The organism is Vibrio sp. SCSIO 43132 (genome assembly GCF_019904195.1).
Lineage (GTDB): Bacteria > Pseudomonadota > Gammaproteobacteria > Enterobacterales > Vibrionaceae > Vibrio > Vibrio nigripulchritudo.
Genome location: NZ_CP063199.1, coordinates 2,364,531 through 2,421,391, shown reverse-complemented (window position 1 = coordinate 2,421,391; position 56,861 = coordinate 2,364,531). Strand labels below are relative to the sequence as shown.

Genomic DNA, 56,861 nt, shown 5'->3' with positions numbered 1-56,861 from the left:
TTCACGGTTTTTCACAAAGGTAAACTTCTTCTCAAAGCCCTGGTCCAGTGCAAAAAATCCGATGGGGGTTCCGCTGTCCGAGATCGAATAGATGACGTCCTGCTTGTCTCTGTGTTCATACAGATGATCAAAGGTTTCAACAAACTGGCTTTGTTCGGCAGTGACGTTTAATTCAATAAGCGAAGAAAAATCTTTAATTTTCGGGCGTTTAATCGCAATCATAATAATTATATATACAAAAAAGGGCATGGATATCCATGCCCTTAGTTTATTTCCTGTTCAAGCTATCAGCAAATAACTTTTACAGCCAATCCGCCTTGCGATGTTTCGCGATATTTGGCGTTCATGTCTTTACCTGTTTCCAGCATGGTTTCAATGACTTTATCCAGAGAAACACGCGGGTCAGAAGAGCGACGCAACGCCATTCGAGAAGCGTTGATCGCTTTAACCGCAGCAATACCATTACGCTCGATACAAGGCACTTGCACCTGTCCGGCTACTGGGTCACAGGTTAACCCCAGGTTGTGTTCCATCGCGATTTCAGCCGCCATGCAAACTTGCTCTGGGCTAGCACCCATTAGTTCAGCAAGACCAGCCGCTGCCATGGAGCAGGCAACGCCAACTTCACCCTGACAGCCGACTTCTGCGCCAGAAATGGATGCATTTTGCTTAAACAATCCACCAACCGCACCAGAAGCTGCGAAATAGCGTGTGTACTCTTTCACGCCAACTGGCTGAACAAACTTATCGTAGTAAGCCAGAACCGCTGGAATGATGCCACATGCGCCGTTTGTCGGAGCAGTGACCACACGTCCACCCGCTGCGTTTTCTTCGTTAACCGCAAATGCGTACATGTTTACCCAGTCGACAACGGTCATCGGGTCGTTGGAAAGACGCTCGGTGGTTTTTAGCTGCTGGAATAGGGCAGCGGCACGACGAGGGACTCGCAATGGACCTGGCAGCACACCTTCGGTGTTTAAACCACGCTCCATGCACGCTTTCATCGTGTTCCAGATATGCTCGAATTCTTCTTCAATTCTGTTGGTGTCTTTTACAACACGCTCGTTTGCCATTACCAGTGCACTAATGGACAAACAGTTGTCTTTGCAGTGATCCACCAGCTCTTTCGCGCTGTTGAATTCATAAGGTACGACAACTTTATCTTCAGGTTCTACACCGAAGTTTTCTTCATCCACAATAAAACCACCGCCTATGGAGTAGTAGGTTTTAGAGTGAACCAACTCACCACCACTTAACGCGTGAATCTGCATACCGTTTTCATGCAAAGACAGGTTGTCGGTGTGGAAAGTCAAATCAACATCGTAATCAAACGCTGCGTCTTTTTGACCATGAGCAAGGGATAAAACTTTTGAAGATTTCACCGTTTCAATGAATGAGGGAATAGAATCAATATCTACACTCTCAGGTGAGTTACCAGCTAAGCCAAGAATAATGGCTATGTCCGTATGGTGGCCTTTCCCGGTTAAAGAAAGAGATCCATAAACATCCACTTTAATATGGTCAACCTCCGTCAAACGACCCATTTCAACAAGATCGTTTACGAAGCTTTGACCGGCCTTCATTGGCCCTACCGTGTGTGAGCTTGAAGGCCCAATACCGATTTTATAGATGTCGAATACGCTGATCATATTTTTACCTTAGGTTGAGCCCCCGCTTGAGCAGGGGGACTCTTTATTATCTTTATAAATATGGCTTTCGCTTAAGCGAATTTTAAAGAGCGCCGTAGATTACAGAACTTATAGACGCCAGACCACACATTGCTGTGAAAATTTGCACAAACGCTGAAGTTTTGTACTTAGCCATTGCAGGTACTTTTTGCATTGCAAATACAGGCATAAGGAACAGAATAGCAGCGATCATTGGTGCGCCCATCGTCTCAATCATACCCAGAATTGAAGGGTTCACAATCGCAACAATCCAGGTTGTGATCACGATGAAGATGAGTGAGAACTTCTCGATGCGTTTTACTGGTGCTTCGCTACGAGATTTTACCAGTCCAACCAAGCCTTCGTGTGCACCTAGGAAGTGACCAAAGTAGCTAGAAGTGATCGCTGCAAATGCAACCACAGGGCCAAGGATAGAAATCAGCGGAGACTCGTGAACGTTAGCCAGGTAAGAAAGCACACTGATGTTTTGATCTTGTGCGGTAGCCAACTGTTCTGGAGACAGAGACAAGACTACAGAGAAGACAAAGAACATCACGAAGCCCATCAGCATCATTGCGCCGCCGCCTGTGATCATATCGGTCTTTTTCACCGCATCTTCACCGTAAACGCGACGTTGCTCTTTCGTAAACTGGCTAATGATTGGGCTGTGGTTGAAAGAGAACACAATGATTGGAATCGCAAGCCAGATAACACTTGGCATTGCAGACCAGTCTGGGCTAACAGACATCATGGATGTGTTCCAGTCAGGGATTAAGTAGAAAGACAGAGCAAGAAGAATGAATACCAAAGGGTAAACCATCATTGATGTGGCTTTCAGCATCAGATCTTTGCCGAATACTACGCCTGTGGTCATCAAGGTAATCAGAGCACCAGATAGCAACCAACGGGGCATTGATGCAAATCCCAGCTGGTTAACCATGAATGAGTCTACCGTGTTAGTGATTCCAACACCGTAGATCAAAACGATTGGGTAAATAGCGAAGAAGTAAGCAAAAGTGATGATGTTTGCGCCAGTTTTACCGAAGTGTTCCTCCACTGTGTCAGTGATGTCTGCGTTAGGATTTTTTGCTGAAAGGACAAAGCGAGCCAGTCCTTTATGAGCAAACCAGGTCATTGGAGCGGCCAAAAGGGCCAAGATGACTAATGGCCAGAAGCCACCAGCGCCAGCTTTAATTGGCAAAAACAATACACCCGCACCGACTGCGGTACCAAAAAGAGAAAGAGCCCAGGTAAAGTCTCTGTAAGTCCATTTGGATTGAGTTCCTTCGGCGCGAGCCGTAGTAACGTTTGTTTGCATAGTTATATTCTCGTGTAATTTATGGGAACAGGAATTACAGGAGCTATTGTCTCTGTTTTTGAGTGAAATATCAGGATCAGGATCAATAAATGTTCCAGGTTTGAAAACAAAGATTAACAAAAGAGAGATAAGTCACGTAAAACACGTGCTACACATTAGAAATACTAGTTTTTGCTATAAGTAAAACTAATCCGAAGCCGCATCTAATTTAGAAAGAACTTACGCAAACGTTTGCCCTATTGGGGCTGTCTGCTGTGAATAGTAAGGAAATGGGTGGATTTATGAGGTTTACGAATAAGAAAAATTAAACAATGGAGATGGATTATTTAACCACTTTTACTTTGTGAACTGAGTGTGAAGAGTGTGAATAATCTGCGCTGTCACTCCCCATATGAGATGCTGATTATAGGGGATGTTATACACAATTCTTCGGGTGCCTTGAAAGTGTGCTTCTACCGAATGAATGTTTCCTTTATTGAATAAATATTCAACTGGCGCTTCAAAAACATCATCAACTTCATTGGGATCGGTGACGGGGGAATATTGATTATCTGCAAACGCAATCACTGGGGTTACCTCAAATCCGCTCACGGTTTTGATTGGTGTTAACTGGCCAAGATGTTCAATCTGGTTTGCAGTAAGCCCGATTTCTTCATTCGCTTCACGCATAGCGGTTTCAAAAGGCGAGGCATCTCCTTTTTCTGTCTTGCCTCCGGGAAAGCTGATTTGCCCAGGGTGATGGCGTAAGTGGCTGGCGCGGCGAGTCAGGATCATGTTTAGCCCGGCATCACGTTCTACAAGCCCAATAAGGACAGCAGCAGTTCGGTATTCCTCGTGCCCGAAATCCAAATGTCGTGTAAAGCTCCCTTTGTGGTATTCAGCGGGCTGCGTGAAAAGAAAGCGACTGAGAAAATCTTCTTTGTACATAAGCTCTTACTTTGGCTGACTATCTTATTAATTGTTAATGAAAATTGAAAAAATGACTAGTGTGGATCATGCTTTTATTACCAAAGTCTTATTTTGGCAATTGTGAGAGGGTTGGAGATGAAGGGTTTAATTTTTACCGAGTTTCTTGAGCTGGTTGAAGAAAAGTTCGGGTTGCCCACTGTGGACAAAATCTTGTTTCAGTCTGAAGATGACGGCATTTACACGTCAGTCGGCAGCTACGATCACCGGGATTTGGTGAAGCTGATTGTTGCATTGAGCAAAGAGACAGGCGTGTCACCGGAAGACCTGCAAGAGGTATTCGGGCGAACGGTATTCAACAAATTACTTTCATCACTGGCTCCCGACGAGTCGCTTTCTCACAGTCAATGTACCTTTCAATTCTTGCGCCATGTCGAAGAATACATCCATCTGGAAGTAAAAAAGCTTTACCCTGATGCGCATCCGCCTAAATTTACCTTTCAAACTGAAAATGAATCTGAGTTAGTGATGGATTATAAAAGCGCTCGCTGCATGGGCAGTGTATGTAAAGGACTGATCCTCGGGTGTGCCGATCATTTCAGTGAAAAACTGAAAATTACAATGAACCCAATGACAGACGATGCCAGCCACGTAAGGTTTGTTCTGACAAAGGTTTAGCGAGGTATTCATGGATTCCCGGCTAGAGTTACTAGAAAAGAAGCTGTACAGGGAAATTGCAGCCAGAAAACACGCCGAGAAGTTGCTGGAAGAAAAATCCGTTGAAATGTACAACCTGAACAAGCAACTGGATGAAAGCTTGCAGCAGGTAAAGGCGCAGTCTGACGCTCAGATGCGCAAAAAGGTATTTCAGGAACAGATTTCCAGAATTCTGATTCGTTATGGGCGGCAATTTCTTAAACATGCGCCTGATGAAGTCATACTAAACAGCCTGATAAAAGAGCTTTGCGATTCTGACCTTGTCGTCAACGCAAAGCTCATTCTTCTTAAAAAAGACACCTTAGCTCTTTCCTCTGCCGAATACGGCGAACTGAGCTTTAGCGTTATACCGGTTCAGGTCATCGAAAATGCAGAGAAAGTGTGGGATGGCTGCGGTGTTTTGTGGTGGCCTTTAATGGCTGAAGGGATAATGGTTGGTACTTTGGCGGTAAAACCAGAGCAGAGTACCGACGACAGAGAATGGTTTGAACATCAGATTACTTTGCTGTCGGAACTGGTGAGCAGTGCCATCAGCCGTCAGCTTATTCTGAGAAAAACCATCGATGCTCGGGAAAGAGCTGAAGCCTCAGAGCGTTCAACCCGTGACTTCCTGGCCATGATCAACCACGAGCTAAGAACGCCTCTCAATGGCTTGCTTGGAACGCTAGAGCTTTTGTCCGACACATCACTTACCAATGAACAAAAACGAATGCTCAACACGCTGGAGCAATCCGGGCAGTTTCTGCGAGTCATCATTGATGACCTGCTGGATTACAGCAAGATCAATGCAGGAATGATGCAGCTGAGTGAAAGGGCATTTCGCTGGTCAGACATTCAGACAACTCTACAAAGTATTTTCATCAATCTGGCAAAAGAGAAACGGATTGAGTTTCGTATCGAAAACTTTGATTCTGTGCCAAACGTCCTTGTCGGTGATGTCGAGCGGGTTAAACAGATCTTCGTAAATCTGATAGGCAATGCCATTAAGTTTACCCAAAGTGGTCACGTGACGGTTAATGCATCCTGGCAAAGCAACTGGCTGACTTTCTATGTGCAGGACACAGGGTGCGGGATTGCCGAAGAAGATCAGGAAAACCTGTTTAACCCATTTACGCAGGCAGATATTTCCAGCAAGCGCAATCATGGAGGAACAGGGTTGGGCTTGGCTATTTGTAAGCAGTTGGTTGCGATGATGCAGGGGTCGATCACGTTAAAAAGCAAGCCAGACGAAGGAACTCGGTTCGATGTCTCTCTTAGATTGTCTGAAGGAGTGATTCAGGACGTTGAGCAGGAGAAGCTCGACAACCTTGCTGAAGATGAAATGCTGGATTCGCTAAAAATACTGGTGGTGGAAGACTTACGCGTGAATCAGTTTGTGATTCAGAAGATGCTGAAAAAACTGGGGATTACCCCAGATTTTGCCAATAACGGTGAAGAAGGTGTGGAAGCGGTAAGCAGCCATCACTACGACCTCGTTTTCATGGATTGCAGGATGCCAGTAATGGATGGGTTTGATGCAACGTTAACGCTAAGGGAGAGAAACATTCGTGTCCCCATTGTTGCTCTAACGGCAGGAACAACGTTAGCGGAGCGAGAGAAGTGCTTGCAGGTCGGTATGAATGACATACTCAACAAGCCCTATACCAGCGCCGATTTAAAAGACGTATTGGTGAAGTGGGGGCTTTGACCCCCATTCGAACCAGAGCTAGTCACCCAAAGCAGGAAGAATTCGACTGAGCTTATCAAAGGTTTCCTGATATTCAGATGCAGCTTCGCTGTCTGCAACCAAACCGCCGCCAGCCCAAACGTAGAGCTTTTGTTTTTCTGCCACCAAGGTTCGAATCGTAATGCTGGTGTCCATTTGACCGCAGCGGCTAATGTAGCCAATGCTTCCGCAGTAAGCGCTTCGACGATGAGGCTCCAATTCTTCGATGATTTCCATCGCTCTGACTTTAGGGGCTCCGGTGATGGAGCCACCGGGAAAGCACGCCCTAAGCAGGTCAGTTGCCGATTTCTGTTTATCCAACTCTGCAGTCACGGTACTGACCAAGTGGTGCACAGCAGGGAAGCTTTCAATCGCAAATAATTTGGGTACGGAAACGGTGCCGGGTTTGGCAACGCGACCAATATCATTTCGTAACAAGTCCACAATCATCAGGTTTTCTGCCTGATCTTTTTCTGCCAGTTTTAGCGAATTAGCGTTCGCGTTGTCTGTTGCTTCATCGGCACTGCGAGGTCGTGTTCCTTTAATGGGCTTGGTTTCGATAATCCCATTCTTTAGCTGTAAGAAGCGTTCTGGCGAGATACTGAGAATTGCGCTGTCTTCCATTCGAATAAATGCGGAAAACGGCGCTTGGTTTTGTTCTTCCAGCTTCTGGTAAGCTTGCCATTCACTTCCTTGATAGCTGGAGACAAAACGCTGAGCAAGGTTGATCTGGTAACAGTCGCCAGCCTGAAGGTAATCCTGAACCTGATTAAAGCGCGTGGTGTACTCGTCTTGTGTGAGGTTAGATTGCCAGTCAGACAACAAACGGAAGGGAGGTTTGATCTCATGTAATGTCTGACTTAGCAGCCAGTCCAGATGTTGCTGGGGTTCCAGACCAACGACGACCGCTCTTTTGAGTTTGTGGTCGCAAATGAGCGCCCAATCATAGATGCCGACTGCCATATCAGGGGAGCCGATATCCTTTGTTGCAAGCTCCGGCAGGGTTTCGACTCTTCTGCCCAGATCATAACTGAAATAGCCTAACGCACCCCCAATAAAAGGTAAGTCTTGAATAGCCTCGGCTTCTGGCAAACATTCAGCCTGAATTTGTTCTAGCAAAGTAAATGGATCGTCAGTCGACGTAGTGGTTTCGCTAGCTAAAGTGATTTGAGTTTCTTCTCCGCTAGTAACCAGCGTAGCAATTGGCTTAGCCACTAAGATGTCGTATCGGCTATCAGGGTGGCTCTCAGAGGCGGAACGCAAAAGCATCGACCAGGGTTGATTTTCAATTCTACTGAACAGGTTGGAAGCTAAAGAGGGCGTATACTCAAGGGAGACCAAAGAGATAGATTTGATAGACTTGTTATTCATTTGTATAAATTTGTGACAAAGAGTTCGGAGACTACGTGGCGCATTGTGGCGAGCAAGAGTATCATAAAAGAACACGAGAGGATGCATCCGTACTAACGGTCTGATTAAAAAGCATCCCATGTGGAAGCAATCGTTAAGACTTCTTGTTATACCTAAGCCACTTTGAGCTGTTTAACAAAGCCCAAAAGTGTCTTTGGTATACAAAATGGAAGCATAAATTATAACAATCGAGGCAATGTATGACCGTCATTCGTAAGCAAGATGTTATCAGCAGTGTGGCTGATGCTCTTCAGTACATTTCTTATTATCACCCTATGGATTTTGTCCAAGCCCTAGATGAAGCCTACCAACGTGAAGAAAGTCAGGCAGCGAAAGATGCCATCGCACAGATTCTGATCAACTCCCGCATGTCTGCAGAAGGGCGTCGTCCTATCTGTCAGGATACTGGTATCGTAACCTGTTTTGTGAATATTGGTATGGGCGTGCAGTGGGACTCTACTGACATGACTGTACAGCAAATGGTGGACGAGGGTGTTCGTCAGGCTTACACCAACCCAGACAACCCTTTGCGTGCATCAGTACTGATGGATCCTGCGGGTAAGCGCATCAACACTAAAGACAACACGCCTGCCGTTGTTCACATCAATATGGTGCCGGGCAACGAGGTTGAAATCCAAATTGCGGCTAAAGGCGGCGGCAGTGAAAACAAAACCAAGATGGTGATGTTGAACCCGTCTGATGATATTGCTGAGTGGGTTGAGAAAACGCTACCAACGATGGGAGCAGGCTGGTGTCCACCGGGTATGCTGGGCATAGGTATTGGCGGTACGGCTGAGAAAGCCGCTGTACTGGCTAAAGAATCCCTGATGGAGCACATCGACATTCATGAGTTGATCGAGCGTGGTCCACAAAATGCAGAAGAAGAACTGCGTTTAGACATCTTCAACCGAGTCAACAAGCTTGGTATTGGTGCGCAAGGTTTGGGTGGTTTGACTACTGTTGTGGATGTGAAGATCAAAACAGCACCTACTCATGCTGCTTCTAAGCCGGTGTGCCTGATTCCAAACTGTGCGGCAACTCGCCACGTGCACTTCACTCTAAACGGTTCGGGTCCGGCAGAGCTAAACCCACCGAAGCTTGAAGAATGGCCAGACATTACCTGGGAAGCGGGTGAAAACACTCGTCGCGTGAACCTTGATACTGTGACCAAAGAAGACGTTCAAGAGTGGAAAACCGGCGAAACAGTTCTGCTGTCTGGCAAGATCCTAACGGGTCGTGATGCGGCGCATAAACGAATCCAGGGCATGCTGGAAAGTGGTGAAGGGCTACCGGATGGTGTCGACTTGAATGGCAAATTCATTTACTACGTTGGTCCTGTCGATGCGGTAGGAGACGAAGTTGTTGGTCCTGCGGGTCCGACAACCTCCACTCGTATGGATAAATTCACCGATATGATGCTGGAACAAACGGGCATCATGGGGATGATCGGTAAAGCAGAGCGCGGTCCTGCAACGGTTGAATCCATCAAAGACCACAAAGCCGTTTACCTAATGGCAGTGGGTGGCGCAGCTTATCTAGTAGCGAAAGCGATTAAGAAAGCTCGTGTGGTGGCGTTTGAAGATCTTGGAATGGAAGCCATCTACGAATTTGAGGTGGAAGACATGCCAGTGACAGTTGCTGTAGATTCAACTGGTGCGAATGCACACCAAATTGGTCCGGATACCTGGAAAGTGAAAATCGCAGAAGCTGAAAAAGCCTAGGTTAACAGACCTTTTGAATTCTCATTTTTCAAATATCAGTTAGAAAAACGCAGCTTAGGCTGCGTTTTTTGTGGTTTTTCATTCGGTAAGCAGTACTATCTTTTCTAGAAAGGCAAAAATTAAAAGGAGAAATGATGCCTCGCTTTGTTAAGTTTTTACAGATTCTGATAGCCATTGTGGTCGGTGCCATTGTTGGCTACGACATGATTTTACGTGGTATCGCGATTTTTCAGGAAACTTACGTTATCACTACGGTTGTCCTGACCTTGCTGCTTGAGTTGGCACTATTCGTTATCTTCAAGTTGATAGAAGATGATTAAGAAGCTTTTTGGTTATTAAGAAACAGTTCATCTGGTATTAATCGCAGTTTTTGCATACTCTGAACCCAGAAAATTCGGAGCATGTGAATGAAGAGAATAACCCAAGAAGTCAATGATTTAGTCCATCGCGGTATGGACAGACACGTTAAATTAGCCGTTACTGGTCTTTCGCGAGCAGGTAAAACGGCTTTTATTACGTCTTTAGTTAACCAACTGCTTCACTCATCTACTCACGACAATCTTCCTTTACTCAGCGTTTCTCAAGAGCATCGCCTGATCGGGGCTAAGCGCATCCCACAATCCAATTTAATGGTGCCTCGCTTTGCTTATGAAGAGGCGATGACATCTTTGCATTCTTCCCCTCCTGAGTGGCCTCAGCCGACTAGGGACGTCAGCGAAATTCGCCTTGCCATAAAATATCGCCCTCAAAGCGGAGTGATGAAATACCTGTCTAATACTGCAACGCTTTATCTAGACATTGTTGATTACCCAGGGGAATGGTTACTGGATTTGCCTTTACTTGAAATGACCTATGAAGAGTGGAGTGCATCTCAGTTTGACGCACTGAAACATGGTCGAAGTGAGTTAGCTCAACCGTGGCTAAGTGCACTTGAAAATTTTGATCCTAACGCTGACGCGAACGAAAAAGTGTTGGCGGAAATCAGTGCTGTCTACACAGAATTCCTGGTTCAATGTAAAGAAGAGGGGCTTCACTGGGTTCAGCCTGGGCGTTTTGTTCTTCCGGGGGAACTGGCAGGTGCGCCCGTCCTTCAGTTTTTCCCGCTAAATAATCTTGATGAAATAGACACGGCTAACAAGCACAGTCAGTTTGCGATGTTAAAGCAAAGGTATCAGGAGTATCAGCAGAAAGTCGTTAAGGCGTTCTACAAAGAACACTTTTCTACATTCGACAGGCAAATCGTGCTGGTGGACTGCCTGCAACCCCTTAACGCGGGCAGAGATTCTTTCAACGATATGAAAGGCGCCATCGAACAGTTGCTCCGTTCGTTCAAATATGGTCGGAATAACCTGCTCAGACGCCTGTTTTCAACCAAAATCGATAAAGTTTTGTTTGCCGCAACCAAGGCAGACCATGTAACACCCGAGCAGCATGCCAATTTGTCTGTACTTCTCAAGCAGATGGTTCATCCCGCATGGCAGCATGCTGCTTTCGAAAACATCGATATGACTTGTATGACGCTTGCTTCGATTCAGGCGACTCAATCTGGATTTGTTGGTTCGGGTGATGACAATTGCCCAGCTATTCAAGGGAACCTGATGAGCGGAGATGCAATGACGGTATATCCAGGAGAAGTGCCCAAGTCTTTACCCGATGAGGCTTACTGGCAAAAAAATCAATTTGATTTTCAAAGCTTCCGACCACAGTTCAGTAACGAGAACGATCCACTGAACCATATTCGAATGGATAAGGCGTTGCAGTATTTGATAGGGGATAAATTGTCATGAATGAGTTTAAGCAGAAAAAAGTATTCAGCGATCCCATAGACAACCCGGAAGAAAGGCAAGCACAAGAGCTGAATGCGCATATTCAGTTCAACGAGCAAGAAACCTTTATGCCAGCTGAAATAGAGCAGGATAGCGATGCAGTACCAGAACTGGGCGAAGCAATAAAGCCCTCAACAAAGCGCCGATGGGGGCTGACAGGGTTACTTGCCGGATTCACTGGGCTTGTCGGATGGCAAACGGTAGACACCTTTGTTACGGCAATTCAGTCTGGTGACTGGCTCTCTTTCGGCTGGGCAACCTTTGTCGCTGCTATTGCCGCATTTGGAGTAGGTGCCATCGGTAAAGAGCTTTGGCGACTGAGAAAACTTCGCAACCAGTTCTCCACTCAGGAAGAAGCGAAAGCTTTGTACGATGCCGATCAAATCGGCAAAGCCAAACCTTTCTGCATGAATGTCGCTAAACAAGCTGGCATTAGCGAAATGTCGCCAGCTTATGATCGTTGGGTCAATGCGATTAACGCTAACCACAGCGATCAGGAAGTTCTGCAGATGTACGACAGTATTGTACTTAAAGATCTGGATACAAAAGGGAAGGCGCTCATCACCAAATCAGCTGGAGAATCCGCCTTGTTAGTGGCGGTGAGCCCGCTGGCTACAGCAGACATGTTGTTGGTGGCATGGCGAAACTACAAACTCATCGATGATCTTGCCAAGCTGTATGGTGTTGAACTGGGGTACTGGTCGAGAATCCGATTACTTAAACTTGTTCTGGTCAATATGGCGGCAGCGGGCGCAACCGAGCTGGTTGCTGATGCCAGCATGGATCTGCTGTCTATGGATTTGGCAGGTAAAGTTTCTACGAGAGCAGCGCAGGGCATAGGTGTGGGGCTTCTTACAGCACGACTTGGCATTCGAGCGATGTCGCTTTTGCGCCCGGTTGCCTGGCAGCCTGAATCACAGATCAAGCTGGGTGAGGTTCGAAAGGGCATTGTTTCTCGCATTTCCAAATCGCTTTCCTAACGCAACGCATATCTAGGTCAACAGACTCCAATCAACTCAGTACGAAGTTTAACCTCAACCACAGGCTTAAACTTCGTAATTCGCACACAGATTCAGCAAACAGCGGCTATAACACCTTAAGAACTCTCAATTTCGACAGCTTTTCTTGACTGGATAGAGGGCTTGTTTCAGACTGAGTGTCAACTTTTCCTGACACCTTGATGGACTCCGAAGTGCGTTTAGAAGTTTTATGTGAAGACCGATTGGGTCTGACTCGCGAACTATTGGATATTCTCGCAACCAAAGAGATTGATTTGCGAGGAATCGAAATTGATCGACGCGGCATTATTTATCTTAACTGCCCAGAAATAGAATTTGATGATTTCCGTGATTTGATGGCGCAGATTCGCCTGATCAGCGGAGTAACAGACGTACGCAAAATCCAGTTTATGCCGAGTGAAAGGCAAAGCACCGAGTTGATGGCTTTGCTGGCAAATCTGCCTGATCCGGTTCTGTCAGTCAGCCTGAAAGGCACTATCGATGTGGCAAACCATTCGGCAAGAGATCTGTTTTTCCACCAAGGTGCAGAGCTAATAGACGAGCCAATCAATCACTACATTCCCCAATTTAATTTCGCTCGTTGGCTTGAGGAAAGCAGCGCGCGTTTCCGTGATAACGTGGTGATCAACGGGTTGGACTACACTCTGGAAGTTATGCCTGTTTATATTACGGGTGAGGCCAATGACACCGTATTGGCAAGTGCGGTAGTGACACTCAAAAACAGACAGCAAAATGTTCAAAGCGACCCGTTTCTTTCCGAAAGTAACAACCTGGGCTTTGAGCACTTTGTCGGTAGCTCAAACCGCCACAAAAACCTGATGGCTCAGGCTAAGAAGCTTGCCACCATGAGTCAGCCGCTTCTGATTGAAGGTGAAACGGGTACAGGTAAAGAGATGTTGGCAAGGGCTTGTCACAATCGTTCAGAACGTGCCAGCAACCCATTCTTGGTTCTGAGTTGTGCCTCAATGCCGGACGATGTTGCGGAAACGGAGTTGTTTGGTCACGCCCCTGGCACATTCAACAACCAAGCAGGGCACATTGGTATTTTTGAACAGGCGAATGGTGGCACCGTATTTCTTGATGAGATCGGGGAGATGAGTGCTCATCTTCAAATCAAATTCCTTCGCTTTCTTCAGGATGGCACTTTCCGCCGTGTGGGTGAAGAGAATGAAGTGCATGTTGATGTGCGAGTGATTGCGGCGACCAAACAGAAGCTATCTGACCTGACTGAAACAGGTGTGTTCCGTGAGGATTTGTATTATCGACTGAACGTACTAAGCCTGCACATCCCTGCCTTGCGTGAGCGTAACTCAGACGTTGCGACTCTTTTGGATCTCTTTGTATCGAAGTACGCTCATCAATTAGGTATGAACAAACCTTCCATTAGTGACGAAGCACTGGAGCAACTGACTCAGTACCCATGGCCTGGAAACATTCGTCAATTGGATAACATGGTGCTTCGAGCCATGACGAGATTGAACGGAGAGACTCTACAAACCGAAGATTTCGAGCTGCCAACCATCGAGCAGTCAAACGCACTGGTTGGTGTCAATCTGGATGGTTCTCTTGATGAGATCATGAAATCTTACGAATCCCAAATTCTTCAAAGCTTGTATCAATCGTTCCCATCAAGCCGAAAATTGGCGAAAAGACTGAATGTTTCTCACACCTCTATTGCCAACAAACTGCGTGACTACGGAATTCGGAAATCGTAATTATGACTTCATACATTATGCAAGCCACCAGTGGCAACATCATGGTTCGCACTGCCGAGCCAATTGATGCTAAAAAGATCAGTGAGTATTTTCGTCGAAATAAAGCGCACCTAAAACCGTGGGAGCCTAAACGTGAAGAAGCCTTTTTTCGCGAAGACGGCTGGGCACAAAGGTTGATCAAACTGCACGAACTCCACCGCATGGGGCTGGCTTTTTACTTGCTTATCATAGACAAAGATACAGACGAAATGATGGGAACCGTCTCTTTTAGCAATGTCTCCCGTCATCCATTTCATGCCTGTAACGTCGGATACTCGGTGGCGGAATACCATCAAGGTAAAGGCGTGATGAAAACCGCTCTGAAACTATCGTGTGAATGGATGTTTGAAAATCAGAATTTGCACCGTATTATGGCCGCGTATATCCCGACCAATCAGCGTAGTGAAGGGGTATTGAAACATCTGGGTTTTGAACTTGAAGGGACGGCAAAAGACTATCTGCTTATTGACGGTAAGTGGCGAGACCACAACCTGACTTCACTGATCAACCCGAATTGGCGAGATACGCCAGATTACTCGTTATAAAAGGAAACACATGTCCTATCTGTCTTTGGATGAATATCAACGCAAATGGATTTTCACCCATCAGTCGATGCCAGTTCCGGAAGAAGAACTGGATCAAATAAAGCCAATGACGCAAGCTCGTTCGGCGCAACTGTGGAAAGAAAACATCAGTGCCCAAAGCCCTGATGCAGAGCGCCTGAGCTCTCAAGACTGGCCTATGAAGACCAGTAACTGGTTACATGAAGTAGACTGGATGCAGGATTGGGATTCGGAAATTGAAGATTTGCCCGCTGAAATTCTGGAACATGTTGATTGGCAAGACGACGTAACAGTGTACTTTTGCTACGAAAAGTACAACATTATTGAAACCAAATGGGCATTCTTTAAAAAGTATTGGAAGAACTTTTTGTTCTATGATGACGGACCTATTTTGATTGGCCGACGTCGTAATGAAGCCTTGTGGTTTAGTGACAGCGGGAGTGTCAAAGTCGGTTACCGTAACAAGTCGTAGTACAAAAAATTTCGAGAATTGAATTCAAATCGAGAGTTCTCAAAATTAAGATAAGCCACTTAATAGATAAGTGGCTTTTTAATTGGTCTTTAGAATAAATAGCCTTACCAATATTTCTTTTCTAACTTAGTGTATTTTTCAAAATTCCAAATGTATGTGAGCTAAGGGATAAATTTGTAATCGATTTCACAGAGCTCTGGATGAATTAAATGTTTTAAACTTTCTTATGTGACTAAGCATATGAAATAAATGGCTATATATTTTAATTTTATAAAAACAAAATGCAGTCTCAAGGATGTGACATGCATAAATAATAAAATTAAGTAATGCTAATAGACGGGTAATGTCAGTTGTCTGTTTTATATATCCAAGCTATCTCTGTCGCATGAATACCAATATAAGCATGAAATACGTTCAGGCTTCAGGTGGCTTACTGATTTTTGTTTTTAGGAGTTTGTTTGTAAAAAATATTGAAATCATAGTGTTGCCTTATGAGGTCAGGTTAATAGCCTGATGCAATGAGGTAATTTGGGTGTGGGCTATTACCCAGTTGATGAATTAAAAACGATGCAAATTAAATGGAGAATTAAGATGCCAATCGAAAAATTTGAATCAATTGGAAAACTAGAAATCAGTCCTAAAGCCTTTCGAAATCTAGACATGAAAATTAAATCAAATGTCGGGGATATCGAAAGGGAAGTTGCGAAAGCAAGAATCATGGAGTCGGCTTTAAAAGAGCTCAAAGGCAAGGAAGGGTTTGATCCCGCCGCCTTAAGCATATCCTTCGGTCTACGTTGGTAAAGGAGTTAAGCCACAGATCTATTTTCTGTGGCTTAATTTTCAACATGACTTTTGAAAGTTGCATAGTAAAGCTTACGTCTTTCTGTAATTTAAATTGCACATATTGCTATATGTTTAATTTAGAAGATGAAAGCTATAAATATAACGACAGGAACATGTCTGAATGGACAATATTCCAGCTTCTTGATCGTTTGGCTGAATATATTGATAAACAAGCGCTTTCCCACTTCGATATTACGCTTCATGGTGGTGAACCAACTTTATGGCCAGTAAAACGATTTGAATCCGTCTTTTCCGTTATTTCAAATAACGATATATTGCGAAAAACCGTTACTCTTGGTGTTCAAACTAACCTCTATAAAATGCCTTCCGATTCTCTGTTGGACATGTTTTTAGAAAACAATGTCGCGGTCAGCTTGAGTCTGGATGGCCCCAAATCCGTGAATGATGCTTACCGAATAACGTCGTCCGGTAAGGGGTCTTATCAATCCATTCACCGAAACTTGCAAACACTGCTCAATGGAAAGTACCAGCCCCTGGTAAAAGGTATTTTAAGTGTCGCTCAAACTTCACTTAAGCCAGAAGATTATTTCCAGTGGGTGAAGTCGTTACCGTTAAAAAGCGTGGATGTTTTATTCCCAATTCATTTTCACTATGGTCATAAACCCTGGGATGAAGAGGGACGAACGGAGGCAGCTTACGCAGAGGATCCAACAATAGGAAAATGGTACGCCGAACTGTTTGATTGCTGGTGGTTTAACGACGACCCGAACATAAAGATTCGCTTGTTTAACCACGTTATTGCTCTGATTTTGGGGGGCAAACAACACGTAGATGCTTTGGTGAACGACACGTTGAACATGTTTGTGGTGAGTTCAAGTGGAGACATTGAATACCCGGATTATTATCGAGTAGGCAGCAACGGCAACGCAAAAACACAATACAACGTCTTTGAGCATACACTCTCGGAACTGCATTTTGACTCCGGGTTTCGAAATCTATCCAGTCTTAGAAAGTCTATTCCTGATGAATGTCACGCCTGTGAGCATCACGACTTATGTGGAGGAGGTTTTCTGGCCGGAAGAAACGGTCCAGATGGGATGGTACTTAACCGACGATCGGTATTGTGTTACGACGAAATGTTTCTGTTTCATCACATCAAGCAGAGAATATTTCCAGCTCTGGAAATGGACCCTGCTCACGGAGCCTAACATGAGTGCGATTAACAACTCGGATACCAGCCCTACGCAAGTACTTCTTAATTTGCTGGATAACACATCTGAGCAGGATGCAGAAAAATTAAGATATTTTTCCTGTTCATTGCAGGCGCAGCTGTTCAAACATGCCAGTGGCATACTCCTGATGCGCGAAGATTTATTGGAATGGCATCAGGACATTCAGGAATCTGTCAGCACTTTAAGCTCGTGCCCCAGTCATATCAGTCAGAAACTGTACTCTTCCCCTTTGTTTCGATCTTGGCTGAATCAGCTTGTTACCAGCTTGCTTGAAGAGCATCAGGAGAACCAGCTCAGGGCATTGCTTGGATTGTGGAATAACATGACTTATCTGTCTGAGGATACTGCCATCAAGCGAGTAGCCATTGTCTCCGGGTATTTGGTTACCTGGGATGTTGGATTACTGTTCGAATTGAGAGGAGAAGAAACGCAACGAAACTGCGACTGCGCTTTGCGATACGACCGTGAAGAAGGGCTGTGTGTGGTTTCGGTAAGCTTACCTATCGAACAGATTGAGCAACGTCGCTTAGAAGGATCTTCGATTATTGTCTCCAATACCAACCCATTGCTCAGAATGAAATTGGACGAAAGGCAAGTGCCACAGCGAAGCGGGACGACTTACTACGATCAGATAGATGAATCTTCGATAAACTTTCCTCCAGACTTTAGCCACGATACCTATGAGTCACCTTATCTGTTGATCAAAAAGTATTGCCCCGACATTGCGAATGATATCGATGAATATGTGTCTGTGATTGTACCAAGAGGGGAACCAACAGGCTGGACGATACATGGTTACACCATTTCCTCTTATCAGGGAGCGTGCTGGATGACGGATCACGGTCTGCTCAAAAGCGTCGAAACCATGGTGCACGAAATGAGCCATATTAAGCTTCGCTATCTGGAAGAACTGATCCCCATCTTTAAACCAGACGACAAGAACTTACGGTTTCCTGTCCCGTGGCGTTCAGATGAAAGACCTTTGGTTGGAATATTTGAAGGGGTATACGTTCATGTCATGAGCGCCAAGGCTTTATGCACGATCAGCCAGCGTCACTGGACGGATCATGCTTTTGCCGAAGGTGCAGGTAAACGGGCATTGGAAATGGTTAAAGATGTTCGGTATGGCTTAGAGCTATTACTGGAACATTCTGATGTCACAGATGTGGGGGAAGTATTCTATGAGTGGATTGCTCAACAGTGTGCGGACATCGATTTGAGCCTAAGCCAGTCTAAGTGTTATCAGGCATAAACAGGAGTTTGAGTATTTTTACTGTATAAAAACACAGTTTTCTCTTGACCCCGATTGTTCATTCTCTATACTGTATGTGTATACAGTTTTTATAGGAGGGCTGAGTATGTTGTGGGAAACAATGGAAAGGGTGAACAAATTACGTCAGCAGGCATTGGCTGATCCCGAATTTATCAAAGCTGCGAAAGAGCATGAGAAAGCGCTTAGATCGATGGAAAAAGAAGAATTGGAAATTCGTCGCAGACGCTACAAAGCTGAGAACCAGAACAAAGGTCCGAAGCTGCTCTCAGATATTTATCGGCAATCGGAATTCGGTTCAAACCCGACTGGTGAGCAACACTGATTATAAGACTGGCATCTGTCAGTCTTTTTTATGTCTGTTATCTAACACAGAGTGTTCATTTTCATATTTTGGATTGTTTTTTCACTGCCGAACCGAATTGTAATCTTCATCTCGAAATTGTGGTTTCTGGCTAGAGATAAATCGTTGTATTGCCTAGACTTGTTTTAAAAGGTTTCAACTTAGGCAATACCATGCAATCCCAGTTACTCTTAATTCTGCACAAAGCTTATATCAAAGCTCTAAAAGTGGCGGCGGCTGTGGTTCCTATTCCCAAACCGACTCTGTTTATGGGGAAGGACTCGTTAAAGCAGCTTTGTCACTCTGTATCTCTGCTTGGAGTGAAAAAGGTACTGATTGTAACGGACGAAGGAATCAGTGCATCTGGGCTACTAGAAAAGCTGGAAGCTGAACTAGTGCGTGCGGGTGTTGAAAGCTTTGTGTTTAAAGACGTCACTCCAGATCCCACTTATGATCAGGTTGAGAAAGGACTGGAGCATTATCAGCGAGAGCGTTGCCAAGGCATTCTTGCATTAGGGGGAGGTTCTCCTATCGATTGCGGAAAAGTCATTGCAGCGCGAGTGACTAACAAGAAATCCATTAAACGCCTTACTGGTCTGTTTAAGGTTTGGCGCGCAACGGCACCACTTTTTGTTATGCCGACGACTTCAGGCACTGGTTCTGAAGTGACGATCGCCGCAGTCGTTTCAGACCCTGTATCCCATCAGAAGACTCCGATAATGGACCCTAAACTGGTCCCGACACTAGTGGCATTGGATCCCGCATTTTCAATGGGATTACCACCTCATATAACGGCGCACACCGGGATGGATGCACTCACTCATGCTGTTGAGGCTTACCTGTCCGTGAATGCGACTGCAGAAACTGACGCTTACGCCAAAGCAGCGATTACGCTGATTCACGATAACCTAGAAAAAGCAGTGATCTATGGGCAGAACAGCGCGGTTCGTCAAAATATGTCTCTGGCTTCTTACTATGCTGGCTTGGCTTTTACAAAGGCGAGTCTTGGCTATGTGCATGCCATATCCCATACGATAGGTGCCAAATATGGTACGCCGCATGGTCTGGCGAATGCCGTGATTCTTCCACATGTCCTTGAGTTCTCTAAGCCAGCGGTGGTTAACAGGCTTGCGGATTTGGCTGATCTGATTCATGTGAGTGAAACCAAAACCACTGAAAGTATGAGAGCACAAAAATTCATTCAGTACGTTCGTGATTTACAGGTAAGTTTGAATATTCCAGCTAATATTGATGCCTTACTGGAAGAGCACATTCCTGACATAGCAAAAATGGCACTGCATGAGGCGCAATGGAACTATCCAGTACCAAAACAGATGAATCAGGAACAGTGCGAAGTATTGATTGGAAAAATCCTCCCCAGCGCTTAAGCGGTCATTTCTCTGTTTAATAATATTTAAATATCTTAATTTGAAGTATCTTTACGAAAAGATACTTGAACTACTCACGTTTATCCGGTAGCGTAATTATATCTTTTTGGAAAGATACTTAATGAAGATGAATTTTAAACATGGGTAATAACGTTCTGGAGGTCACCATGAAAATTGCCATTATTGCAGGTAGTCAGCGTGCGAATTCTCAAAGCCTGAAAGTAGGGCAGTACTTAGAGAAGGTAAGTAAAGCTCACGGGTTTGATGAATCAAAAGTATATGATTTGGCTGAGATTAACTTACCATTCTGGAATGAAGGCGTTTGGGAAGGTACAGAAGAATGGACCCCGTGGAACAACATCGCTGAAGAGCTGAAACAAGCCGATGCCTTTGTTTTCATCACACCGGAATGGCACGGAATGGCAACGCCAGCTCTGAAAAACTTCTTAATGCTGAGTACGGCAAACGAGCTGGGACATAAGCCCGCCTTACTTTCTAGCGTGACAGTAAGCATTAACGGTGTGTATCCGATTACGGAACTAAGGCTGACTGGCAGCAAAAACAATCACGTATGCTTTTTGCCTGACCACCTTATTTTCAGAAACAGTCAGGATCTTTTGGACAGCGATAACAACTGCACCGATGAAGGCTTTGAACGTCGGGCACAGTACACCATGTCTTTGTTAGCGGCTTACGCTAAAGCACTGGCACCTATTCATCGCGATATGGTAGAAGCGGGCAAAGAATTTGTATATGGCATGTAGCTGGTGCAATAACACCAATTTCTAATGACCTAATACCCGCTGCTTAATTCGACTCAGACCGACTGGCGTCACCCCCAAATATCTGGCGATGTCGTTCTGGGTCACCCTCTCAATCAAATTTGGAGACGATTCGAGCAGTTTTTCGTAACGCTCTTGCGCAGAAAGACAAAGAAGGTCTCGCTCTCGCTGTTCTTTTTTCATCGCAAATTTGAGTAGAATTTCAATCACATTTTGTGAAAGCTCTATGTCGTTTTGGGTTTGCTGGTGTAATGTCTGAAAATCGAACTTCGTCAGCTTGCATGGAGTCAGCGTAATCAGGCTAAAGGTGTTTTGCAGCCTGGCGTAGGCGGCAGACATACTACCAATTACATCTCCTTCGATTAAAAACGACTTCACCGATTCCTTCCCCTCGGCAGTAACATAATAGGCTTTCAACATGCCTTCCTGAATGATGTACATGCTGCCGTCGGAGTCTCCTTGTCTGAAAAGGTGCTCTCCTTCCTCTTTGTTTACTTCTATTCCGTACTTTTCTACAAACTCAAAAAAATTCATCGCTTTTAACCCGGGTTAACGCTGACCCTATCCAAACGCTCTAAAGTCCTTTTCAGAAAGACTAACTTAATAACCTGAAAGGGAGAAGTTCATGGAGCTAACGAATAAAAAAATAGTGGTTACAGGGGGAACCTCTGGCATCGGGCTTGATGTTGTTAAGTCACTTGCAACCCGCAATGAGGTGATCGTTATTGGGCGGGATTCCGCAAAGCTGTCCCAGATTGAATCAAGCCTTAATGTAAAAACCTATCAGGCTGAGTTGTCTGACATTGCTTCAGTTGAATGGGTTGCCAGCGCAATATCAAATGATCATCCAACCATTGATGTGTTGATCAACAATGCTGCCGTTCAGTTTACCCCTAGCTTTATTAGCTCAGATTTTCGTTACGAAAATATCCAGAAAGAGATCACCACAAACTTTACTTCCATATGCTGCCTAACGTCGCTGCTACTGCCTTCGTTGATGTCATCCGCTTCAGCTGTGGTTCTCAATGTTAACTCCGGCTTAGGGTTAATGCCTAAAACGACGTCTGCGGTTTACTGTGCGACAAAAAGCGCTCTCAATTCATTTTCGCAATCGCTCCGGTATCAGTTAGAAGGCACTAACGTAAAAGTGCTTCAGGCGTTAATGCCTTTAGTGGAAACCAAAATGACCGATGGACGAGGAAGCGGAAAACTCACCTCGGAAGACGCTGCCCAAAGGCTGATTAGTGGAATCGAAAGACAGATCGAAGATAACGACATAGGCAAAGTGAAAATGCTTCGTTGGTTAATGCGTTTATCACCCAACGCCGCCGCCAATCTAATGAAGAGAGCGTAAAGATGAACAAGAAAACCGTAGCAATAGGAGTCGGGATCATGAGTGTCATATTTGAAGCGAATAGTGTAGAGATTGAAGTGACGGGTATCGAAACCAGCCGGGGAGGTAATGTCATCGTGTTTATCTTTGGAGAGCAGGGGTTCCCGAAAAAACATGAACAGGCTTTACAAAGACAAGTCAAAACCGAGCTTAAGCCAACCATGACTTTTGAGTTCGAGATCCCTCAGCAAGAGATCGCCATCAAGGTGCTGCACGACGAAGACCAGAACGGAAAGGTCACTAAAAACTGGACAGGCATTTACCCCGCTGAAGGGCTTGGATTTTCAAAGGAACAGAAAGTCACGTTAACGGGTGCTCCGATTTATCGAAAATCCCGTTTAGAGAGAGAAGAGTTCAGCTCTGGCGTTTCAATTCAAGTTGTTTATCCATAACAGGAGAGTAAAAAATGAAAGCACTCATTCGAATCATGCTTGTTGTGGCGTTAGCGTTTGCCTCTACCTTCATTATTTTAAAAGTCGCTGGAGTTTTGAGTGTCGAGCAGATCGAAGGTTGGTTAACCTATGCTCAGTCGCTATCTCCTATTTACGTAGGCGGCACAACCGTATTGTTATTGTTCGCCGATCTGTTTGTTGCCATGCCGACATTGACGATCACCATACTGTCGGGTTTCTTCCTTGGGCAATGGTATGGTGCCGTTGCTGCGATATTGGGCATGATGCTCGCGGGGACAATCGGCTACTTACTTGGCAATCGCTTTGGTGATCGGTTGCTCAATGTTCTGGTCAAAGATACGAAACAAATAGAGGACGCAAAATCAGCGTTTCAAAAACATGGATTTGTCATGATCTTACTTTCGCGTGCCGTACCGATTTTGCCAGAGGTAACCGCTTGTCTAGCGGGCATGACAGGAATGAAGTTCTCTCGCTTTATTGTCGCCTGGTCTATCAGCACAATTCCTTATTGCTTGATAGCAGTGTATTCAGGATCCATCAGCTCTCTTGATGATCCAAAACCAGCCATCATTACCGCAGTGCTGATGACATCTGGTTTATGGCTGGGCTGGTATATGTTCAGGCGTTTCAAATTAAAACGCTCAGTGATTTAATCTGAGCTTGGGTTGCTTGGCGTCAGCCGGGTTAGGTCAACTCGTTCTAACTAACGCGATTGTCACCGCAACTGTAGGCAATGATCTGGCTGATTTCAGACAGGCTTCGACCGCTTTCCTGTTGCCATTCTGCAAAAGCTTTATTTGTTGCTTTCAATGAAGACTTGGTGTTTTTCCCACCTGTGATGATGCCGTTACTTCGCAGGTGAGATTCCACATCTGAAGACAGAATAAAGGTGTCGACTCCGAGACGACGCAGCGCATAAGGTCCGGTGTTGCCACCCAATCTTTTGCCATGTTTCTTTAAGTATTCCCAAAGCTCAGTGACCCGATCACTTTCCCAATTCGCTACCATATTGGCAAACGAGCCGTGCTCGATGCTGGCTTCGTAGATCATCTGAGCGTTAGCGGGAATGGTCATCACTTTCGCTAAGTGGCGAATAATTCTGGGATCCTGAGCTTTTTCTTCCCAAACCTCATCTGAAAGCATTAATAGTGGTTCGATTCGGAACTGGAAAAAGATCTCCTCAAAATTCGGCCATTTCTTTCTAACCACTTCCCACGAAATCCCGCTCTGAAAGACCTTTTGAGTAAACTCAGCAAGAAACCGATCATTTGGGATTTTTGCTACTTCTTTTTTATCCAGCGGTCTGGAAATCAGACTTTCCAGATTACCTTCTCCTCCTTTGCGTTCAGCAGCGCGTTGGTAAATGCTTTGAAACTTCTCGCGAGGCATACATTAATCCTTATAAATCAAAGAGGTTTATACCAGTTAGCCGATTGTAAAACTTATTTACAGATGAGAATCATTATCATTAAATTGGCGAACTACTCTGCTATTAAAAGGGAAAAAAATGAAAGGATCAACGTATCTTCTGCTAGGAATGATGGGGGCTGTTCTCATGTATGTTGGTGATATGCTTCTGTATTTTACAACCGAGCCCCTTGCAGATTCTCCTGTAGCGATTCTCCTCGTCATGACGGAAGTCAGTGATGCGCGGTTATTCTGGGGTGGCTTCGTCGGTCCGGTCGCTGCTTTCTTGTATCTCTTTGGGTTTATTGGTGTCTTCCTGAAATTGGATGCGGGCAAAATGCGTAATGCTGTATTCGCGATTTTTGGGTTAGCCATTGTTATTGGTGGGGCTTACCACAGCCAGTTCACTCATATTGGGGTCGTTGGAAAGCTGAGCGAGGAAGCACTTCTTCGTAGTTGGGATATCAGTGTTATTTATCTGTTTGTCATATTTGGAATGTTTGCTTTGGCGTCCCTGCTATTTAGCTATATGGTTCTGCGCAGGCAAAGCTTACTCTCTCGGAAAGTCGTATTTTTCTCTCCACTTCCAATGATGCTTCTTGGCTCCATTCTGATGGATGTCATGGTACAGCCGTTCTCAATTATTATTGGGGGAGGCTGGTATAACATTATGATGTTTATCTTCTTTATTGCAGTATGGAAGGGAAACAAACAATACGTTGCTGAACAAGCCACTGCTTGAGGATATAAGAGACAAAGCCCTGCTATGCAGGGCTTTACTGTTAGGAGGGCGGGATTACGCCCCAATCACACCGCCATCTTTTCGGGTAATAGCAATAACCGATGAACGTGGAATACTGTTTCCGCCATCTGGGAAGTGAGAAGGAGCAAGATCTTCACCTGGGTGCTGAACACCAACAAACATGGTTTTGTAGTCTGGCGTAAAGGTAAGCCCTGTTATCTCACAGGCAATCGGACCGGTTAGAAAACGGCGAATTTCCCCAGTTTCTGTATCACCACACAACATCTGGTTGTTGCCCATCCCTGCAAAGTCTCCTTTATTGGAGTATTTGCCATCGGTCTGAATCCAAAGCCTGCCTGCTAAGTCAAAGCCTATGCCATCTGGGCTGTTAAACATATTGTCCTTGTTGATGTTGTCTGATCCTGCCATCAATCCAGACTCATGCATTTCAGGGTTGCCCGCCAGAACATAAATGTCCCAGTCGAAGGTGTTTGCGGTGTGATCCCCATTTGTCGGACGCCAGCGAACAATATGACCGTATGGGTTTTTCACGCGAGGGTTCGCTACGTTGACGGGCTGGTTTTCGCGAACACCACGGTATTTGTTGTTTGTTAATGTGCAGAAAACGGATTTCTGATCAGCATGAACCGCGACCCATTCAGGGCGGTCCATGGTGGTACCACCCACCTGAGTTGCCGCCATTCGAGCGAAGATCATCACAGATGCGGCATCGGGAAAGCCGTTCTCTGGTGTCAGACCATTTTTGCCCCAGGTCAGCTCAAGCCATTGACCCTTTCCACCCAGTTCACCTTCCTTACCGTCAAATTTAGCAACGTACAAAGTGCCTTCTTCTAGCAGATCTCGGTTAGAGTCCGCACCCGGTTTGTATTTGTTTTTAGAGACAAATTTGTACAGGTGCTCGCCACGTTCATCGTCACCTAAGTAAACCACTACGTGACCGTCGTCATTCACGGTCAATGCCGCATTTTCATGCTTAAAGCGACCCAGTGCGCTGCGTTTTTTCGGTGTGGAATTAGGGTTCATTGGATCGATTTCTACTACCCAGCCAAAGCGGTGTGGTTCATTCGGATGCTTACCCAGATCGAAACGCTCGTCATGCTTGAACCAATCGTATCCCCAATCTTTGTCTTTCAAGCCATAACGCTTGTATGTACTGCCCAGCTTGGTCTCTACACTTGATGCAAAGTAGCCATTAAAGTTCTCTTCACAAGTCAGGTAGGTGCCCCATGGCGTTTGTCCGTTCGCACAGTTGTTAAATGTTCCGAGAATCTTCTTACCCGATTTATCGGCAGCGGTTTTTAGAAGATCATGTCCTGCGGCAGGACCGGTCATCTCCATTTCGGTAAAAGCGGTAATACGGCGGTTTAGTCGACCTTCAATATTGATCTGCCATTTGCCGTCTTTTTTGACCAGTTCGACAATCGAAACTCCGTGAGCCGCTTGCGCCTTGCGTGCGTCATCGGCAGAAATGTTTTTGCCCTGATGTTCATAAAGGTATTCGTTGTTGGTGTACTCGTTGTTTACAGCAAGCACGGCGCGTGTGTCTGACAGCGGGAAAAACGTCATGCCATCGTTGTTATCGCCAAACTGCATTTCCTGAGCTTTTGAATCGGCTTTCTGGCTGAACGCTGGTGCATTCTTGAAGATAGGGTCTCCCCAGGAAACCAGTACATCCGCCTGATAGCCTTGAGGCACTTCGATGGTGTCTGCGGTTGAAATGGTAATCGCATTGAAACCCATTTTGTCAGAGGGAGCAGATGCGGCTTTAGCTACCGCCTGGCTCAGTGGTGTAGCGGCAAAGAATCCCACCGTACCAGCGGCTCCTGTCGCCTTTAAAAATCGACGGCGTGAGAGGGCGGCTTCTATGAAATTATTGAATTCCGGTTCTTTATCCAGAGTGCGTTGATCGTGATGTTGGGTAAACTTGCTCACTTTGCTTTCCTTCTTAGTGTCTTCATCGCCAGTTCATCCTTATGTGTTTTAATTGCGGATGTTTCTGGAACTGAGGTTCAGTTTGAAAAGCTAGCGTGTCAGATTCTTTACATTTTTCTGATGCTATTGTGTAACCTGTTATTTTTGTGATGTTATAACAAGCGTGAGCTGTTGATTAAACTGTTGGGGTTTTGGTTTCTACTATCTTATTGAAATAAATAATGATAAATTCGTGAAAGAGTAGTTACCGTTTCTTTTCTATCTTTTAGAACAACATTTTTACTGTCTCGAATGAGGCAGATTCAGAGAAGGAGAGTAACCTATGATTTTTACTACGACAGAAACCATACCGGGTAAAGAGATTCAGGAAGTGGTCGGTGTTGTGACGGGGAACGTTGTTCAGTCTAAACACATTGGTCGAGATATTATGGCTGGCTTGAAAGGCATCGTTGGTGGAGAGCTGAAAGGTTACACTGAAATGCTATCGGAATCCCGAGATACGGCGATTGAACGATTAGTCCAGCAAGCTCGAGATCTCAACGCCGATGCGATAGTAGGCATTCGATTCACCACCAGTTCCATTATGGATGGGTCATCAGAAATTCTGGTATTTGGTACAGCAGTTAAGATCAAACCTGAATAACTAAATCTGAGCAAATTCATCAGAACTAATATCATTAAAAAGCCAGCGTCTAGTGCGCTGGCTTTGTCGTTTCAAAAGGCTTTGAAGTGAAATACTAGGGTCACGGCTTCTAAAAAACTTTAGCGCCTTTCCCTACACCTTCATAAGCTACAACGCTTAGTGAGTCTTCTGAGTTAAGCGTCTTCTTCACTTCTTTCTGTATAAATTGAGCCAGCAACTCAACCGTGGTATCGGTATCGATGATTTCCGTCACTTCCTTCGAAATGATCAATTCATAGTCGCCCTGGCTGGTGGAGTACATAAACGCGTAGTGGGAATCGTCACTCACTAGGTTTTCTTGAGCAATGAAACCCAAAGACGCGATGCTTACTTTATCTTCTTGCGAGCCCAGATAAATGTCTTTCCAGCGTTCACAGAAGTCTTCCTCTCTCTTGGAGTCTCTTTCATCATTCACGTAGATTTCAAGAGTAGAGCGGTGCCCGTGTGCAATTCGCTGACAGTTACCATCGTGCTTTTTCAATCCGTGAGTGTAGTGATAGTAATGCTCTTTAATATCTTCATGACGCAAAGTGATATCGATATCGCTGACATTGTTCGGCAAATACTGCTTCAAAACCTGATAGATGTGAGCAGTCAGCGCGCGGTTATCGATTTCTGATGTTTCGATAAAGCAGTAAGCGCTGTTCGGGCAGTTCAGGTGAAGCGTTTGTTCACCACGTAAAAAGCCCAGCTTGGTGTAACCCGGTTGGGTCTCTGAATATTCAATATTTGGGTTTGATGCAGGCACGATCAGTTTGTGATCGACATGTTCATCAATGAGTTCCTTGATGATTTTTTTCACTTTCCCGAAATCTAAAATCATGCTCATTTCATTTAGATCACCAGTCAGTGATACGTCGACAATCCAACTGTCTCCGACCATACCGCGTTTTTCACATAGGTAAGACGAATCAATGACGGTCAGATTCTTAACAAATAGGTTCAAGGATTACCTCACGAATTAGGGAGTGATTTTCAGTGTGCGTATAATACTGAAATTCGCCGCAAGGAACATCACTTCTTACACGATATTCTTTGTAACACGATATTCTTTGTGAAAAGGTGACTGCGGCGATTTTAGTCCAACCAATCGGGCTATTTTGAAACCAAAGTCAAACCACTTGGCAAGGCGTCACCAAACACGCGTTTCGATTCGCTTTGCGACAGCTCTTTCACTTCTTCCACTAGAGACACCCACGAATCAGGCACTTTACTCTGCTTGAGTTTTTCCAGTACCTGCTCACGGTAATCATCGGAAACATCAAATAAGCGGTCACCGGTTTTACGACACATCATGACGACTGCAAATGGGATCATTGGTTCCTTATGCCAGTCCAAATCCAGCAACTTAGGTAGCCATTGCTCAACCTGTTCGCGAGGCACAACATTGTGCTGACTGCCATACAAAGGCGTACGAGAAGCGAGCCTTCCCAACGCCCACCAGTGCGCTTGTTCGAACTGTGTGTGGTTGATTGCTTTGCTCAAATACCAAGTGGATAGCAGTACTTTGTCTTCCACATCGAGGTTTTCGAGAGAAGCTGAAAGGCGCACCATTGACTCGTAACCCATGTTTTGCGCGGCTTTCGCCGACTGAGGGTTTTTCATTGCTCCCGGATGCAGATATTTAGCAATGTCGGCCAGGATCGTTTCCTGTTGTTCTTGATTGAGCCCTCCAGCGACGCGACGCCAGAAAACCCACCAGTCTGTCCAGCCTTGGTGGTTTTTAAACTGAATCCCTTGCTGATAGAGGCTCCAAATCTGCTCGACTCGCCATGAATCGGTAGCATCACCAAAGCCCGGTCTTAAGGTAAATCCTGCTAGTCGCAGCCAGTTTTTCTCATGTTGTTCAGAGCGTCTTCGACGTTTCCGACCTTGTGAAAAGGCATCGAAAAGCTGTCGAAGAGTAGGGAAGTCCCATTCCTCGCGCTTGCCTAATTTCTTTTCCAGATCTTTAGGCAGCGTTTTGATCTCTTTCGAGTCGGCGCTTTTCTTGTTTGCGCTGTATATTCGAGTGATCAGTTCTTTACATTCATTCAGCCTGGGGTTGAGCTTGGCTTCTTCTTGCTCTTCCGCTTGCTGATTTCGAACTTCAAATTCCAGTTCCCAACGCTTACTTTCATCTTCCGTACTGACGCACTCCATTTTCAAAGTGCCGACTTCGGTAAGCTGACAGGCAAGTTGGACTTCAACTCGCTCTTTTTGGTTAGCATGCAGCTCTGCGCCATCGCCTTCGAGAGTCGAGATGTAAGGCGGCAACGGTTTGAATAAATCTGGGTCGATGTCTGCCATGGCGCCGTTTTGAATGGCGGTGTTGTTACCAAGTGAGTCTTGGGTAGATGTCAGCAAGTTGAAACGAACGGGTTCACCCAGTGTGAGGGAGAAACGTCGACCACTTAGGCGAATCTCGTGACCTTCTTCTGTACCTTTTGCGAGCAAACAGAGCGCCTTGCCCATTTTGTTTTTCTCTTGCAGGTGCAAGAAGTAAGAACGTGCAGCACCGCCGCCAATTTTAAGTTGTGCCCCTCGGCGAGCTTTACCGAAAGCTACCGCCCCCAATGCGACTGACCAGTCAGGGTGAGGGTTATCCAACACGGTGATTGGCGAGCCTTTCCAGGTTTCTAAAAGCTGCGTGATGCGTTCCGTTACCAACTCACTATTGAAAACACCCCCATTAAGCAAGAGCCCAACAGGAATGGCTGGTTGATCTTTGTCTTCGTTATTTAATGCTGCGTGAGATACTTGCTGATGTTGAGTTAGAAACTCCGCCACATGTTTGCTGACGGCAGGGTCGGCTACGTAGGGAAGCCCAAATTCGACAACCGCACTTCGTCTTTTGTCAGGCGTTTGCGAAAAATCAGAAAGCGGGAAAAAGCCATCCAGGGCGATCTGATGAACTTCTTGTTTGCTCAACTGAACACTTTTGGTACCGCCCAGTAGTTTAGAACCACTGCCCAGCATGGTAATTTTGACGTCTTCTGGTGCATTGGCTGAAAGCAGGTTCTCTTTGGCTTTTCGGGTTTGCTGAATCAGCTTTGTGAGGCTTGCGGCATTCAGTTTTTTGGTCTGATTAAAACGTTGCTCAGCTAAGTGTGCGAGCGCCAAATCGAGATTGTCACCGCCCAGCATGAGGTGTTCACCCACGCCAATTCGGTCCAGTGAAAGCTCGTCGGATTCAAACTTCGCTTCAATCAAACTCAAATCGGTTGTACCGCCACCCACATCACACACCAAGATCAGCGGGAGGTGTTTGAGTTCTTCTGAAGCTGTCTTTTGATGACGAGCGTACCAGTCATAGCAGACAGCTTGTGGCTCTTCCAATAGAACAATTTTTTTAAGACCCGCCAATTCAGCGGCTTCGAGCGTCAGCTTGCGCGCGGTTTCGTCGAACGAAGCAGGAACCGTGACTACCACATCCTGATCTTCCAGTTTATTACCCGGATTTCGGTGGTTCCAAGACTGGCGAATGTGATTCAGGTAACTGGCACTCGCAATCAGTGGCGAGACTTTCTCAACATCGGATGCACCTGCCCATGGCAGTATTTCCGAGCGGCGATCAACCGCTTGGTGTGATAACCAACTCTTGGCACTTGATACCTGCCGACCTTCTACTTTTGCCCCTAGTTCACGAGCCCATTCACCCACTATGGTATTGGGTACGTCACCGTCTACAGGTTGAGGTTCCCATGGCAATGTGAGATCGGAAAGGGCTATTTGTCCTTCGGCTGGATGATAACGAAAAGAGGGGAGTAGCGGTTTGCGAACCACTTCGCCCGGACCAATAAGCTGGTCGATATCGAATAGGTTGACTTCGGATTGTTCTAGGTTGTCGGTGATTTCACAGAATGCGACGACGGTATTGGTCGTTCCTAAATCTATCCCGACGAGGAAACGAGGAGATGCCATATAACAAAACCTTCCGTTGATTGATTACTCAGGCGTCTGAGTGAATAACGGCATCCTTCTGGATGCCGTCTATCTAATATTATTATTCGCTTTATTCTGTTGAATTACTGTCTTCACGGACATCGAATTCAACATGCCATTTTTGACCGTTGTCGGCGGCAATGGCTTCTAGGTAGAGCGTGCCCAGTTCTGTTACACGAGAAGCAAGGGTAACTGGCACCACTTCGCCTTCGCGTCGACCTTCTGAAACGGGCAACGTCACCTGAATTTCAGGCAGTTCTTCCAGCTCTTCTGGTGCCCAGTGATCAAGGTGTGTACCCGCTTCATCTTCACGGCGAACGGTAGAACCAAAGAACTGGAAGTTCACAGGCTGACCGATGATCAAACCAAACTCCTGACTTGGTACCTGAACACTTGAACCTTCTTCCATACCAAAAGGCGCGACACACAAAGCTTCCATTGGAGGCGCCATACCCGGAATCGCTGGCATAGCACTTTCGATACCCACATAATAGCTCGAAGCAATACCGCCGCGAATTCGAACGCCTTGCCCACGACGTACCGCGCCGTAGTAGGACGCGCCACTCGCAACAGCTAGATCCAAATCGACGCCAGTCAAACGTTTTGCGTAATCTGAGTCGGCTTCGATCAGCCATTCATTGATGGTTTCTTCCAGTCGTTCTGCCAGCAATTCTGATTTTAAAACGCCGCCGTTAAACAGGATAACAGTGGGTTTGATAAAGTCAGCTGACGGTGCCTGTTCGCCACCAGGCATACCAGGCATATTGGCAAATGGGTTGAATTCCTGAGTGGGCTCAGGGTTACCTTCTTTAAGCGCATTTGCTTGCTTTGAAAGGAAAGCCGCAATATGACGAGTAATGCCTGCATCTTGTGCATAAGGCAGACCCATTTGGGTCAGTGCACCACGGGTTTTCTGAACTGGGTGATCAGTAATAGCCACTTTCGGGAAGAAGCCATCCACCAGAGTCTGCTGTACTTCTTCTTGAGTCAATTCTGTCTTTAGTGTTGCGCCAAGCAGCTTTGAACCACGGCTTGGCACCACAATCGGTACCGATTGCAGTTCAGAGTCGTTCAATAGGGCTTCTTTGGCATCACGACAGGCGTGTGTCATCGCCTGAACTTGCCAAGGTTGAAGATCTTTCCCTTCCTGAGCAAGTTTCATTTTTAAGCGGTAAGCCAGCGCCAGATCCATGTTGTCACCGCCAAGCAGAATATGCTCGCCAACAGCAACACGGTTAAGTGTTAGGTTGCCATCTTCTTCAGTCACTTCGACCAAAGATAAGTCGGTAGTACCACCGCCCACATCAACAACCAGTACCACATCGCCAACGTTTACTTCATCACGCCAAGCATCGTTGCTGTTGTCGATCCAGTTGTATAGCGCCGCCTGAGGCTCTTCCAGCAAAGTCAGGTGAACAAAGCCAACGTTACGAGCCGCTTCCGCTGTTAAGTCACGAGCGGCAGGGTCAAACGAAGCAGGAACGGTAATCGTTACTTCTTGATCGGCAAGGGGGTGATTTGGGTTGGCATGATTCCAAGCGTCTTTCAAATGCTCCAGATAAAGTTCTGTCGCGCGAAGTGGAGACGCTTTTTCGACTTCTTCTGGGCTGCCTGCAGGCAAGAAAGCATCACGACGGTTTACACCACCGTGGCACAACCAGGATTTTGCGCTTCCGATCAATCGAATTGGGGTTTTAGAACCCAAGTTACGTGCAATAGCACCCACTAAGGCTTTTGGTTCAGAAGACCAAGGCAACACGCGAGATGATGAGTTCATCTCATGTTCGTGTGGCTGGTACAAGAAAGAACCCAATTGGTTACGGTTTTCAACTGTGCCCGGAGCGGTAAGCTGAGGAATAGGCATTACCTGAACGCGTGCGTCTTCATCTAGCGTGTTGACATAAGACAGAACACAGTGCGTGGTGCCTAAGTCGATGCCAACACTGAATGCAGGTTGTTCGTTATTAACTGGCTGAGATTGGTGTTCCATTATAGCTCTACCTCTGCTGGAGCAATAATAGAAGCATCGTAGTTTTCTGCCAGTTTGGGCAAGTTCATGGAATCGGCTTTCCAGCCTTTGTGTACCAGTGTGCCATTGAATGGCGCATTACCAGTTACGTTGCCAGTCAGGCGAACTTCTTGAGGGTTGAAACCTTCTTCAACTGAGATGCGTGTTTCTTCGTCTTCGCTACGAACGTGAGAAAGCGTCACGTAATCGTTAAGCACTTTTTGACCGCCAGTATGAATTACACGAGCCGCAGCGCCCACTTCTTCATCAGAGAACGATGTCAGGTCTTCTTTCAGGAAGTCTATCAAGCGCGCTTCTTGTTGCATGATAGAAAGTAACTGCATAGCAGAGTCTGTAGAAGCAGTGGCAAGTTTAGATTCAACCTCGACGACTTTCTCAATGACTTTTTCGACTTCGACGACTTTCTCGACTTCGATAATTTTCTCAACCGGCTTTTCTACTTCAACGATCTTCTCGACAGGTTTTTCAACCACCTTCTCAATAACTTTAGACTTACGACCAACGGCAATAAGGAGAAGAAGAACACTGGATGCTGCTAAGCCTGTGTGCAGCATGTCGAAAGTTTGGGGAACTAAATTGATGTCAAAGTTCATAATGAAATTCTCTATATAAACGATAGGCATTCCAGCAATAGATACAGTGTGAAACTTTTGTCACCGAAATGCAGAGATATAGCGGAAAAATTGGGTCGAACTGTAACATATTCAAGGGTGCGGGCAGGAAGAAATATGGCATAAATGCCCGAAAAAAAACGCAGTAGCTGAATTTTTGCGCTATGTAATAACTTGTTACATCTCAAAATAGGCTGGCAGGGCGCTAATCTATTTTCGATACTTCATTCTGTATATGTGTGTGATAGGATAATTGTTGCTTAGCGAACGATCAGTAGCGCAGGGTTGAGCAATGTAGAAACAGGCTTGCGAGGCGTTTATGCCATTGAGTACACAGAGACAACAAAAACCGAAAAAGAGTGCTTTGCCCTGGCTGACGTTGGGGGTCATTCTCTTTGTGACTTTATTCTTCGTTTACCTTGCTGCCATAAGCCAACAAAATCATACCTTCCGAATTTTTGACAATTTAGCCGAGCGCCAAAGCCAGATGCTTAAGGTTTTGGTCGAAAAAGACATCGACTTCATTGGTGCTGCCGCGAACTTCTTTCACTCTGTTGAACCTGAAAACTGGGGACAATTTCCCATCTTTGCTGAAGAGGTGATCCAGGATTCTTCAAGCTTGATTGGTTTGCAGTGGATGCCGAAAGTTTCGAAAGAGAATCTTGAAGAACATATAGCTCAGGTCAGAAAGCAATATCCCGATTTCCAGCTCCACACGATTCCGAAAGATCAGCCCAAACAATATGGTTTTATTCTCCCTGAAGGTGAGGATGCCTACATTGTTTCCGACATTTATCCCAGAAGCCCTCGCAACACCAAATTGATAGGCTTTTACTCATCCAGAGATCGTTTTCGCCTGATTCTGGAAGACATAACCAAAACGGGTGATTCCAATATTTCAGATAAGATTCGTCTCTTACAGGATGGAGAAGACAGAGGGCTTGAAAAAACGGGAATGCTGGTTTATCACCCGGTTTTTTCTCATCAGGATGACAGCCTGCTGGGCGTTATGGTTGGTGTCGTACGTACCACTCGATATTTTGAAAACCTGATGTTAAGAACCGCAGCCGAGCAGGAATTGGTTATTCAGGTAAAAGACATTGGGTTTGACGCGGAAGATGATCCTATTCTGTTCTCAAGTACCGGTTGGTCTGAGACCGAAGGGTTAAAAATTCGCAAAACCATTAGCCTGCAAAATCGTGAGTGGATTTTGAAGTTTCGCTTGTTGGCGCCAATGACCGCTAATGATAAATGGACGTTAGCGAGCATTGCCCTATGTGGTTTGGTGGTTGGTTTGCTGGCTGCTTTCGTGGTGAACATGATTTCAAAAGAGAAATATCGTCTGGCGCAAAAAGTGGATGAGCAAACCCGTGAACTGCGTTATCTGGTAGAACACGATACGCTCACAGGAATCTACAATCGCCGTGCTTTCAATTCTCTATTCGCAACCATGCTGGAAAAAGAAGAACCTTTCAGCTTGGTGGGTTTTGATATTGATAAATTTAAAGTCATCAATGATCGCTATGGGCATGCTGCTGGTGACAAAGCCCTTCAACACGTTGCCAGTATTATCAGTGAAGAACTGAATGAAGGTGATTTCTTTGCCCGAGTAGGAGGTGATGAGTTTTGTATTCTTACCTACGATACCAACTCCAGTATTCTTTCCGCTTACTTAAACCGGCTAATTCGCAAAGTGGCGTCGTCTCCGGTCGAATGCTCCCCTCATCAGATTGACATTACGTTGAGTGTTGGAGCAAAACCGAGAACCGACGAAAATGGTGAAGAACTGATGAAAGCCGTCGACGGTTTGATGTATGAAAGTAAGCAAGCAGGGCGCAATTGCGTTTCTGTTTCTGATGTTGCTTGATCTGATGCTACTTGATGGAACTATAAGCATAAGGCTCTCATCTCCGGCTCTGAACCTAGCATTTTAAAGCGACTTAAGTATAAAATGCCGCCCCTGACGTTTTGCAACCCTTAAGGCTAAGAATGAACCACAACCGCGTTGTCTGCTTTGATTTAGAAATGTGCTGCTGGAACACTGATGGTGTTGGCACAACAGGTGAGATCATTGAAGTGGGGCTGGCGGAAATAGACCTTCAGAAAGGTGAGGTGGTCAAACGCGCGCAATACTACGTCAAGCCGGAACAAGATGAGATCTCGCTTTTCTGTAGTGAGTTAACGGGAATCACCCCGCGTAAAATCGAAAAGCAGGGTCGCCCGCTTGCGGATGTAATTCAGTCCATGGTGAAAAACTTTGGTGGTGCCAACAAAATTTACGCATCCTGGGGGCGTGATGATCTTATTCTGAAAGCAGAATGTGAATCTAAAGAGATTGATTTACCTTTTAAAGAATTCATCAACCTTGCAACCTTATATCGGGTTCAGAATCGTCTGAAAGACAAACGTATTGGTCATAAAGCCGCTCAGGAAGAGAAAGGCATAGAGTGGGAAGGAAGGCAGCATTCTGGCTTTGTCGATGCCTACAATTTAGCCAAGCTTGCGTTGGTTATGCTTTAAGAAAAAGAAATGCAAAGAGGCGCTTGATGCGCCTCTTTTTGATCTTGAGGTTACTTGAGTATATAGCTAGGAAGTCGCCATAGAAGGTGTTCTCATACGCCCGTACAAGATCAACGTAATAGCAGGGATATTCATTAGTAATCCATACATAAGAGGAACGGTTGCGAGAGGTGGCGATTGTAAAAGTGCTAAGGCAATGAACATCCCCGTTCCTGCATTCTGCACGCTGGTTTCAATCATTAGTGTAAGCTGGTTCGAATCTTCTAACTTAGCTTGATTGCTAACCCAGTAAGACACCAGCATCGCTATCACACTCAAGCTCAAGCACATTGCTGCAACCAACCATCCAGAATCGAAGAGCTTGTTCCAATTGACCGCAGTGAGTGACAAGACCATCAACAGAAACAATATGGTTGAGGCTTTGCTTATTCGTTTTTCGTTTCTCTGTGCCCATTTTGGGAACTTGGCTCTTAGTGTCATCGCGATAACAACTGGAATTACGGTGATCACGATCAGCTGCATCAGCGTTTTAGCGACAGGTAATGATAGTGGCGTATCCTGACTGTCATTGAGAAGGGCTAATTGAAACGCGAGTGTGACAGGCAAAATAAACGGAGTCAGTAAACTGACGATTGCAGTCATGCTAATGGAAAGTGCGCCATTGCCTCCGGCTAGATGTGAGATGACGTTAGATGTCGCGCCGCCCGGGCAGGCAGCAAGAATGATCAATCCACTCGCGACAATGAGCGGAACCGAAACAAACATCCCGAATAGCCAGATTAATAGCCAAGCCAGCAATGGCAAGACCAAAAGTTGTAATCCAACTCCTAACCCAAATGCCTTTGGGTGCTTAATCACTCGCGTAAAGTCTTTGACTGTCAGGCTAATTCCCATAGCAAACATCATTAAAGCCAAACAAACTGGTAACGCGACCTGCGATACCCACTGCGCCAAATCCATAGTTTTTATACCTTTTTTAAAGGGTGAGTTTACTCGTTTAATTTATCTTACGAGTTTTTAATAGGATTTTTATTATGTGAGGGAGTTTTTGAGATCGATGCTGCGTCAAACGAATTGTTTTGATATTTAATTTATTTATAAATCATTGTAATAAAAGAAAATTTAAAACAATCGAATTTTTTTATTAATTTTTTCACCCCTTTTCCCAATTCATCCGTTTATAGGAGAAACAAGCAAAAACAGCAGGACAAAAAAATGAAACTAACAAAGAGCTATTTATCCGTCGCTATCGCATTAGGGTTAGTTACAGCGTGCACAGAAAGTGTCGATAACCCTCGTGTCGAAGAGGTCTCGAATGAAGTGCAGATACAAGATTCCACTCAGTCACCAAAACCAGAAATAGAAGTGGAAGACATGAGTTTGGTTCTTCTGGAGTCCATACAAGGAGGCGAGGTTGCTTTTGCTGCCCCCAGCAATCGCATGGCAAAAACGATGATCGCTCGACCAATGCCAATGCTAGAACCTTTCCCTAATGCAGAGAATCGCGACAACTACCTTGATTCCCCAAGTAACGGCGTTGTACAGGTAGCGACATCGCCTCTTTCTACCTTCTCAATAGATGTGGACACAGGAAGCTATGCAAATGTACGTAGCTACCTGAATATGGGGCAGAAGCCGCCTTCGGATGCCATTCGAGAAGAAGCATTCATTAACTACTTTGACTATCAATACAATACGCCGGATAACCAAAGTCAGCCTTTTTCAGTTCAGTCTGAAGTCGCACCTTCACCATGGAATGTCGAAAGAAAGCTGCTAAGAATCGCCATGAAAGGGTATGACATACCTAAATCGGAGCGAAAATCATCCAATTTTGTGTTTCTGATAGACGTTTCTGGCTCAATGGGAGAGCCAAACAAGTTACCGCTTTTAGTGCAAAGCCTTTCCATGATGACGAAAGAACTGGGTAAGAACGACAAAGTCAGCCTGGTTACTTATGCTGGTCAATCCGCTGTGGTTCTAGAACCAACGTCAGGAGACAACAAACAAGAAATTTTGAATGCGCTAAAACAGCTACAAGCTGGTGGTGGCACCTATGGTGAAAGCGGAATCAAAATGGCTTATCAGCAAGCTCAGAAAGGCTTTATCAAAGGTGGAATCAATCGAGTCATTTTGGCGACAGATGGTGATTTCAACGTGGGTGAAACCAATATGGACACACTCAAAGAGTTGATCACTAAAGAAAGAAAAAACGGCGTTTCTCTCACCACTTTGGGCTTTGGTCGTGGCAACTACAACGATGCTCTTATGGAGCAACTTGCCAACGTGGGTGACGGGAACCATGCGTACATTGATACGTTACATGAAGCGAAAAAAGTTCTGTTACGCCAGATGAGTGGAACGCTTCAGAGCATTGCTCATGACGTTAAAATTCAGGTGGAGTTTAATCCAGCTAACGTCAAAGAGTATCGTCTTATCGGGTATCAGAATCGTTTGCTTAAAGATGAAGACTTTAATAACGATGCAGTCGATGCTGGCGAAATTGGAGCGGGGCATACTGTTACTGCGTTATATGAGCTAACACTGGCCGGTTCTAAAGGGCAGATTGACAATTTACGCTATCAGTCGAATCAGAGCAAACCAAGTAGTGACTCTCTAAAAGATGAACTGGTTCAAGTGAAAGTTCGTTATAAACTGCCCGGCAAAAACGATAGCATTTTGGTGAAAGATACGGTGCTGATGAAGGATATCAAAGCGGAATTTTCTCAGGCGAGTTCAGACTTTCAGTTTGCTTCTGCCGTCGCTGCATTCGCTCAGAAGTTGAAAGACAACAACTACTTATCCAGCTACGGCTATGAAGACATTGTGAAGGTAGCGAATGCCAACAAAGGTGCCGACCCATTTAACTACCGAGGTGAGTTTGTCCGCCTTGTTGAAATTGCCGAGGCGCTTTAACTTGCATTCTATCCAGTATCTTAAGGTTACTTGGGTGTAAAACTGGGCTAAGATTCTGTATTAATTCGAATCTTGTTAGTGGCAAATTCTGAATGGATCAACTTACAGACGAGCAACTGATGCTCCGATTCAGCAAAGGCGAACAACCCGCCTTTGCTGAACTTTATCAACGGCATAAAGGGTCGTTGTATCGCTATTTCGTTCGACAATTGGGTGCGCAGCACAAAGCAAGGGCTGAAGAGCTATTTCAGGACGTCTGGTTCCGTGTGATTGACACTCGCGTTAGCTATGAAGTGACAGCCAAATTTACTACCTGGCTCTATCGAATTGCTCACAATATGGTTATTGATGAACACAGAAAGAAGCTTTCTGAAGATGCCTATCTTAATCAAGTCGAGCAGGATGACACCATTCATCTGGATGAAAATACTCTGACTCAACGAAAACAGTCCGCTTTGAAGCACTGCATGGAACAGTTGGCACCCCTACAGCGCGAAGCTTTTCTGCTCAAAAATGAAGCGGGCTTTTCGGCAAATCAGATCTGTGAAATTGTGGACGCCAAAGCTGAAGCGGTAAAAACGCGTCTACGTTATGCCATGAATCAGCTGAGAGACTGCCTGACTCGCAAACTGGGGAGCAATCTATGACATCACCAATTAAAGATGAGGAAATAGAAGCGCTCTACAAACAAAGTGCGAACGAGCAGCCTTCTCCCGAAATCGACGATGCTATCTTAAATTACGCCAATAAATCATCGAATCGTGATCAGGTGGTGAAATCTACATGGAACTGGAAGCCCGTATTGGCGGTAGCGGCAAGTGTTGTATTTGTAACTTTGTTAGCCCCGTGGAAATGGGTAGATGATACCGTCCACGAATCATTGGAAGTCGAGTCCATGATGGATGATTCTCTTATGATAGAAGAGAGATATGACCTTACACCGGAAGCCGCTCCTGCAGCCGATGTTCCCGAACAACCGCAATCTTTTCTGAAGTCATTGCCTAAGAAACCAGAATCTTCGCAGCGTATGATGGCGGAAGTTTTGGAATCGCACACTGAAACGTCTCCGTTCTTGAAAATTGAAATGCTGCTTAAAGCAGGGAAAGCAGACGAAGCGCGAAAGGCATTGTCGCTGTTATTGGAAGAACAACCAGAACTGAAAGACCAGCTACCAGAGCATTTGAAAGCTCTGCTAGAGTCAGATTGATGACCAGTCTGTTTATGATAGTAAGCCAGCATGATTGCTGGCTTTTCTTTTATACCAACTACTTATTACGATTGGCATTACTAGCCTGTATAGAGTTCGATTTTATTTTCCGAGTGCAGAATCTGGGAAGGAGAGAGACCAAGCAGCTTTTTACAGCTTGAACTGAAATGGGACGAGTCACTAAACCCGGCTTCAATAGCCGCTTCTGTCATCGATTTTCCTGCAACGTAAAGCTCTATCACTTTCCGTAAACGCCGCCAGATCCGATATCGTCTTATTGGCATGCCAGTGTGCTCTCTGAAAATGTGCCCCAATCTTCCGGGAGAAAGGTGTACAAGCTCCGCGAGCTGATCCAGTTCTTGATTGTCTTCAAGGTTGTTATCAATTTCTCTAACTACCTGGATTAACCGCGGTTCGACAACTTGGGGAGCATTCTGAACGGGTGTGACCGAAGCAAGAATCTGGCATAAAGGAGTTGTGTTTTCTCTTCGGTAATTGTCTTCAGATGTCAGTTGCTTGGCAAACTGAATCAATTCGGATTCGCTATCAAGATGGGCTGAAATTCTGTCTAGGGAGTATTGATTGTGAGCTTGAAACTGCTCATAAAAGTGACTTTCTACCTCAAAGCAAAAGATCAGCACAGGCTGAGATGAAAACTGAAAAGACGCCATATGGTTTTGCGGAACAAACACACTTTTGGTTTCCACTGGTTCATTTTGGTCTTGCTCACCGATCTTCATTGATGCGCCTAAAGAAATGCATACCGCACCAGTGGTATGTTTGTGGAGAGGGATGTCACTGAGGAATCCAGTGAATACCGAGTAATGATCGCCTAAATAAAACCGATTCGCCTGCAAACTAGACTCCTTTACACCTGAAGATCGCACCATCTTACTGATTTTTAAGATAGCCAGTTCTTACAAGTATTCAAAGGGTTTCCTGATTAATGTGAAGACATCGCACAATGGTCAGGAGAGCACATATGGAAGAAACCAAGTCATTGCATAAAGTTCAGGGAGAAGAAACAGCGACAACCAGAGCTGCAAAGCATGAGGAGTGCTTTAAAGAGGCTGTATTAGAGTGTGGGACGATCAGATACAAAGATGTTGGTCAGGGAAAAGTGTTGCTGTTTTTGCATGGCGCTTTAGCAAACAGCAATAACTGGCGAAAGGTGCTGCCAGAGCTTTCCAAAACATATCGCTGTATCGCGCCGGATTTACCCTTTGGCGGGCATGCCATCCCATTGAACCAATCGGCAGATTTATCTCCTGACGGTATATGCCAGATATTGACCCAGTTTCTCGATGCGCTAAATCTCGATTCGGTCGTACTCGTCGGAAATGATACCGGTGGTGCCTACGGTCAGATATTTACCGCAAAGTACCCCGAACGAGTCTTGGCAATGATCTTAAGTAACTGTGATGCGTTTGACGTGTTTCCACCAGATCAGTTTTCGACATTACCTAAGCTAATTCACGTTCCCGGTTATTTATCTTTGATGGCTCAGTTGTTCCGAATTAAGCCCTTACTTACTTCTATTCTGGTGCTCGGGCTACTGTCGAATAGTTTGACCAAAGAAGAGGTGTATCATCAGTATGTCTTTAATTTTATTAACAATAAAATGATACGTAATGATTTTAAAAAGGTCGTAAATGGGTGGTCAACAGACTATACTCTGGCAGCCGCAAATGCGCTTAGAGGTTTTGACAAACCCGTATCTATAGTCTGGGCAACGGACGATGAAACATTGTTCCCTGAATCTCTGGGGCGAAGGCTATTATCTATCTTCTCCAACGCTAAATTTACTTCAGTGACAGGATCTCTGACGTATGTTCATCATGACCAACCGGAAGTCTACATCGACAAAGTGTCACAATTTTTGAATCAATTAGAGTGAGTTTTGAAAGGAATCAATGTAAAGGAAAATGCGAAGCCCAGTTTGTATGGAAGTAAAGTGACGCTTCGCTCGATGACACCCAAGGATACGCATGATCTGTTTGAGGTGTATGGAAACCATCAAGTCATGAAATATGCCTCTGACCCTGTTTTTACTTCAATCGGTATGATGGAGCAAATGCTAAACAGTGTCACCAAGCTAGAAGACGCTAAAGAGTCTTATGAATGGGCTGTTGTAGATAACCAAACAAGAAAGGTCATAGGCACATGCGGGTTGCACAGTTTTAGCGATTGCCGTCAGCTGTGTGAGATTGGCTGCCTTCTCAATCTAAGGTTCTGGGGGCAGGGTTATATGTATCATGCTCTCACGCTGTTACTTGAATATGCCAGGTCGCAAGACATTAAAACGATAACTGCTGATATTGAACCCTGTAACCTCAGGTCTCAAGCACTATTTAAGCGCTTGGGTTTTGAAAACCAACAAGGTGTTTTCAAGCTTACTGTTAGTAACGATAGGTAGCTCAATGAAAATCTTGCTGATAGTCAAAAACACGAAGACAAAAGGGAGTTAGGCAGCTAATGCCATTATGGTTAACCATTATTATTGGAATCGTACAACTTTGTGTTGGTGGGATGGCAGCTTTTGGTTTCGTTTTTTGGATGAGTGCTGAGCGAGCCCCAAGTCTTAATAAACGTCATAATGACACCGTATTTAGGATGCTGTTTTCCTTTTGCTTTGCATTGTTCGCGAGTCTGGCAGCGCAAGTATTTTTCTATTTGCAACAAGACTTGGCGGCATACGTTAGCGCAATAGCTTTACCTTGGTTGATCTTTGTGGGTATGGTCATCTATTTCAAAAAGCACGCGATGGATTCAAAAGTCGATAGAATAGGGGAGTAACTTGAAAATGGATTTTTCTTCAGTCAGAAAACACATTCTTTGGCTAGATGGCGGTGCAGCATTAGTGGTGGGAACCGTCGTTGTTTTGCTTCAGGACTTTCTAGTCAAACTGTATCAAATGCCTTCTGATTTGGTCTTATTTCTTGGCATAGCAAATCTCACTTATGCCGCATATTCCCTAACTCTCGCCTCCCGTGAACAAAAGCACCTAAATGCTATCCGCATCTTGGTGACTGGCAATGCGATATGGGTTTTTGCGTGTCTAATCATCATCTATAACCAAATACCCTCAGCCAGTATTATCGGGTTATTGTTTGTTGCGAGTGAGGCAGTTTTTGTTGCTGCCTTGGCATATTTTGAGTGGCAGTGGAGGTATATTCTGACTGGGGACACCTCCGATTCTAGAGAGCTTACAGATGAAGCTTAAGTTGATTACTTTAATCAAATCCGTACCTGAACTAGTAGAAACAGCGAAAGAGTGTTCATCGCTAGGAATACCAAATTACTACATTGCTGGTGGCGCTATTACGCAGGTGATATGGAACCACTTAGAGGGACGACCTCTACTTGATCGGGTTAAAGATTTCGACATTGTCTATTTTGATTCTCAAGCCACTCACTCTGAAGAGTGGTATGAAGCCGAGTTAAACCAGCGATTGAACCATCCCATTAAAATAGATGTAAAAAACCAAGCTACGATTCACTCTTGGTATCCGAAAAAGTTTGGCTGCTCAATACCAGCATATGATCGAGTAGAGCAGGGGATTGATTCCTGGTTGTCAGCGTTTGCTATCGGTTTCCATTTGGATAAGCAAGGACAAATAGGCATCTATGCGCCTTATGGTCTGGAGGATGCTTTTGAAAGAAAAGTGAAGCCAAATAAAATCGCGATGACAGAAACCAGCTACAACAAAATGACCAAAAGCTTTAAGGCACGATGGCCTTCCATAAACGTTGAAGCTTGGAAAACCGATGCAGAAGTTAACAGTCATTGAGTGCGAGAAAGACTCACCATTTGTTGAGTCGTTAGAAGAGCTGTTTCAGCAGTCCTGGGCGGATTTCACCTTTTTAAAATCAGACGCATTTTCCAGCGATTTGCCGCCAGTATTCGCGGCATTGATTGGAGAGAAACTTGCTGGAGGGTTGTCATTTACTCGCCACCAAGCTCCCAACAGTGAGCATGATGCCATTTGGGTTAATGCACTTAGTGTTTTACCTGAATATCGAGGACGTGGGATTGCAAGTCACCTTCTGAAATACGCGGTAGAAAGTACAACCGCATATCATCTGCCTTTCCGGTATGCCTATACCAACGTTCCTGAGCTATACCTTTCTCTCGGCTGGTTCAAAATGGACATAGAATGTGAGCCTGAACACTGTGTTATGTATTTGCCTCTCAGCTAAAACGAATACAGGTTATGTATGAAACAAAACTGGGGAAATAGCTTCCCCAGTTTAGGTGCGGCTGATTAAAACTTCAGTTCCGTCCAAGGACCGCTAGCGCTATCTACTGGCTCCTGACCACGAGTCCAGTGCCTTGCATAGTAGTATTTATTAGCGAATTTAACGACTTCACCACCTTTGTATTCTTGAGTTTTCGACCATTCCGGTACTTTTGTCAGGTCAGGAGTGCTTGGGTCATTGTCCCCGTCACCATTACAGGTCGAGTTAAAAATACCCAGTGGTTTGTCGGTATTCACAAACCACTTAATCTCAACCTGATCTGAGTTGTATCCACGATTGACGTGCTCACCAACATTCCATCTAGCCATATGACGATAGCCAGACGTATCAACAGTCGCAAACCAGTGGTAGGCATTTTGTTGGTGGTGAAGTTTATCCCCATGGAAAGAAGCACTAATGTTCGAAGTCAGTTCCGCAAATACTTTTCCACCTTTCGTATAGACGTATTCAGCTGTCGTCAGAGCTTTGGATGAACCGCTATCTTGAAGAACCCTGACTTCTTGCCCCGCTTCTACCGCATCGACAAGTTGGCAAAGCTGACCTTTTAGTGCGTTACCGTGTTTATCGTGATGATAAGCCAGAGTCCAGTTTGCAGAAGCTCCGAATGAAATGCATGAGCCAATGACGCTGAGTGCTATCAAGTGCTTTCTCATTTTATATCCTTGGTTGTTTTTGGGTTTACTTTGTAAATGAGGTTTGATTTTTGATTGTTGTATAGGCGAGGGGAATGCTTTTGATTGTTATATTTGAAGCCCATCAAAGATTATTAGAAATGTGATTAACGTTTAACCTGTTAATTATCAATTGGTTAATAGTGATTTTGGATATAAGAAAACCCGCAATTTGCGGGTTTAGATGGGGTAAGCAGAGCGAAGTTTATCGGTTATCAGTCACTTCCAGTTTGGTTCTGATAAAATCTTTATGATCCACATACAGCAGCTCGGCGGTTTTTCTGATAACAGATTCTTCCAGTGGATCTAAATGGTTATCGGCAAAGGCGACTTCCCATAAAGCTCTAATGATTTCAATACGCTCTGGCTGATCTAAGTGCCTTAGTTGAGAGGTGAATTCATAAAGTGACGCAGAGTTTTCTGTTTTACTCTTAGCCTGAACAATCAAAGCTTTGGCTTCATCATTATCAATTTCCAGTACTTTGGTGAGCATAGACAAAGTAGCGGCTTCTTCCGATTCATCGACATTATGGTCGGCACTGGATACTTCGCAAAACAGGGCAGCAATTGCAAGGTTAGGGTTAGCTACCTCGCCAGAATTGAGATCGCTACCTTCGGTGAGTTGCTTAAAAATTTTAGAAAGTGTCGAGATCATTCTTAATCTCCAAAAAAGGTCTTAACGTTAACTTTGGGGCAGTTTACAGAAATTACAAGATTCAGAGTTTCTCATTACACTTCTTTACTCTTCTCGATCCAATAGCGATCTTTGGTTTGAGCCTAATTTGACTTACATCACGAAAAATGAAATATGTATTTTCCCAATAAAATATAGAGTTATCAGTCTCATCTTTATGAAATATAAAGGTTAGTTTTAATTTTATTGATTATATCTTATGTCTTATATAAGACATAAGATATAAAAACTAATTGATCATAAAATGAGCGACTGATAGCGTGGTTTTAACACGTCCTGAGATTGGATTTAGGGCGTTTTGAGTCATAAAAGCTAAGGATGGAAAAATGAGTGAAACACATTTTCTGGTGCATGACGTGAACGACACTGTCGGGGTAATGGTGGTCGAAAACGTCGTAAAAGGTATGGAAGTCACGGGGTACATGATGGATACGGACGAGGAGATCAGGCTAACGGCGTTGGCGGATATACCTCTTGGTCACAAAATAGCGCTCCGAGATCTGAGTGTTGGTGACACCATCATTAAATACAACGAAGACATGGGGAAAGTGGTCGAAGCGGTTGCTGCTGGTGGTCATGCTCACGTGCACAATATTAAAACTAAGCGTTGGTAATCAGGGAGATAATAGAATGAAAAGAGCAACATTTATGGGTTACCGTCGTGAAAATGGTCGAGTCGGGGTACGTAATCATGTACTGATCTTACCCTTGGACGATATTTCAAATGCAGCGTGTGAAGCGGTAGCAAATAACATTAAAGGGACTATCGCCATTCCTCATGCTTATGGTCGTTTACAGTTTGGCGCAGACTTGGACCTTCACTTTCGTACTATTATCGGTACAGGATCAAACCCGAACGTAGCGGCGGTCGTGGTCATTGGTATTGAACCTGGCTGGACACAGAAAGTCGTCGATGGAATTGCAGAAACAGGTAAACCGGTGAAAGGGTTCTCGATCGAGCAAAATGGCGATATCAACACGATTGCCACAGCGTCTCGCACCGCCAAAGAATACGTTCATTACGCAACCTCCTTGCAGAGAGAAGAGTGCCCAATCAGCGACCTTTGGGTTGCCGTGAAATGTGGCGAATCCGATACAACGTCTGGTCTTTCTGCCAACCCAACGGTGGGTAACTTCATCGACAAGATGAATGAAGTGGGTGCCACAACATGCTTTGGTGAAACCTCAGAGATTACCGGTGCAGAGAAAATTGTAGCAGCGAGAGCGGCTAATCCCGAAGCTGCAGAAAAGTTCATGAATACCTGGTCTTCTTATAACGATTTCATTCTTGCTGAAAAAACCAACGACCTTTCCGATTCACAGCCAACCAAAGGGAATATTGAAGGTGGGTTGACGACCATTGAAGAAAAAGCGCTGGGCAACGTTCAGAAAATCGGTAAAAAAACTCGTTATGTCGATGTTCTCGAACCCGCTGAAACGCCAGCGAAAGGACCGGGTTTGTACTTTATGGATACGTCATCGGCAGCAGCAGAATGTAATACGCTTCAGGCTGCGGGTGGCTATGTTGTTCACCTTTTCCCAACTGGGCAGGGGAACGTTATTGGTAATCCAATCATGCCTGTTTTGAAAATTACAGGAAACCCTAGAACAGTGAGAACCATGAGCGAACACATTGATCATGATGTGTCTGCTATTCTTCGACACGAAATGACGCTGGATGAAGCGGGTGATGAGTTGATCGAAATGGTGATAGATACCGCCAACGGCAGGAATACCTGCGCAGAAGTCTTAGGGCATGTCGAGTTTTCACTGACCAAGCTCTACCGAAGTGCTTAACTAAAACAGATGCAGTTGTCATAAAACAAAGCCTTTCCATTTGGAAAGGCTTTGTTTTTACTTGAGCTTGTGAAGGCTTAACTTAATTCATTCAAATAGCAATGCTGTTCCGTATGGCAGCGAGTCACACGTAATTCCACTGCTTCACCATTCAGTGCATAAGCAATTCGTGTGGCTTCAAGTAGAGGAGTGCCTTCGTCAATCTCCAGATGAGTTTTCTCTTCATCTTTAGCAAGCACTGCTCTAAGTTTTTCAACAACTTTGACCACAGACAACCCAAACTCACGCTGATAATAGCTGTAGAGTGTGTTGGGTAAGTCGTCTGAAAGAGGCATGTTAGAAAATAATCTGTCAGGCAGAGAAACGGTCTCATAAATAACCGGTACACCCTCCAGAGCGCGAACACGAGTAATTCGAATGACTTGTTCTTCATCTGGGATAGAAAGAGAATCGCTTTCCAGTCGGGTTGCGGGGTAGCGGTTAAAGTCGAGGATACGGCTTTCTGGTAAATGGCGCTTGCCTTGAAGATCAACAAGTCGGAAGAAGTGATAGAGTGGCTGCTCCTGAGTATGTTCAGCTACATAAGTCCCTTTCCCTTGACGACGAACCACCAGTTTTTCAGCTGCCAGTTCGTCCAACGCCTTTCTTACGGTGCCCTGACTTACCTGCAATTCATCCGCAAGCTGGAATTCGCTTGGTAACGGGCTTCCGGGTAACCACACTTTATCTATTAGTCTCTGTATCAATAGCTCTTTTACTTGCATGTACAAAGGAAGAAAATGTGTGGGTTTGTTCATCGATTTTCGCTCGGATTAAGGATCTGACTTACTTCATATTATCAATCAAGCACTAAGCTGTCTCTATGGGCTTCACTCTTTGTCGCAAGGAATTTGTCTAACGTGATCAGGCGAAAGATCTACGCTACGGTTAAAAACGCAGAACCAGAACAGAATTTAACGGCGCAGGGCATTAAACTCTGGTTCTGATAAAAAAACATGATGACAGACGGCAGATTCACTTAGGCATTTATATCCAAAATGATTTTTGCTGCGGCGGTGCGGTTATTGTCTAGATCACTAAACGCCTGACTACCCTGGCTTAAAGGTCGTTCCTCAATCCAGGTTAAATCCCCTAACGCGCCACGATGAAGTATTTCGATAGCAGAAATCATATCAAGCTGAGTATAAGAGAAAGAGCCCAGTACGGTGATTTCCTGCAAGGTCATTTTTCTCACATCAAATTCGCCAGAGGAATCCTGCAAACCGACATGCAGAAAAACACCCCCCTGTTTAATCACATTCATCCCCGCATTTCTTGTGCGACTTGAGCCGACGGCATCAATCACGACTTCGGTGCTGGAATTGGGTAATGGATCATCGGTCAGAGGGTTATGCAAATACTGAATTCCAGCACGCTTTGCGGTCTCAAGTCGGTCTGCATTGGTATCACTTAGCGTAACCCTTGCTATTCCCTTAAGTTTAAGAAATAGTGCGCAAAGTAAGCCTATCGAACCCGCACCAATCACCACCGCTCGGCTATCGCTCAATGTTCGATGCATGTGCTTTTCAATCAGCTCAGAAGCATGGAGCGCAGTAGCGGTCGGTTCTGTAAGAGCAGCGTGTTCGGGGTTCATTCCTTCAGGAACTGGAATCAGATTCTGCTCGGGAATGACCGTGTATTCAGCGAAAGCGCCCGGCTTTTTTAGACCTATTGCGGTGCGGTTTACGCAGAGATGAGTTCTGCCGCTCAGGCAGTCCTCACATTGCATGCAGGTGAGCAGCGGGTTCAGTACGACTCTCTTGCCCAAATACTTGCCATTCATTGCAATTCCACACGCTTCGTGCCCGAGAATTAAAGGTGGGACACGTCTTGGGTCATGCCCGTGATACGCATGCATGTCTGAACCGCATATCCCGGCTTTTTCGACCTGTACCAACACCTCTCCTTCTGCAGGTGTCGGCTTGATTTGGGATTCGAACGTCACTTCATTTGTATTGGTGTAAACGAGTGCTTTCATCTTTATTCCTCGTTGTTTATTTGGCAGTAAATCCGCCATCTACGAAAAGAGTCTGACCGGTGACATAATCGGAAGCTTGGGAGGATAAAAACAGCAGAGGTCCGTCCAAATCATCCAGATTTCCGTTACGTCCAATCGCTGTTTGGTTTGCCAGCTTATTCAGTGCGTCGTTATCTTCGTAAACAGGTAAGGTGAGTTCCGTAGGAAAAAATCCGGGTGCAATGGCATTGCATGTAATGCCATAACCAGACCAAGCTTCCGCCATGGCTCTGGTGAGTTGACACACACCGCCTTTCGATGCGCCATAAGGCATGCTGTTGGGAAAGGCACGTTCACATTGTAGCGACGCAATGTTGATGATCTTGCCAAACCCTTTCGCCTTCATATCCGGTACCAGCAGTTTTGCCAGGAAAAAGGGCAGCTTAAGGTTTATATCCAGAGTGGCATCCCAACTGGCTTCATCCACTGCTTCTACAGGTTGCCTCAAGTTAAGCCCCGCAACATTGGCAAGGATGTCTGCCGAACCGTAGAAGGATTTGCACCGTTCAATGTTCGTGTTTAAGTCGCTGAACTTAGTAAGGTCGCACGCTAAATAGCTGGCTTCACCTGCCGAAGATTCAATCTCGTTAACCGTTTCCTGAAGCAAAGATTCACGCCTGCCCAATACCACGACTTTTGCTCCGGCTGAAGCGAGAGTTTTGGCAAATTGACGACCAATCCCTGTACCCCCGCCAGTCACAAACGCGACGCGATCTTTCACTGAGAAATCAGTGGAGTTCATCATTCATACCCCAACTGAAACTGTTCTTTCGGGAAATATTTTGCTAGGCGGGCATCCCCCGTTCTTGCGTGCGCTTCCATACCTTCAAGGCGAGAAATTCTTGCCGTTACAGCCGCGACTTCACGGTTGGCATCTTCTGTGAGCCTCTGGAACGAACAAATTTTAATGAACTTGCTGACCGACAGTCCGCCTGTGTATTTGGCTGCCCCCTTTGTGGGAAGAATATGGTTGGGACCGGAGCATTTATCCCCGAACGCGACGGTTGACTCTTCGCCAAGAAAAAGCGAACCATAATTGGATAGGGTGTTCAGCCACCAATCTAGATCCTCTGCCTGCACTTCCAGATGTTCAGAAGCGTACTCATCACTGATCTGGACAACTTCTTCTCTGGTGTCGCACACAATCACTTCACCATAATCATTCCATGCAGCGGTGGCGGCTTGTTTGGCGGTATCTGGTAATTCTGAGATAAGCTCAGGTACACGCTTCATCACTTTATTCGCGAGAGACTCGGAAGTGGTGAACAGCCATGCAGGGCTGTCGAATCCGTGCTCTGCCTGACCAACCAAATCAACAGCAACGATTTCTGGATCAGCGGATTCATCCGCAATGATGGCAATTTCAGAAGGACCGGCAAACATATCAATGCCAACCTGACCGTAAAGCTGACGCTTGGACTCGGCCACAAAGCGATTACCGGGACCAACAAGAATGTCGGCTTTGTTGCCTGTGAACAGACCATTTGCCATGGAGGCCATTCCCTGAACTCCACCAAGTGCCAGAATGTAGTCTGCGCCACACAGTTTCATAGTGTAGAGAACCGCTGGATTGATGCCGACTTCCGGTCGTGCTGGTGAGCAGGCTACTACGTTTTTGACGCCAGCAACCTTGGCAGTTGTGATACTCATGATGGCAGAAGCAATGTGTGAGTATCGCCCTCCGGGAACATAACAACCTGCCGTGTTCATGGGGATAAGTTTTTGCCCAGCATACAAACCGGGGGAAAGCTCCACCTCAAATTCTTTCAGTGACTCAAGTTGAGCTTCAGCAAAGCGTTTTACTCGCTCATAGGCAAACTGAATATCCTGCTTCATTTGGTCGGAAAGTTTGGCTTCAGCTTCTTGTAGAGCACTTTCGGAAACCAAAATTTCGCCGTCCCAGTCATCAAAAGACTTCGTGAACTCAATCACTTGTTCTTCACCTCCCTGTGCGATCTTATTTAGCATATCGCTAACGATTCGACTGGTGTCCTGTTCGCCTGTAGCGGCGGTTTTTGTTGCTTTTTTCTTGTATTGAATCGCCATTTCTGTCTCCTTGAAAAGTGCTTCTTGTAAATTTTGAATGCAGAGATCCCTACAACGGACGCTGCATTCATAAAACTGTTGTAAAGACTAATTAAATCGGAGTGCCCACAATGAAATTTCGGGCACGAATGCTAAAAGCAAAACCACCAATAGCATCGAGAAAACATAAGGTGCTGCATATCTGGCAACTTGTAGAACGGGTGTTTGTGTTACCCCAGATACTACAAACAGGTTGAGCCCTAAAGGAGGCGTTATAAACCCAACGCCCAAAGCGGTAACCATCATGATGCAGAAATGAATTTCATCCATGCCAATTGACTGCGCTAACGGCAGAAGAATTGGGGATAGCACCACAATGTTCGGGGTAGTTTCCATCACGCAGCCTGCAAGAATAAGGATTCCAATCATGATAAGAGTCAGGTAAACCGGATCTTCGGTAATGTCGGTCATCTGGACCACAAAACTTTGAGGTATTTCCAGCACTGCCAGAGTCTGAGCTAAAGGCAATGACATGGCTATAATCGGTAAGATGATCCCGTTGATTTTTGCTGAGCTATACAGCATTTTGGGGAAGTCTCTCCAGGTAATGGATTTTTGATATAGCCCGATAGTCAGACCAACCAGAACAGCCACTGCTGCCGCCTCTGTTGGGGTAAATATTCCAGAGTAGATCCCGCCTAAGATAATGAATGGAATTAACAGAGCATCACGAGACCGATAGATCGTACTCAGCCAGTGCTTCATAGAGAAACCGGTTTTTGAATCCTCATAACCGTTGATGGCGTTGAGTACGACATTGGTTGCCATGATGGAAAACATGATGAGTAATCCCGGAATGGCCGCAGCCAGAAACAGGGTAGAGGCAGATATGCCCAGTATCAGTCCGATGATGATGTAAGCGATAGAAGGTGGGATCAAAATACCGGTACAGGCACCAGACGCCACTAGTGCGCAAGCGTAAGCTTTTGGGTAACCTCTGTCGACCAGCCTGTCTATGGTCATTCTCCCTACTGCTGCAGCGCCGGCAGCATCGGATCCTGAAATACAGGCGAAGAAACCACATCCTAAAACCGTTGATGTGCCCAATCCTGATCTTGCGCTGCCCGTTGTTGCCTCTGCCACATCAAGCAACTTGTTCGACAACCCTGTTCTTACCAGAACATCGCCAGTCAGGATGAAAAGTGGAATCGCGATCAACGCAAACGCATCGATTCCGTCGAAAAGAGATTCTCCAACAAGAGACAGGGGAAGCACGTCGGTTGCCAGTAACATGGCAATCGAGCCTAACCCTAATACCACCCAGATCGGGACAGCCATAAAAATCATCACAATCATGGCAATCACAGGAATGTACACTGCCATTCCGTAAGAGGCTGCGGAGGCTTGTTCTAGCAAATAGTAATTGTTCATTTGTCCTCCTAGTCGATCAGGCGTTCGCCCTGATAAACGGGTTCGTTGTTAGAGAATGACTTGAGATCTCGTCTTATCGATTGCAACAAGCGCAGCACAATTAACGTAAACCCAAAGGGGACAGCAAACAGAAACCATACCTGACTCACGCGCAAGCCATGTGTCACAGAGCCAAATTCTAACGACGTCATGACTGGTCCAATAGAAACAATGAGCGAAATGACCGCTAGCACGAGCGTAAGAAAATCACTAAACAGATAAACCGCAATTTGTGCTCGGTTAGGTAAGAATCCCATCAGTACGTCGATACGAATGTGGGCCCGATTTTTGACTGCAAGGGCAGCGCCGATCCACGCGAGATAAATAAAACAGTATCGGGCAACCTCTTCACCCCAGATGGAGGAATAACTGAGCACGAATCGTCGAGTCACCTCTGAAATGATAGTCAGAACAATCATGGAATAGAACATCAAACACAGCCAGCGCTCTAAATTTTGCTCAATGTGGGAGATACGGTTTGTCGCCATAGGAATTGCCTTAATCAAATGACCAGTTCGGAAAAAGGGCAGCCGCAAGCGTCTACGGCTGCCAACGCCCTACACGTCGTGGACGTAGTAACGCCCTTTCGTGTTCGCTGCTTCAAGCAACTTGTCGAAGGTATCCAGTGATCCTGCCAGCGCTTTTTTGGTGGAATCCCAAACCGGAAGCTGGTGACCTGCTTTCTCTTGCCATTGCGCCAGTTCTGACGGGGTAGGAGAATAGAACTGTACATTGTTCTTAGTAAGCTCCGACATAGCGTACGCTCGGGCGGCTGGCACTTTCGCCAAGTTTTGGTGCGCCGTAACTTCGCTAGCCGCTTCGATTCCCTCCTGAATATCTTTAGGAAGCTTATTAAACCACTGCAGATTGCAGGAGAAGACCTGTGCATCAGGTACAGAGCGAATGAAGGTGACCGAAGAGAGTACGTCTTTGAATCCGAAAATGTTCAGTGCTTCTACGCTCGGGTCCAGAGCATCTGCCACACCTTGCTTGATGGCGGATGGTGTCTCGCCCCAGGCAATTGGGGTTGGGTTAGCGCCAAGCAAATGATAGAACTGCTGAAGAATTTTTGAGCCAGGGACTCGGAATTTAATGCCTTCCATTTGATCGGGCGTTTTAATGATCTCACTACGACCTTTTCTTAATGCAACAACTCGAGGGTCTATGGTGACATACCAAAGTGCTTTGAAATTTCGCTCTTCAAGTTTTGGGTCAACTTCCGCTTTCCAGGCAGGTGAATTAACCAAGTTAACGAATTTCTGATTTTCACCACACCAGTAAGGAATGTTGATCAGGTCGACAACAGGTGCAAAAGACGAGAAGTTAGACAACGAGTGTTGTGCTGCCTGAATGGTCCCTTGTTGCACTTTTTGGGCAAGCGCTCCACCTGCACCAAGCTGACCACCCGGAGCCAGTTTTACGTAAACCTGCCCATTGGTCATATTCTGGATGTTTTCTTTAAAATCCAACTGCATGATGGGGTAGCCACGAGAAGCACCCAAAATGTAGGCAGTGGCAATAGTCATGGTGTATTTTGCTGCTTTCTGGCGTTCTCGTTCTTCTTTCGAAATCGCAGCCGCTGCACTCGGGCTCATCAAAGCGCCCGCAGAACCAATCATAATCGCGGCCGTTACCCCAGCTTTGCCCGCAATTTCAAAAAATTTCCGTCGCTCGGCAGACTCGATTTGATCTTTTTCACTGAATCCTTTCATTTTTGACTCCATTTTCACGTTAATGGGAATGACGTTGAGCACCCGCTCCTTTTTTCCAGATTATTAGGAGGGCAGATGGCTTTCTTATTGAGTATGTTTTTCTTGCAGCAATACAAATATGACGCCAGAAACAACCGCCACTAAGAGCAATAAGGCTTCTGGTACAACGTCAAGTGGAGTAACGGGAAACTCGAACCGAATCGAAGCCCACCCCGCGAGAATATTGACAAGGTAGAATGCAAAACTACTAAGACAAACAGTCAGATACACCTTACTGCCCGATGCCAGCTTATTAACTTCAGACTGTGTTGAACTTTGTGTGGTTGTGTCTTTCATGATTACGTCCCTCGCAACAACTCGTTAACATCACCATAAATTAGTGTTCAAATAACAGTCAACTGTAAGCGCTTACATTTTTATGATTTGAGCGATAATTGTTCATTTTTTCCAGTAACGATCACGAAAACTGGTTATTAAATAGTCAATTTGTTTCACTTTATCGCAAATTTTTTAGGGAAATTATGATTATTTCCAATAAAAACATCATGTTATATCTATGGGTTGGGTTATAAAACACTACGTCTGTTTAACTTGTATCACAGAAAGAAATGAGTAATTTCTAATCAACGACATATCTGGATATACTGAATAAGTACTTAAGAAATGTCTGATTATTATGGTTAAAGGTAAGCGCTTACGTAAGTCAACGGATAAACCCACACTCGGTGATGTGGCAAAAGCGGCTGGTGTTTCTACCGCTACGGTGTCACGAGCGTTAAATCAGCCGCATCAAGTCAAAGAGCCGCTTCGTCTGAGAATTGAAGAGCAGATCAACAAACTTGGCTATGTGCGTGATGGAGCCGCTCGCGCCCTTGCATCAAATAAAAAACGCATGATTGGAGCAGTTATCCCAACGATCGATAACGCCATTTTTGCCTCAGGTATCAACGCCTTGGAGCGTCGCCTTTACGAAGAAGGCTATACCTTGATGCTGGCGGTAAGTAATTATGACCCCATGCACGAGCTTAAGCAGGTTCGTGACATTATGGAGCAGGGGGTCGATGGGTTGTTATTGGTAGGAAATGAACATGCTCCCGAAACTTACTCGATTCTGGAAAAGCACAATCAGAACTTTGCTAACTTATGGGTGTTAGATCGGGAAAGTCCGTACCCCAGTGTAGGTTTTGATAACTTTAGAGCAGCTCAACAGATTACGCAGTACCTAATCAACCAGGGGCATCGTCGGTTTGGGTTTATATCCGGAATAACGGAAGGAAATGATCGGGCCACAGCTCGTTTGAACGGTGCGCTTTCTGTTTTGGAAGAGCAGGGAATCGCCCTCCATTCGCAGGATATTGTTGAGTGCCGTTACGACATTTGGGAGGGCAGAAACGCTTGCCGACACCTTTTATCCCGTAAACAATCGTCCAGACCTTCAGCCATTATATGCGGTAATGATGTTCTGGCATTCGGTTGCCTGACAGA

At 45.3% G+C, this 56,861-nt stretch carries 58 protein-coding genes (2 of these 58 cut by a window edge); 34 read left to right on the top strand and 24 right to left on the bottom strand.

The features are described from left to right. From INR79_RS10800 to INR79_RS10785, 4 genes are all read right to left on the bottom strand, one after another. Positions 1-222 carry the beginning of a GNAT family N-acetyltransferase gene (locus INR79_RS10800; RefSeq protein WP_022550923.1) on the bottom strand. The gene continues 255 nt to the left of window position 1, outside the view, so the window shows 222 of its 477 coding nt (coding positions 1-222); the start codon lies at positions 220-222; its stop codon lies beyond the left edge, outside the window. A gap of 65 nt (positions 223-287) precedes the next feature. After that, positions 288-1,649: an L-serine ammonia-lyase gene (locus INR79_RS10795; RefSeq protein WP_004407554.1), complete on the bottom strand. Its 1,362-nt coding sequence runs from the start codon at positions 1,647-1,649 to the stop codon at positions 288-290. Between the two features lie 82 nt (positions 1,650-1,731). Beyond that, entirely contained in the window at positions 1,732-2,985 is a 1,254-nt protein-coding gene (locus tag INR79_RS10790) for an aromatic amino acid transport family protein (protein WP_004407556.1), read from the bottom strand. Between the two features lie 336 nt (positions 2,986-3,321). Continuing rightward, positions 3,322-3,912, bottom strand: coding sequence for a CoA pyrophosphatase (locus INR79_RS10785; RefSeq protein ID WP_022550921.1), 591 nt, complete (start codon positions 3,910-3,912; stop codon positions 3,322-3,324). Between the two features lie 117 nt (positions 3,913-4,029). Here INR79_RS10785 and INR79_RS10780 point away from each other — a divergent pair, with 117 nt between their 5' ends. Together INR79_RS10780 and INR79_RS10775 are read left to right on the top strand one after the other, a co-directional pair. Then, positions 4,030-4,569 (top strand): heme NO-binding domain-containing protein, encoded by a 540-nt coding sequence (locus INR79_RS10780; RefSeq protein WP_004407560.1) that lies wholly within the window; start codon positions 4,030-4,032, stop codon positions 4,567-4,569. Between the two features lie 10 nt (positions 4,570-4,579). After that, a complete protein-coding gene (locus INR79_RS10775; RefSeq protein WP_200767107.1) occupies positions 4,580-6,295 on the top strand; it encodes an ATP-binding protein in 1,716 nt (571 codons plus the stop codon). An 18-nt stretch (positions 6,296-6,313) separates the two neighbouring features. Here INR79_RS10775 and pabB read toward each other — a convergent pair whose 3' ends face one another. Continuing rightward, positions 6,314-7,684, bottom strand: a complete 1,371-nt coding sequence (pabB, locus tag INR79_RS10770) for an aminodeoxychorismate synthase component 1 (RefSeq protein WP_223094141.1) — start codon at positions 7,682-7,684, stop codon at positions 6,314-6,316. A 239-nt stretch (positions 7,685-7,923) separates the two neighbouring features. On the opposite strand from pabB, the gene INR79_RS10765 reads away from it, so the two are divergent. The 13 genes from INR79_RS10765 to INR79_RS10705 all read left to right on the top strand — a co-directional run bounded on the left by INR79_RS10765 (position 7,924) and on the right by INR79_RS10705 (position 20,879). Continuing rightward, the gene (locus tag INR79_RS10765) at positions 7,924-9,444 is read left to right on the top strand and encodes a fumarate hydratase (protein ID WP_022596205.1); all 1,521 of its coding nucleotides are present in this window, start codon (positions 7,924-7,926) and stop codon (positions 9,442-9,444) included. 134 nt (positions 9,445-9,578) lie between these two features. Beyond that, positions 9,579-9,764, top strand: a complete 186-nt coding sequence (locus INR79_RS10760) for a hypothetical protein (protein ID WP_004407569.1) — start codon at positions 9,579-9,581, stop codon at positions 9,762-9,764. An 87-nt stretch (positions 9,765-9,851) separates the two neighbouring features. Further along, positions 9,852-11,231, top strand: a complete 1,380-nt coding sequence (locus tag INR79_RS10755; RefSeq protein WP_223094139.1) for a YcjX family protein — start codon at positions 9,852-9,854, stop codon at positions 11,229-11,231. Next, positions 11,228-12,250, top strand: coding sequence for a YcjF family protein (locus tag INR79_RS10750; protein ID WP_223094137.1), 1,023 nt, complete (start codon positions 11,228-11,230; stop codon positions 12,248-12,250). The genes INR79_RS10755 and INR79_RS10750 overlap by 4 nt, the downstream gene beginning before the upstream one ends. 212 nt (positions 12,251-12,462) lie before the next feature. Next, a complete protein-coding gene (tyrR, locus tag INR79_RS10745) occupies positions 12,463-14,004 on the top strand; it encodes a transcriptional regulator TyrR (RefSeq protein ID WP_022550914.1) in 1,542 nt (513 codons plus the stop codon). Between the two features lie 2 nt (positions 14,005-14,006). Beyond that, entirely contained in the window at positions 14,007-14,588 is a 582-nt protein-coding gene (gene rimJ, locus INR79_RS10740) for a ribosomal protein S5-alanine N-acetyltransferase (protein ID WP_223094135.1), read from the top strand. A 10-nt stretch (positions 14,589-14,598) separates the two neighbouring features. After that, positions 14,599-15,078: a DUF2947 domain-containing protein gene (locus tag INR79_RS10735; RefSeq protein WP_223094133.1), complete on the top strand. Its 480-nt coding sequence runs from the start codon at positions 14,599-14,601 to the stop codon at positions 15,076-15,078. Positions 15,079-15,669: 591 nt separating this feature from the next. Next, the gene (locus INR79_RS10730) at positions 15,670-15,879 is read left to right on the top strand and encodes a hypothetical protein (protein WP_004402953.1); all 210 of its coding nucleotides are present in this window, start codon (positions 15,670-15,672) and stop codon (positions 15,877-15,879) included. Positions 15,880-15,923: 44 nt separating this feature from the next. After that, entirely contained in the window at positions 15,924-17,090 is a 1,167-nt protein-coding gene (locus INR79_RS10725; protein WP_223094131.1) for a radical SAM protein, read from the top strand. A gap of 1 nt (position 17,091) precedes the next feature. Then, positions 17,092-18,366, top strand: a complete 1,275-nt coding sequence (locus tag INR79_RS10720; RefSeq protein WP_223094129.1) for an aKG-HExxH-type peptide beta-hydroxylase — start codon at positions 17,092-17,094, stop codon at positions 18,364-18,366. Between the two features lie 106 nt (positions 18,367-18,472). After that, entirely contained in the window at positions 18,473-18,709 is a 237-nt protein-coding gene (locus INR79_RS10715; RefSeq protein WP_004402945.1) for a hypothetical protein, read from the top strand. Between the two features lie 191 nt (positions 18,710-18,900). Further along, entirely contained in the window at positions 18,901-20,115 is a 1,215-nt protein-coding gene (locus tag INR79_RS10710; protein ID WP_223094127.1) for an iron-containing alcohol dehydrogenase, read from the top strand. A gap of 167 nt (positions 20,116-20,282) precedes the next feature. Further along, a complete protein-coding gene (locus INR79_RS10705; RefSeq protein ID WP_223094125.1) occupies positions 20,283-20,879 on the top strand; it encodes an NADPH-dependent FMN reductase in 597 nt (198 codons plus the stop codon). 21 nt (positions 20,880-20,900) lie between these two features. On the opposite strand, the gene INR79_RS10700 is transcribed toward INR79_RS10705, so the two are convergent. After that, on the bottom strand, positions 20,901-21,431 hold the full coding sequence (locus INR79_RS10700) for a Crp/Fnr family transcriptional regulator (RefSeq protein WP_223094123.1): 531 nt from the start codon (positions 21,429-21,431) through the stop codon (positions 20,901-20,903). Positions 21,432-21,522: 91 nt separating this feature from the next. Between INR79_RS10700 and INR79_RS10695 the strand changes: the two genes are divergently transcribed. The 3 genes from INR79_RS10695 to INR79_RS10685 are packed head-to-tail and all read left to right on the top strand — an operon-like array spanning position 21,523 to position 23,356. Beyond that, entirely contained in the window at positions 21,523-22,251 is a 729-nt protein-coding gene (locus INR79_RS10695; protein WP_223094121.1) for an SDR family oxidoreductase, read from the top strand. A 2-nt stretch (positions 22,252-22,253) separates the two neighbouring features. Then, positions 22,254-22,682 carry a DUF2141 domain-containing protein gene (locus INR79_RS10690; protein WP_022613015.1) on the top strand — a complete coding sequence of 143 codons (429 nt, stop codon included), beginning with the start codon at positions 22,254-22,256 and terminating at the stop codon, positions 22,680-22,682. A 14-nt stretch (positions 22,683-22,696) separates the two neighbouring features. Then, positions 22,697-23,356 (top strand): TVP38/TMEM64 family protein, encoded by a 660-nt coding sequence (locus INR79_RS10685; protein WP_080927822.1) that lies wholly within the window; start codon positions 22,697-22,699, stop codon positions 23,354-23,356. A gap of 46 nt (positions 23,357-23,402) precedes the next feature. Here the strand turns inward: INR79_RS10685 and INR79_RS10680 are convergent, their stop codons facing one another. After that, a complete protein-coding gene (locus INR79_RS10680) occupies positions 23,403-24,092 on the bottom strand; it encodes a DNA-3-methyladenine glycosylase I (RefSeq protein ID WP_022550904.1) in 690 nt (229 codons plus the stop codon). Positions 24,093-24,210: 118 nt separating this feature from the next. On the opposite strand from INR79_RS10680, the gene INR79_RS10675 reads away from it, so the two are divergent. Continuing rightward, complete coding sequence (locus tag INR79_RS10675; RefSeq protein WP_223094119.1) at positions 24,211-24,852, top strand: DUF6796 family protein; 642 nt, start codon at positions 24,211-24,213, stop codon at positions 24,850-24,852. Positions 24,853-24,906: 54 nt separating this feature from the next. Here INR79_RS10675 and INR79_RS10670 read toward each other — a convergent pair whose 3' ends face one another. Beyond that, positions 24,907-26,805, bottom strand: a complete 1,899-nt coding sequence (locus tag INR79_RS10670; RefSeq protein ID WP_223094117.1) for a PhoX family protein — start codon at positions 26,803-26,805, stop codon at positions 24,907-24,909. A 322-nt stretch (positions 26,806-27,127) separates the two neighbouring features. Between INR79_RS10670 and INR79_RS10665 the strand changes: the two genes are divergently transcribed. Further along, entirely contained in the window at positions 27,128-27,448 is a 321-nt protein-coding gene (locus tag INR79_RS10665) for a heavy metal-binding domain-containing protein (RefSeq protein ID WP_004408273.1), read from the top strand. A gap of 109 nt (positions 27,449-27,557) precedes the next feature. On the opposite strand, the gene INR79_RS10660 is transcribed toward INR79_RS10665, so the two are convergent. The 4 genes from INR79_RS10660 to INR79_RS10645 form a co-directional block, all read right to left on the bottom strand. Beyond that, a complete protein-coding gene (locus tag INR79_RS10660) occupies positions 27,558-28,433 on the bottom strand; it encodes a 6-pyruvoyl trahydropterin synthase family protein (RefSeq protein ID WP_223094115.1) in 876 nt (291 codons plus the stop codon). A gap of 149 nt (positions 28,434-28,582) precedes the next feature. Then, positions 28,583-31,390 carry an Hsp70 family protein gene (locus tag INR79_RS10655; protein ID WP_223094113.1) on the bottom strand — a complete coding sequence of 936 codons (2,808 nt, stop codon included), beginning with the start codon at positions 31,388-31,390 and terminating at the stop codon, positions 28,583-28,585. A 91-nt stretch (positions 31,391-31,481) separates the two neighbouring features. Further along, positions 31,482-33,401, bottom strand: coding sequence for an Hsp70 family protein (locus INR79_RS10650; protein WP_223094112.1), 1,920 nt, complete (start codon positions 33,399-33,401; stop codon positions 31,482-31,484). After that, a complete protein-coding gene (locus INR79_RS10645) occupies positions 33,401-34,033 on the bottom strand; it encodes a DUF2760 domain-containing protein (RefSeq protein ID WP_223094110.1) in 633 nt (210 codons plus the stop codon). Before INR79_RS10645 ends, INR79_RS10650 begins: the two co-directional genes overlap by 1 nt. Before the next feature lie 337 nt (positions 34,034-34,370). Here INR79_RS10645 and INR79_RS10640 point away from each other — a divergent pair, with 337 nt between their 5' ends. Further along, on the top strand, positions 34,371-35,918 hold the full coding sequence (locus INR79_RS10640; protein ID WP_223094108.1) for a sensor domain-containing diguanylate cyclase: 1,548 nt from the start codon (positions 34,371-34,373) through the stop codon (positions 35,916-35,918). Between the two features lie 122 nt (positions 35,919-36,040). Beyond that, positions 36,041-36,571, top strand: a complete 531-nt coding sequence (locus tag INR79_RS10635; protein WP_004408289.1) for a 3'-5' exonuclease — start codon at positions 36,041-36,043, stop codon at positions 36,569-36,571. A 66-nt stretch (positions 36,572-36,637) separates the two neighbouring features. On the opposite strand, the gene INR79_RS10630 is transcribed toward INR79_RS10635, so the two are convergent. Beyond that, positions 36,638-37,531, bottom strand: a complete 894-nt coding sequence (locus tag INR79_RS10630; RefSeq protein WP_022550896.1) for a bile acid:sodium symporter family protein — start codon at positions 37,529-37,531, stop codon at positions 36,638-36,640. 255 nt (positions 37,532-37,786) lie between these two features. On the opposite strand from INR79_RS10630, the gene INR79_RS10625 reads away from it, so the two are divergent. The 3 genes from INR79_RS10625 to INR79_RS10615 all read left to right on the top strand — a co-directional run bounded on the left by INR79_RS10625 (position 37,787) and on the right by INR79_RS10615 (position 40,691). Then, positions 37,787-39,484, top strand: coding sequence for a vWA domain-containing protein (locus INR79_RS10625; protein WP_223094106.1), 1,698 nt, complete (start codon positions 37,787-37,789; stop codon positions 39,482-39,484). 92 nt (positions 39,485-39,576) lie between these two features. After that, positions 39,577-40,131, top strand: a complete 555-nt coding sequence (locus INR79_RS10620) for a sigma-70 family RNA polymerase sigma factor (RefSeq protein ID WP_223094104.1) — start codon at positions 39,577-39,579, stop codon at positions 40,129-40,131. Continuing rightward, positions 40,128-40,691: a hypothetical protein gene (locus tag INR79_RS10615; protein WP_223094102.1), complete on the top strand. Its 564-nt coding sequence runs from the start codon at positions 40,128-40,130 to the stop codon at positions 40,689-40,691. Before INR79_RS10620 ends, INR79_RS10615 begins: the two co-directional genes overlap by 4 nt. An 80-nt stretch (positions 40,692-40,771) precedes the next feature. On the opposite strand, the gene INR79_RS10610 is transcribed toward INR79_RS10615, so the two are convergent. Next, positions 40,772-41,548 carry a helix-turn-helix domain-containing protein gene (locus tag INR79_RS10610; RefSeq protein WP_223094100.1) on the bottom strand — a complete coding sequence of 259 codons (777 nt, stop codon included), beginning with the start codon at positions 41,546-41,548 and terminating at the stop codon, positions 40,772-40,774. Positions 41,549-41,673: 125 nt separating this feature from the next. Between INR79_RS10610 and INR79_RS10605 the strand changes: the two genes are divergently transcribed. From INR79_RS10605 to INR79_RS10580, 6 genes are read left to right on the top strand one after another with little or no spacing between them, the layout of a single operon-like run. After that, positions 41,674-42,588, top strand: coding sequence for an alpha/beta fold hydrolase (locus INR79_RS10605; RefSeq protein ID WP_223094098.1), 915 nt, complete (start codon positions 41,674-41,676; stop codon positions 42,586-42,588). 3 nt (positions 42,589-42,591) lie between these two features. Then, positions 42,592-43,107, top strand: a complete 516-nt coding sequence (locus INR79_RS10600; protein WP_223094096.1) for a GNAT family N-acetyltransferase — start codon at positions 42,592-42,594, stop codon at positions 43,105-43,107. 59 nt (positions 43,108-43,166) lie between these two features. Beyond that, a complete protein-coding gene (locus tag INR79_RS10595) occupies positions 43,167-43,487 on the top strand; it encodes a hypothetical protein (protein ID WP_223094094.1) in 321 nt (106 codons plus the stop codon). A 7-nt stretch (positions 43,488-43,494) separates the two neighbouring features. After that, positions 43,495-43,914: a hypothetical protein gene (locus tag INR79_RS10590; RefSeq protein ID WP_223094092.1), complete on the top strand. Its 420-nt coding sequence runs from the start codon at positions 43,495-43,497 to the stop codon at positions 43,912-43,914. Further along, positions 43,904-44,482, top strand: coding sequence for a nucleotidyltransferase family protein (locus INR79_RS10585; protein ID WP_223094090.1), 579 nt, complete (start codon positions 43,904-43,906; stop codon positions 44,480-44,482). Before INR79_RS10590 ends, INR79_RS10585 begins: the two co-directional genes overlap by 11 nt. Beyond that, positions 44,460-44,891, top strand: a complete 432-nt coding sequence (locus tag INR79_RS10580) for a GNAT family N-acetyltransferase (RefSeq protein ID WP_223094088.1) — start codon at positions 44,460-44,462, stop codon at positions 44,889-44,891. The genes INR79_RS10585 and INR79_RS10580 overlap by 23 nt, the downstream gene beginning before the upstream one ends. Positions 44,892-44,956: 65 nt before the next feature. Here INR79_RS10580 and INR79_RS10575 read toward each other — a convergent pair whose 3' ends face one another. Both INR79_RS10575 and INR79_RS10570 read right to left on the bottom strand, forming a co-directional pair. Further along, a complete protein-coding gene (locus INR79_RS10575) occupies positions 44,957-45,604 on the bottom strand; it encodes a hypothetical protein (protein ID WP_223094086.1) in 648 nt (215 codons plus the stop codon). 223 nt (positions 45,605-45,827) lie between these two features. Beyond that, positions 45,828-46,277, bottom strand: coding sequence for a TerB family tellurite resistance protein (locus tag INR79_RS10570; RefSeq protein WP_223094084.1), 450 nt, complete (start codon positions 46,275-46,277; stop codon positions 45,828-45,830). A gap of 365 nt (positions 46,278-46,642) precedes the next feature. On the opposite strand from INR79_RS10570, the gene INR79_RS10565 reads away from it, so the two are divergent. Together INR79_RS10565 and INR79_RS10560 are read left to right on the top strand one after the other, a co-directional pair. Next, positions 46,643-46,930 (top strand): UxaA family hydrolase, encoded by a 288-nt coding sequence (locus tag INR79_RS10565; RefSeq protein ID WP_022589098.1) that lies wholly within the window; start codon positions 46,643-46,645, stop codon positions 46,928-46,930. A 16-nt stretch (positions 46,931-46,946) separates the two neighbouring features. Next, a complete protein-coding gene (locus tag INR79_RS10560) occupies positions 46,947-48,113 on the top strand; it encodes a UxaA family hydrolase (RefSeq protein ID WP_022609515.1) in 1,167 nt (388 codons plus the stop codon). 77 nt (positions 48,114-48,190) lie between these two features. Here INR79_RS10560 and INR79_RS10555 read toward each other — a convergent pair whose 3' ends face one another. The 8 genes from INR79_RS10555 to INR79_RS10520 form a co-directional block, all read right to left on the bottom strand. After that, the gene (locus INR79_RS10555; RefSeq protein ID WP_022550882.1) at positions 48,191-48,910 is read right to left on the bottom strand and encodes a GntR family transcriptional regulator; all 720 of its coding nucleotides are present in this window, start codon (positions 48,908-48,910) and stop codon (positions 48,191-48,193) included. A 221-nt stretch (positions 48,911-49,131) separates the two neighbouring features. Further along, a complete protein-coding gene (locus INR79_RS10550; protein ID WP_223094082.1) occupies positions 49,132-50,130 on the bottom strand; it encodes an alcohol dehydrogenase catalytic domain-containing protein in 999 nt (332 codons plus the stop codon). Positions 50,131-50,146: 16 nt separating this feature from the next. After that, positions 50,147-50,914, bottom strand: coding sequence for an SDR family NAD(P)-dependent oxidoreductase (locus INR79_RS10545; protein ID WP_262415334.1), 768 nt, complete (start codon positions 50,912-50,914; stop codon positions 50,147-50,149). Next, entirely contained in the window at positions 50,911-52,215 is a 1,305-nt protein-coding gene (gene hisD / locus INR79_RS10540; protein WP_262415333.1) for a histidinol dehydrogenase, read from the bottom strand. Before hisD ends, INR79_RS10545 begins: the two co-directional genes overlap by 4 nt. Positions 52,216-52,302: 87 nt before the next feature. Next, positions 52,303-53,625 (bottom strand): TRAP transporter large permease, encoded by a 1,323-nt coding sequence (locus INR79_RS10535; RefSeq protein WP_004400009.1) that lies wholly within the window; start codon positions 53,623-53,625, stop codon positions 52,303-52,305. Between the two features lie 8 nt (positions 53,626-53,633). Beyond that, positions 53,634-54,152 carry a TRAP transporter small permease gene (locus tag INR79_RS10530; protein WP_223094080.1) on the bottom strand — a complete coding sequence of 173 codons (519 nt, stop codon included), beginning with the start codon at positions 54,150-54,152 and terminating at the stop codon, positions 53,634-53,636. A 69-nt stretch (positions 54,153-54,221) separates the two neighbouring features. Then, on the bottom strand, positions 54,222-55,376 hold the full coding sequence (locus tag INR79_RS10525; protein WP_022550876.1) for a TRAP transporter substrate-binding protein: 1,155 nt from the start codon (positions 55,374-55,376) through the stop codon (positions 54,222-54,224). Between the two features lie 84 nt (positions 55,377-55,460). Next, positions 55,461-55,712, bottom strand: a complete 252-nt coding sequence (locus INR79_RS10520; protein WP_223094078.1) for a hypothetical protein — start codon at positions 55,710-55,712, stop codon at positions 55,461-55,463. 340 nt (positions 55,713-56,052) lie between these two features. Here INR79_RS10520 and INR79_RS10515 point away from each other — a divergent pair, with 340 nt between their 5' ends. Then, a protein-coding gene (locus INR79_RS10515) for a LacI family DNA-binding transcriptional regulator (protein ID WP_223094076.1) crosses the window boundary here: on the top strand, positions 56,053-56,861 show its 5' portion. It continues 238 nt past the right edge of the window; only the first 809 of its 1,047 coding nucleotides appear in the window; it begins with the start codon at positions 56,053-56,055; its stop codon lies off the right edge, out of view.

What these genes read in the sequence shown, in the direction of transcription:
- INR79_RS10795 (WP_004407554.1), bottom strand. Translation starts at nt 1,649, where the DNA reads ATGATCAGCGTATTCGACATCTATAAAATCGGTATTGGGCCTTCAAGC.
- INR79_RS10790 (WP_004407556.1), bottom strand. Translation starts at nt 2,985, where the DNA reads ATGCAAACAAACGTTACTACGGCTCGCGCCGAAGGAACTCAATCCAAA.
- INR79_RS10785 (WP_022550921.1), bottom strand. Translation starts at nt 3,912, where the DNA reads ATGTACAAAGAAGATTTTCTCAGTCGCTTTCTTTTCACGCAGCCCGCT.
- INR79_RS10780 (WP_004407560.1), top strand. Translation starts at nt 4,030, where the DNA reads ATGAAGGGTTTAATTTTTACCGAGTTTCTTGAGCTGGTTGAAGAAAAG.
- INR79_RS10775 (WP_200767107.1), top strand. Translation starts at nt 4,580, where the DNA reads ATGGATTCCCGGCTAGAGTTACTAGAAAAGAAGCTGTACAGGGAAATT.
- pabB (WP_223094141.1), bottom strand. Translation starts at nt 7,684, where the DNA reads ATGAATAACAAGTCTATCAAATCTATCTCTTTGGTCTCCCTTGAGTAT.
- INR79_RS10765 (WP_022596205.1), top strand. Translation starts at nt 7,924, where the DNA reads ATGACCGTCATTCGTAAGCAAGATGTTATCAGCAGTGTGGCTGATGCT.
- INR79_RS10760 (WP_004407569.1), top strand. Translation starts at nt 9,579, where the DNA reads ATGCCTCGCTTTGTTAAGTTTTTACAGATTCTGATAGCCATTGTGGTC.
- INR79_RS10755 (WP_223094139.1), top strand. Translation starts at nt 9,852, where the DNA reads ATGAAGAGAATAACCCAAGAAGTCAATGATTTAGTCCATCGCGGTATG.
- INR79_RS10750 (WP_223094137.1), top strand. Translation starts at nt 11,228, where the DNA reads ATGAATGAGTTTAAGCAGAAAAAAGTATTCAGCGATCCCATAGACAAC.
- rimJ (WP_223094135.1), top strand. Translation starts at nt 14,007, where the DNA reads ATGACTTCATACATTATGCAAGCCACCAGTGGCAACATCATGGTTCGC.
- INR79_RS10735 (WP_223094133.1), top strand. Translation starts at nt 14,599, where the DNA reads ATGTCCTATCTGTCTTTGGATGAATATCAACGCAAATGGATTTTCACC.
- INR79_RS10730 (WP_004402953.1), top strand. Translation starts at nt 15,670, where the DNA reads ATGCCAATCGAAAAATTTGAATCAATTGGAAAACTAGAAATCAGTCCT.
- INR79_RS10725 (WP_223094131.1), top strand. Translation starts at nt 15,924, where the DNA reads ATGACTTTTGAAAGTTGCATAGTAAAGCTTACGTCTTTCTGTAATTTA.
- INR79_RS10720 (WP_223094129.1), top strand. Translation starts at nt 17,092, where the DNA reads ATGAGTGCGATTAACAACTCGGATACCAGCCCTACGCAAGTACTTCTT.
- INR79_RS10715 (WP_004402945.1), top strand. Translation starts at nt 18,473, where the DNA reads ATGTTGTGGGAAACAATGGAAAGGGTGAACAAATTACGTCAGCAGGCA.
- INR79_RS10710 (WP_223094127.1), top strand. Translation starts at nt 18,901, where the DNA reads ATGCAATCCCAGTTACTCTTAATTCTGCACAAAGCTTATATCAAAGCT.
- INR79_RS10705 (WP_223094125.1), top strand. Translation starts at nt 20,283, where the DNA reads ATGAAAATTGCCATTATTGCAGGTAGTCAGCGTGCGAATTCTCAAAGC.
- INR79_RS10700 (WP_223094123.1), bottom strand. Translation starts at nt 21,431, where the DNA reads ATGAATTTTTTTGAGTTTGTAGAAAAGTACGGAATAGAAGTAAACAAA.
- INR79_RS10695 (WP_223094121.1), top strand. Translation starts at nt 21,523, where the DNA reads ATGGAGCTAACGAATAAAAAAATAGTGGTTACAGGGGGAACCTCTGGC.
- INR79_RS10690 (WP_022613015.1), top strand. Translation starts at nt 22,254, where the DNA reads ATGAACAAGAAAACCGTAGCAATAGGAGTCGGGATCATGAGTGTCATA.
- INR79_RS10685 (WP_080927822.1), top strand. Translation starts at nt 22,697, where the DNA reads ATGAAAGCACTCATTCGAATCATGCTTGTTGTGGCGTTAGCGTTTGCC.
- INR79_RS10680 (WP_022550904.1), bottom strand. Translation starts at nt 24,092, where the DNA reads ATGCCTCGCGAGAAGTTTCAAAGCATTTACCAACGCGCTGCTGAACGC.
- INR79_RS10675 (WP_223094119.1), top strand. Translation starts at nt 24,211, where the DNA reads ATGAAAGGATCAACGTATCTTCTGCTAGGAATGATGGGGGCTGTTCTC.
- INR79_RS10665 (WP_004408273.1), top strand. Translation starts at nt 27,128, where the DNA reads ATGATTTTTACTACGACAGAAACCATACCGGGTAAAGAGATTCAGGAA.
- INR79_RS10655 (WP_223094113.1), bottom strand. Translation starts at nt 31,390, where the DNA reads ATGGCATCTCCTCGTTTCCTCGTCGGGATAGATTTAGGAACGACCAAT.
- INR79_RS10650 (WP_223094112.1), bottom strand. Translation starts at nt 33,401, where the DNA reads ATGGAACACCAATCTCAGCCAGTTAATAACGAACAACCTGCATTCAGT.
- INR79_RS10645 (WP_223094110.1), bottom strand. Translation starts at nt 34,033, where the DNA reads ATGAACTTTGACATCAATTTAGTTCCCCAAACTTTCGACATGCTGCAC.
- INR79_RS10640 (WP_223094108.1), top strand. Translation starts at nt 34,371, where the DNA reads ATGCCATTGAGTACACAGAGACAACAAAAACCGAAAAAGAGTGCTTTG.
- INR79_RS10635 (WP_004408289.1), top strand. Translation starts at nt 36,041, where the DNA reads ATGAACCACAACCGCGTTGTCTGCTTTGATTTAGAAATGTGCTGCTGG.
- INR79_RS10630 (WP_022550896.1), bottom strand. Translation starts at nt 37,531, where the DNA reads ATGGATTTGGCGCAGTGGGTATCGCAGGTCGCGTTACCAGTTTGTTTG.
- INR79_RS10625 (WP_223094106.1), top strand. Translation starts at nt 37,787, where the DNA reads ATGAAACTAACAAAGAGCTATTTATCCGTCGCTATCGCATTAGGGTTA.
- INR79_RS10620 (WP_223094104.1), top strand. Translation starts at nt 39,577, where the DNA reads ATGGATCAACTTACAGACGAGCAACTGATGCTCCGATTCAGCAAAGGC.
- INR79_RS10615 (WP_223094102.1), top strand. Translation starts at nt 40,128, where the DNA reads ATGACATCACCAATTAAAGATGAGGAAATAGAAGCGCTCTACAAACAA.
- INR79_RS10605 (WP_223094098.1), top strand. Translation starts at nt 41,674, where the DNA reads ATGGAAGAAACCAAGTCATTGCATAAAGTTCAGGGAGAAGAAACAGCG.
- INR79_RS10595 (WP_223094094.1), top strand. Translation starts at nt 43,167, where the DNA reads ATGCCATTATGGTTAACCATTATTATTGGAATCGTACAACTTTGTGTT.
- INR79_RS10590 (WP_223094092.1), top strand. Translation starts at nt 43,495, where the DNA reads ATGGATTTTTCTTCAGTCAGAAAACACATTCTTTGGCTAGATGGCGGT.
- INR79_RS10585 (WP_223094090.1), top strand. Translation starts at nt 43,904, where the DNA reads ATGAAGCTTAAGTTGATTACTTTAATCAAATCCGTACCTGAACTAGTA.
- INR79_RS10580 (WP_223094088.1), top strand. Translation starts at nt 44,460, where the DNA reads ATGCAGAAGTTAACAGTCATTGAGTGCGAGAAAGACTCACCATTTGTT.
- INR79_RS10575 (WP_223094086.1), bottom strand. Translation starts at nt 45,604, where the DNA reads ATGAGAAAGCACTTGATAGCACTCAGCGTCATTGGCTCATGCATTTCA.
- INR79_RS10570 (WP_223094084.1), bottom strand. Translation starts at nt 46,277, where the DNA reads ATGATCTCGACACTTTCTAAAATTTTTAAGCAACTCACCGAAGGTAGC.
- INR79_RS10565 (WP_022589098.1), top strand. Translation starts at nt 46,643, where the DNA reads ATGAGTGAAACACATTTTCTGGTGCATGACGTGAACGACACTGTCGGG.
- INR79_RS10560 (WP_022609515.1), top strand. Translation starts at nt 46,947, where the DNA reads ATGAAAAGAGCAACATTTATGGGTTACCGTCGTGAAAATGGTCGAGTC.
- INR79_RS10555 (WP_022550882.1), bottom strand. Translation starts at nt 48,910, where the DNA reads ATGAACAAACCCACACATTTTCTTCCTTTGTACATGCAAGTAAAAGAG.
- INR79_RS10550 (WP_223094082.1), bottom strand. Translation starts at nt 50,130, where the DNA reads ATGAAAGCACTCGTTTACACCAATACAAATGAAGTGACGTTCGAATCC.
- INR79_RS10545 (WP_262415334.1), bottom strand. Translation starts at nt 50,914, where the DNA reads ATGATGAACTCCACTGATTTCTCAGTGAAAGATCGCGTCGCGTTTGTG.
- hisD (WP_262415333.1), bottom strand. Translation starts at nt 52,215, where the DNA reads ATGGCGATTCAATACAAGAAAAAAGCAACAAAAACCGCCGCTACAGGC.
- INR79_RS10535 (WP_004400009.1), bottom strand. Translation starts at nt 53,625, where the DNA reads ATGAACAATTACTATTTGCTAGAACAAGCCTCCGCAGCCTCTTACGGA.
- INR79_RS10530 (WP_223094080.1), bottom strand. Translation starts at nt 54,152, where the DNA reads ATGGCGACAAACCGTATCTCCCACATTGAGCAAAATTTAGAGCGCTGG.
- INR79_RS10525 (WP_022550876.1), bottom strand. Translation starts at nt 55,376, where the DNA reads ATGAAAGGATTCAGTGAAAAAGATCAAATCGAGTCTGCCGAGCGACGG.
- INR79_RS10520 (WP_223094078.1), bottom strand. Translation starts at nt 55,712, where the DNA reads ATGAAAGACACAACCACACAAAGTTCAACACAGTCTGAAGTTAATAAG.